Origin of the sequence: Borrelia persica No12, assembly GCF_000500045.1 — a bacterium.
Classification (GTDB): Bacteria; Spirochaetota; Spirochaetia; order Borreliales; family Borreliaceae; genus Borrelia; species Borrelia persica.
Genome location: NZ_AYOT01000223.1, coordinates 173,015 through 230,685 on the forward strand (window position 1 = coordinate 173,015; position 57,671 = coordinate 230,685).

The 57,671-nt window shown below is 28.3% G+C and carries 48 protein-coding genes and 1 tRNA gene (1 of these 49 cut by a window edge); 25 read left to right on the top strand and 24 right to left on the bottom strand.

The features are described from left to right. Positions 1-753 carry the 3' portion of a peptidoglycan DD-metalloendopeptidase family protein gene (locus U881_RS0108485; RefSeq protein ID WP_024654001.1) on the top strand. The gene continues 516 nt to the left of window position 1, outside the view, so the window shows 753 of its 1,269 coding nt (coding positions 517-1,269); its start codon lies off the left edge, out of view; its stop codon occupies positions 751-753. 2 nt (positions 754-755) lie between these two features. On the opposite strand, the gene U881_RS0108490 is transcribed toward U881_RS0108485, so the two are convergent. Beyond that, positions 756-2,138: a tetratricopeptide repeat protein gene (locus U881_RS0108490; protein ID WP_024654002.1), complete on the bottom strand. Its 1,383-nt coding sequence runs from the start codon at positions 2,136-2,138 to the stop codon at positions 756-758. 189 nt (positions 2,139-2,327) lie between these two features. Here U881_RS0108490 and U881_RS0108495 point away from each other — a divergent pair, with 189 nt between their 5' ends. The 4 genes from U881_RS0108495 to U881_RS0108510 are packed head-to-tail and all read left to right on the top strand — an operon-like array spanning position 2,328 to position 8,836. Further along, positions 2,328-3,536 (top strand): hypothetical protein, encoded by a 1,209-nt coding sequence (locus U881_RS0108495; RefSeq protein ID WP_235048166.1) that lies wholly within the window; start codon positions 2,328-2,330, stop codon positions 3,534-3,536. Continuing rightward, complete coding sequence (locus U881_RS0108500) at positions 3,529-5,667, top strand: flagellar assembly lytic transglycosylase (protein ID WP_051374066.1); 2,139 nt, start codon at positions 3,529-3,531, stop codon at positions 5,665-5,667. Before U881_RS0108495 ends, U881_RS0108500 begins: the two co-directional genes overlap by 8 nt. A 13-nt stretch (positions 5,668-5,680) precedes the next feature. Then, complete coding sequence (locus U881_RS0108505; protein WP_024654005.1) at positions 5,681-6,487, top strand: undecaprenyl-diphosphate phosphatase; 807 nt, start codon at positions 5,681-5,683, stop codon at positions 6,485-6,487. A gap of 6 nt (positions 6,488-6,493) precedes the next feature. Then, positions 6,494-8,836: a DNA translocase FtsK gene (locus U881_RS0108510; RefSeq protein WP_024654006.1), complete on the top strand. Its 2,343-nt coding sequence runs from the start codon at positions 6,494-6,496 to the stop codon at positions 8,834-8,836. A 42-nt stretch (positions 8,837-8,878) separates the two neighbouring features. Here the strand turns inward: U881_RS0108510 and rpsU are convergent, their stop codons facing one another. The 4 genes from rpsU to U881_RS0108530 are packed head-to-tail and all read right to left on the bottom strand — an operon-like array spanning position 8,879 to position 12,879. Further along, positions 8,879-9,088 carry a 30S ribosomal protein S21 gene (gene rpsU, locus U881_RS0108515; protein ID WP_012422030.1) on the bottom strand — a complete coding sequence of 70 codons (210 nt, stop codon included), beginning with the start codon at positions 9,086-9,088 and terminating at the stop codon, positions 8,879-8,881. Between the two features lie 14 nt (positions 9,089-9,102). After that, complete coding sequence (locus U881_RS0108520; RefSeq protein ID WP_024654007.1) at positions 9,103-10,056, bottom strand: M23 family metallopeptidase; 954 nt, start codon at positions 10,054-10,056, stop codon at positions 9,103-9,105. Further along, positions 10,056-12,170 (bottom strand): single-stranded-DNA-specific exonuclease RecJ, encoded by a 2,115-nt coding sequence (gene recJ / locus U881_RS0108525; RefSeq protein ID WP_024654008.1) that lies wholly within the window; start codon positions 12,168-12,170, stop codon positions 10,056-10,058. The genes U881_RS0108520 and recJ overlap by 1 nt, the downstream gene beginning before the upstream one ends. A 22-nt stretch (positions 12,171-12,192) precedes the next feature. Continuing rightward, positions 12,193-12,879: a hypothetical protein gene (locus tag U881_RS0108530; protein WP_024654009.1), complete on the bottom strand. Its 687-nt coding sequence runs from the start codon at positions 12,877-12,879 to the stop codon at positions 12,193-12,195. Between the two features lie 95 nt (positions 12,880-12,974). Between U881_RS0108530 and lon the strand changes: the two genes are divergently transcribed. After that, a complete protein-coding gene (lon, locus tag U881_RS0108535; protein WP_024654010.1) occupies positions 12,975-15,395 on the top strand; it encodes an endopeptidase La in 2,421 nt (806 codons plus the stop codon). Positions 15,396-15,460: 65 nt separating this feature from the next. Here the strand turns inward: lon and U881_RS0108540 are convergent, their stop codons facing one another. The 7 genes from U881_RS0108540 to rdgB all read right to left on the bottom strand — a co-directional run bounded on the left by U881_RS0108540 (position 15,461) and on the right by rdgB (position 24,301). Then, the gene (locus U881_RS0108540; protein ID WP_024654011.1) at positions 15,461-17,725 is read right to left on the bottom strand and encodes an efflux RND transporter permease subunit; all 2,265 of its coding nucleotides are present in this window, start codon (positions 17,723-17,725) and stop codon (positions 15,461-15,463) included. Between the two features lie 10 nt (positions 17,726-17,735). Further along, on the bottom strand, positions 17,736-20,264 hold the full coding sequence (gene leuS / locus U881_RS0108545) for a leucine--tRNA ligase (protein WP_024654012.1): 2,529 nt from the start codon (positions 20,262-20,264) through the stop codon (positions 17,736-17,738). A 99-nt stretch (positions 20,265-20,363) separates the two neighbouring features. Next, positions 20,364-20,447: transfer RNA gene (locus U881_RS0108550), tRNA-Leu, on the bottom strand. Between the two features lie 18 nt (positions 20,448-20,465). Beyond that, positions 20,466-21,074 (bottom strand): DedA family protein, encoded by a 609-nt coding sequence (locus U881_RS0108555; RefSeq protein ID WP_024654013.1) that lies wholly within the window; start codon positions 21,072-21,074, stop codon positions 20,466-20,468. Between the two features lie 10 nt (positions 21,075-21,084). After that, the gene (pcsA, locus tag U881_RS0108560; protein ID WP_024654014.1) at positions 21,085-21,789 is read right to left on the bottom strand and encodes a phosphatidylcholine synthase; all 705 of its coding nucleotides are present in this window, start codon (positions 21,787-21,789) and stop codon (positions 21,085-21,087) included. 14 nt (positions 21,790-21,803) lie between these two features. Then, entirely contained in the window at positions 21,804-23,573 is a 1,770-nt protein-coding gene (gene pepF / locus U881_RS0108565; RefSeq protein WP_024654015.1) for an oligoendopeptidase F, read from the bottom strand. Positions 23,574-23,701: 128 nt separating this feature from the next. Continuing rightward, positions 23,702-24,301 (bottom strand): RdgB/HAM1 family non-canonical purine NTP pyrophosphatase, encoded by a 600-nt coding sequence (gene rdgB, locus U881_RS0108570; protein WP_024654016.1) that lies wholly within the window; start codon positions 24,299-24,301, stop codon positions 23,702-23,704. Positions 24,302-24,505: 204 nt separating this feature from the next. Here rdgB and U881_RS0108575 point away from each other — a divergent pair, with 204 nt between their 5' ends. From U881_RS0108575 to U881_RS0108585, 3 genes are read left to right on the top strand one after another with little or no spacing between them, the layout of a single operon-like run. Beyond that, on the top strand, positions 24,506-25,531 hold the full coding sequence (locus U881_RS0108575; RefSeq protein WP_024654017.1) for a M23 family metallopeptidase: 1,026 nt from the start codon (positions 24,506-24,508) through the stop codon (positions 25,529-25,531). After that, complete coding sequence (locus U881_RS0108580; RefSeq protein ID WP_024654018.1) at positions 25,532-26,080, top strand: bactofilin family protein; 549 nt, start codon at positions 25,532-25,534, stop codon at positions 26,078-26,080. Beyond that, a complete protein-coding gene (locus U881_RS0108585) occupies positions 26,070-26,564 on the top strand; it encodes a YaaR family protein (protein WP_024654019.1) in 495 nt (164 codons plus the stop codon). The genes U881_RS0108580 and U881_RS0108585 overlap by 11 nt, the downstream gene beginning before the upstream one ends. A 108-nt stretch (positions 26,565-26,672) precedes the next feature. Here the strand turns inward: U881_RS0108585 and U881_RS0108590 are convergent, their stop codons facing one another. The 4 genes from U881_RS0108590 to U881_RS0108605 all read right to left on the bottom strand — a co-directional run bounded on the left by U881_RS0108590 (position 26,673) and on the right by U881_RS0108605 (position 31,329). Beyond that, a complete protein-coding gene (locus U881_RS0108590; RefSeq protein WP_024654020.1) occupies positions 26,673-28,235 on the bottom strand; it encodes a glycerol-3-phosphate dehydrogenase/oxidase in 1,563 nt (520 codons plus the stop codon). A 34-nt stretch (positions 28,236-28,269) separates the two neighbouring features. After that, positions 28,270-29,280, bottom strand: a complete 1,011-nt coding sequence (glpQ, locus tag U881_RS0108595; RefSeq protein WP_024654021.1) for a glycerophosphodiester phosphodiesterase — start codon at positions 29,278-29,280, stop codon at positions 28,270-28,272. Positions 29,281-29,362: 82 nt separating this feature from the next. Further along, entirely contained in the window at positions 29,363-30,724 is a 1,362-nt protein-coding gene (gene glpT / locus U881_RS0108600; RefSeq protein ID WP_038364150.1) for a glycerol-3-phosphate transporter, read from the bottom strand. 245 nt (positions 30,725-30,969) lie between these two features. Then, positions 30,970-31,329, bottom strand: coding sequence for a hypothetical protein (locus U881_RS0108605; RefSeq protein WP_024654023.1), 360 nt, complete (start codon positions 31,327-31,329; stop codon positions 30,970-30,972). Positions 31,330-31,841: 512 nt separating this feature from the next. On the opposite strand from U881_RS0108605, the gene U881_RS0108615 reads away from it, so the two are divergent. Both U881_RS0108615 and U881_RS0108620 read left to right on the top strand, forming a co-directional pair. Beyond that, the gene (locus U881_RS0108615; RefSeq protein ID WP_024654025.1) at positions 31,842-32,450 is read left to right on the top strand and encodes a deoxynucleoside kinase; all 609 of its coding nucleotides are present in this window, start codon (positions 31,842-31,844) and stop codon (positions 32,448-32,450) included. 72 nt (positions 32,451-32,522) lie between these two features. Further along, positions 32,523-33,287: a hypothetical protein gene (locus U881_RS0108620; protein ID WP_024654026.1), complete on the top strand. Its 765-nt coding sequence runs from the start codon at positions 32,523-32,525 to the stop codon at positions 33,285-33,287. Here the strand turns inward: U881_RS0108620 and lnt are convergent. Then, positions 33,251-34,804: an apolipoprotein N-acyltransferase gene (gene lnt / locus U881_RS0108625; protein WP_024654027.1), complete on the bottom strand. Its 1,554-nt coding sequence runs from the start codon at positions 34,802-34,804 to the stop codon at positions 33,251-33,253. The two genes, U881_RS0108620 and lnt, sit on opposite strands and share 37 nt — an antisense overlap. 177 nt (positions 34,805-34,981) lie before the next feature. Between lnt and U881_RS0108630 the strand changes: the two genes are divergently transcribed. From U881_RS0108630 to U881_RS0108665, 8 genes are all read left to right on the top strand, one after another. Continuing rightward, positions 34,982-36,997, top strand: coding sequence for a tetratricopeptide repeat protein (locus U881_RS0108630; RefSeq protein WP_407637312.1), 2,016 nt, complete (start codon positions 34,982-34,984; stop codon positions 36,995-36,997). A gap of 24 nt (positions 36,998-37,021) precedes the next feature. Beyond that, positions 37,022-38,128, top strand: coding sequence for a redox-regulated ATPase YchF (ychF, locus tag U881_RS0108635; protein WP_024654029.1), 1,107 nt, complete (start codon positions 37,022-37,024; stop codon positions 38,126-38,128). A gap of 109 nt (positions 38,129-38,237) precedes the next feature. After that, a complete protein-coding gene (locus tag U881_RS0108640; protein WP_235048167.1) occupies positions 38,238-38,963 on the top strand; it encodes a hypothetical protein in 726 nt (241 codons plus the stop codon). Between the two features lie 72 nt (positions 38,964-39,035). After that, positions 39,036-39,293, top strand: coding sequence for a 30S ribosomal protein S20 (rpsT, locus tag U881_RS0108645; RefSeq protein WP_024654031.1), 258 nt, complete (start codon positions 39,036-39,038; stop codon positions 39,291-39,293). Between the two features lie 11 nt (positions 39,294-39,304). Continuing rightward, complete coding sequence (locus tag U881_RS0108650; protein WP_024654032.1) at positions 39,305-39,631, top strand: HU family DNA-binding protein; 327 nt, start codon at positions 39,305-39,307, stop codon at positions 39,629-39,631. 3 nt (positions 39,632-39,634) lie between these two features. Beyond that, entirely contained in the window at positions 39,635-40,042 is a 408-nt protein-coding gene (locus U881_RS0108655; protein WP_024654033.1) for a bactofilin family protein, read from the top strand. Positions 40,043-40,167: 125 nt separating this feature from the next. Next, positions 40,168-41,673 carry a transcription termination factor Rho gene (gene rho / locus U881_RS0108660; RefSeq protein ID WP_407637313.1) on the top strand — a complete coding sequence of 502 codons (1,506 nt, stop codon included), beginning with the start codon at positions 40,168-40,170 and terminating at the stop codon, positions 41,671-41,673. 57 nt (positions 41,674-41,730) lie between these two features. After that, complete coding sequence (locus tag U881_RS0108665; protein WP_024654035.1) at positions 41,731-41,979, top strand: type B 50S ribosomal protein L31; 249 nt, start codon at positions 41,731-41,733, stop codon at positions 41,977-41,979. Positions 41,980-41,998: 19 nt separating this feature from the next. Here U881_RS0108665 and U881_RS0108670 read toward each other — a convergent pair whose 3' ends face one another. Continuing rightward, positions 41,999-44,917, bottom strand: coding sequence for an insulinase family protein (locus U881_RS0108670; RefSeq protein ID WP_024654036.1), 2,919 nt, complete (start codon positions 44,915-44,917; stop codon positions 41,999-42,001). Positions 44,918-44,929: 12 nt separating this feature from the next. Beyond that, complete coding sequence (locus tag U881_RS0108675; RefSeq protein WP_024654037.1) at positions 44,930-45,646, bottom strand: hypothetical protein; 717 nt, start codon at positions 45,644-45,646, stop codon at positions 44,930-44,932. 141 nt (positions 45,647-45,787) lie between these two features. Between U881_RS0108675 and serS the strand changes: the two genes are divergently transcribed. Next, positions 45,788-47,062 (top strand): serine--tRNA ligase, encoded by a 1,275-nt coding sequence (gene serS, locus U881_RS0108680; protein WP_024654038.1) that lies wholly within the window; start codon positions 45,788-45,790, stop codon positions 47,060-47,062. Positions 47,063-47,064: 2 nt separating this feature from the next. Here the strand turns inward: serS and dusA are convergent, their stop codons facing one another. After that, a complete protein-coding gene (gene dusA / locus U881_RS0108685) occupies positions 47,065-48,072 on the bottom strand; it encodes a tRNA dihydrouridine(20/20a) synthase DusA (protein WP_024654039.1) in 1,008 nt (335 codons plus the stop codon). A gap of 74 nt (positions 48,073-48,146) precedes the next feature. Between dusA and U881_RS0108690 the strand changes: the two genes are divergently transcribed. From U881_RS0108690 to U881_RS0108710, 5 genes are read left to right on the top strand one after another with little or no spacing between them, the layout of a single operon-like run. After that, positions 48,147-48,848: an SIMPL domain-containing protein gene (locus U881_RS0108690; protein WP_024654040.1), complete on the top strand. Its 702-nt coding sequence runs from the start codon at positions 48,147-48,149 to the stop codon at positions 48,846-48,848. 20 nt (positions 48,849-48,868) lie between these two features. Next, entirely contained in the window at positions 48,869-49,570 is a 702-nt protein-coding gene (locus U881_RS0108695; protein WP_024654041.1) for a 6-phosphogluconolactonase, read from the top strand. Next, a complete protein-coding gene (locus U881_RS0108700; RefSeq protein ID WP_024654042.1) occupies positions 49,557-50,786 on the top strand; it encodes a flagellar motor switch protein FliG in 1,230 nt (409 codons plus the stop codon). The genes U881_RS0108695 and U881_RS0108700 overlap by 14 nt, the downstream gene beginning before the upstream one ends. After that, positions 50,786-52,567 carry an alanine--tRNA ligase gene (locus U881_RS0108705; protein WP_024654043.1) on the top strand — a complete coding sequence of 594 codons (1,782 nt, stop codon included), beginning with the start codon at positions 50,786-50,788 and terminating at the stop codon, positions 52,565-52,567. Before U881_RS0108700 ends, U881_RS0108705 begins: the two co-directional genes overlap by 1 nt. Before the next feature lie 23 nt (positions 52,568-52,590). Then, positions 52,591-53,412, top strand: a complete 822-nt coding sequence (locus tag U881_RS0108710) for a ZIP family metal transporter (RefSeq protein ID WP_024654044.1) — start codon at positions 52,591-52,593, stop codon at positions 53,410-53,412. Between the two features lies 1 nt (position 53,413). Here U881_RS0108710 and pstB read toward each other — a convergent pair whose 3' ends face one another. The 4 genes from pstB to U881_RS0108730 all read right to left on the bottom strand — a co-directional run bounded on the left by pstB (position 53,414) and on the right by U881_RS0108730 (position 57,558). After that, complete coding sequence (gene pstB, locus U881_RS0108715) at positions 53,414-54,178, bottom strand: phosphate ABC transporter ATP-binding protein PstB (RefSeq protein WP_024654045.1); 765 nt, start codon at positions 54,176-54,178, stop codon at positions 53,414-53,416. 4 nt (positions 54,179-54,182) lie between these two features. Beyond that, on the bottom strand, positions 54,183-55,721 hold the full coding sequence (gene pstA / locus U881_RS0108720; protein WP_024654046.1) for a phosphate ABC transporter permease PstA: 1,539 nt from the start codon (positions 55,719-55,721) through the stop codon (positions 54,183-54,185). After that, entirely contained in the window at positions 55,718-56,626 is a 909-nt protein-coding gene (gene pstC / locus U881_RS0108725; RefSeq protein WP_024654047.1) for a phosphate ABC transporter permease subunit PstC, read from the bottom strand. The genes pstA and pstC overlap by 4 nt, the downstream gene beginning before the upstream one ends. Before the next feature lie 83 nt (positions 56,627-56,709). After that, positions 56,710-57,558, bottom strand: coding sequence for a substrate-binding domain-containing protein (locus tag U881_RS0108730; protein ID WP_200861720.1), 849 nt, complete (start codon positions 57,556-57,558; stop codon positions 56,710-56,712). Between the last annotated feature and the right edge of the window lie 113 nt (positions 57,559-57,671).

The window sequence follows — 57,671 nt, forward strand, 5'->3', positions numbered from 1 at the left end:
GATTCAACTACTCTCAAAAAACCTTTTGTTTTAAAGGTTGTGGAACATAAAATTAAGCCGGGAGAGACACTTTCTCATATTGCAGCTAGGTATAATATTACTAGTGAAACTTTGATTTCTTATAATAATATTAAGGATGTAAGAAATATTAAACCCAATATTACTATTAGTGTTCCTAATATGAAAGGGATTCTTCATACCGTTGAAAAAAATGATTCACTATCATCAATTGCAAAAAAATACAAAATACCTAAAGTAGATATTCTTGATGCTAATAATCTTGATAATGAGGTTTTATCTTTGAATCAAAAGTTATTTGTTCCGGGTGGTAGGATGGCTAAAGACTTGCTTAGAAATGCTTTGGGTGAAACTTTTTTGTTTCCAACACGAGGGATTATTACATCAAGTTATGGTTATCGTCCTGATCCTTTTACTAAGACTATTAGTTTTCACAATGGAATTGATATCGCAAATGTTGCTAATACGCCTATTGTTGCAACAAAGGAAGGTATTGTTGTTACAGTTGGATTTAGTAGTGGAGGATATGGGAAATATATTGTGATCTCTCATAATAATGGCTTTCAAACCCTTTATGCTCATTTAGGCTCTTTTGCAGTTAAGGTTGGGCAAAGGGTATCTAGAGGACAAATAATAGGGCGTATGGGAAGTACAGGATACAGTACAGGCAATCATTTGCATTTTACTCTTTTTAAAGATGGTAAAACTAGTAATCCTATGAAATATCTTAGATAGTGCTATATGTATTTTGATATATCCACTGTTCTCAGTATTTGCATGAGTTTTTTTCCTTCAACAAGATCAATTAGCCTTCCTTCAATAATTTGTTTAGCCTTTTCAGAAAATGTTGCTGGTGCAATACATAGTCCTTTGATTTTGCTTTCTTTAGTTTTTGAAATCAGATCTTTTAAAAATAGTTCTCCAAAATTTTTTTGATCTGTTCTTACAAATCTGACTATTAAATTTTCTTCCCATTGGTTATTTGATAGTTGAAAATTTATATCTATAAATTGTGATGTTATTTCATTTATTTTTTTATCTCTTACTTGGAATTTGTTTTGATATAGTTTAAGGATAATTTCATTGGCTAGGCTATCGAACTTTTCTTTTGTACTTTTTAGATATATTCTTAGTGCTAAATTTTCATTTAGTCTTTTACTAAATTCTAGTTTTTCTGCAATTTTTTGATAGTGTGGGTCAATCCTTTCAACTTGAGTAAATGCCTCAGTTGCTTTTTTGTAATTTTCACATTCTATATAAAGTTCTCCTAGTTTATAAAAAAGCTTAAGAAATATTTTTGTAGGTAAGTCGGGTTTAATTTTCATTATTTCTTTAATATTATTTTCTAATTTTATCAAGTTATGATTTTTTGAATTGATTTCAGATTCGATTAAAAGAGCTTCATATATCATTCCGTCTTTAGTTTTGATTTTGTTTGCAATCTCAAGTGCAAGTTGATCTTGATTTAATTGGGATAGAGAGTGAGCATATGCTAGTAGAGCATTTATGTCATTTTGTATGTACTTTTTTATATTGTTAAATATTCCAACAGCTTTGGTATGATTTCCCATATAAAAGAGAGTTATTCCGATGTATTTTAGAACTTCACTATTGTTTTTGTCAAATTGATATACCTTTGTAAGGTAGTGAAGTGCTTCTTTGTAATGTGCATTTTTTAAAAATGCTATTCCAAGATAATAATTTACGTCTACATTATCTTTTTTGAGGCTATATGCTTTTTTGAGAAATCCTAATGCTTCTGAATTAAAATTTCTCTCAAGGTTATAAAATCCATAACTTAAAAATGCTTTAAGATGGTCTATATTTCGATTTGTAGGGTTTTCTTCGATAAGTTGACATAACTTTCTTGCATATCTAATTCCATTTTCAAAGTCTTTATTGGTGTAATAATAATCATTTAAAGTTTGTAGGGCACCTATGTCATTTGGATTTGTTTTTAATATACTGATAGCCCTTGCATTTAATTTTTTTGCTTTGTGAAATATTTTGTTATGTTTACCTTTTTTTCTTGTTTGTGTATTTAATATTGCAATTTTAAACAGAACAAATACTAAACCAGATATTACTGTTGAAGAAAATATTATGAATAATGGCAACACTCTAACTTCTCCTAAAAATCATACTTAGTAATATTATATAAACGATAATTACAGTTTTAAATATAATATCGTTTCTTTGAAATAAAAGCCTATTCATAAGTTGAATATGATATTAATTATATTATATTATTGTTATAGTTAATCATATATTAGTTTGTTTTTTATGAAAGAACAAAGAGGTTGGAATTTTTGAAAGGTTTTTTAGGTATAAGGCTTTCTAATGATGAATATTTTTCGGTTTTAAGTTTGAGTGATACTTCTGTAAAGAAGATTGTATTGGGTAAACTTGCAGATGAGACTAATGTAAAATTGGATTTTTATGTTAGTGAATATGAAGATTTTTCTAATCTCATTATTATTGGATCTTTTTTCTTAGATGGTCTTGGAAAAGATAACTTGAATGTAAATGTTTATTTTAAAATAGAATCTATGATACTTTATGTTTATGGTGAGTGTGATGGGATTTCAAATAAAACCAAATTTGATTTGAGTTTAATGAATCTTTCTTTTAAATCAAATGAAGTTGATAGTGATTCTGTAGAAATTGATAAATCAAATGATTTGCCTTCTGCTTTTGATGATATGGACAACAAAGAAAATTTTATTAAGAATTTTGATAGTATTGTTGAAGAGAAGCAAGATTATCCTTTAAATTTAGATAATGTTAATGATCTATCTGATTCTCAAGAGTTACCTTTAAATAAAGATCTTTTAAGTAAAGAGGATGATTTAAATTTATTGCTAGATTCTTCAAATGTAACTAATGACACAGACGATAATACATTGTTAAGTGAGGTAAGTAAAAGTTTAGATTCTGATTCTAATTTAGGGAATTTAAATTTTGATATTGCAAAGGATAAGTTGGAGAATAATATTACTGAAGAAGTTGCACTTGAGCGTGTGCTTGATGAGAATGATAAATATCCTGCAAATCAAAATGTTTCTGATTTACAGAATATTTCTATTGATGATACTAATGATGTTTTTGATAATTCTGATCAGAATGATGTAAAATCAGTTAAAGATAAGGGTGATAATTTGGATAGTTTTAATGTGTATATGCTCCAAAATTCTTATTCTGATGATTCTAGTGTTGAGGATATCATTGAAGATGTTAGTAATAGTTTAGATTATGTTGAATTTGATGATGTTGTTTTAAATTCTAGTGAAGATAATTTTACTGCAGATTTTGAAGAGCCTCAATTGGACTCTGATTTAAAGGGAGATCGTATTCAAACTTCTATGCTTTATTTAAGTCTTGTTTCTCTATTTCTTTTAATATTTTTTTCATTGTTTTTGATTTTTTCTAAAGTATTAAGTCCTAAAAATTTTACTATTTCTTATTGTCCTTTTTATAGAGAAGAAAAAATTACTGAATGTGAAAAAAATAATGCTTAACAAAATTGTTTGTTTGTTTTTATTAGGTTTATTGTCTTGTTCATTTGTAAAAGAGTCTTTAAATAGCAATATAGTTAATAAAAATGTTGATGCTTTTGATTTAAATCATTTAAATTGGTTGTGGAATTTTGACTATGAAGGGCAAAATTTTGATAAATATTTTGGTATAGATTCAGATTCTTATGTTTATATTGCTTATCTTTTTAAAAAAATAGGATACGATGAAAAGTTTGGTGAATATATGCATAAAGCAATAAATAATAGTAATAATATTGCATCTCAATTTGCTGGTGTTAAACTGCTTGAATATTATAATTCTAGGAAAGAATATTATGATGCTGAACTTATTGGTCACAAGCTTTACAAAAAATATAATGATAATAAATTAATTATATTAGAATACTTTAAAAGTCTTTATTGGCAAAAGAAGAATGATGAAGCTCTGTTAGTTTTAAATAAGCTAGAAAAAATGGATTTTGCTCACTCGCAAGAAAATGAAAATCTTTTATTTAAAGCAGTTCTTAATTTTAATATTTCTAATATTAATACTTCATTAACTTATTTTAAAAAATTGTTTGAGAATTTGCCAGCAGAGCATTTGCACGTAAGGGCGCATGATTATCTTATTCTTGAAGGAAGATATAATCTTTTAAATGCAAGTTTTGTAAATCTCGTTAAATTTAAAGCTTTGGTTGCTAATTGTGATTTTCGAGGTGCAATCAATATATTAAATAATGATTTTAAGAGATATTATAATAATTTCATTTTTTTAAATGATGTTTATAAGGCTTTTTTAAGTTTAGGTTACATGAACGAAGCATTATCTTTTTTTAGTAGTTTAGATAGTGTTTATAAAGATTATTATTTGGGCATCATTAATTTGAGATTAAAAAAAGACTTGGGTTTTCTGACTATAGTTAAATATTTAGAGAATACTTCTCTTGAAAATGAACCTAATAGATTAGATATACTTAATGAAATTTTTAGAAGTCTAATATTTATGAAAAATACAAGAGATTATTTTTCTCAAAACATAGCTAGATTTTATACAAGTAAAGATAAAAGTAATCTTGGTTTTATTAAAGCATTGGATGAGTATATCTTAGAGGCTGTACAACTTGGAGATTATGATAATTTATATTTGCTTTATTATAATGGTCAAGATATTATTGATAATGCTGTCTTATCAAGACTTGCTTTTATTAATGCAAGGCTCATGCATCATAAATTTGTTAAATCTAAATCAAAAGATGAATATGGGGAGCTTTTGCGTTCTGCTATTAAATATAATCAAATATCTTATGCGTCGTTTATGAGTAAGTATTTGCTTGATCAAAGTATTAATGATCTTTTTAAAAATGATTTGGGTGTGAATTATAATCAGTCTGATTATGAGAGGTTTTTGGAAGGATTTTTTAAATTTAATTTGCATGCTTATGTTAGTATGTTTGTTGCCAATGATTTTAAGAATGGTTATAGATTTTCTCCTAATTTTTACCGTAATCTTTATGATGAATTTGTGAAGCATGAGTATTATTATGAATCTATACTTGCTATTAATTACCTTGTAAAGCAAGATTTGTCAGTTTTAAATCAAGATGATTATAAACGTCTCTATCCGTGTTTATATAATACTTTAATTAAATATTGGTCAAAAAAAAGAGACCTTGAATCTAGTCTTGTATTTTCTTTAATAAAGGCTGAGAGTAGTTTTAAGGAAGATGCTGTATCTAAACCTGGTGCTATTGGACTTATGCAAATTATGCCTTCAACATCTGCTGATATATCTAGGGAAATTAAATATTATAAATATTATCCTTATGATTTGAAACACCCAAAAGATAATATTATCATAGGGACTTATTATTTGCGTAAAAGAATAGACATGTTAGAAGACGTGTATAAAGCTCTTGCATCTTATAATGGTGGTATTGGAAATGTGCGAAAATGGGAAAAAGAGTATGGGCATTTACCTAAAGAAATTTTTATTGAAGCTATTCCTTTTGGACAAACCAGAAATTACATTAAGAAAATATTGGTTTATTCTATATTGTATGATGCTTTATATGACAAGAAAGGAATGGATTTTATTATAGAGTATATTATGGGTAAATTCCCTAAGCATTTTTAGGTTGTGAAGCTGGATGGAAAATATCTTAAGAGTTATTATTTTAGGTTTTGTTCAAGGAATTTCTGAATTTTTGCCTATATCTAGTTCGGGGCATTTGTTACTTTTAAAAAAATTTATGCATATTGATCTTCCCATTGTCTTTGATATCTATTTACATTTTGCAACAGTTTTAGTTGTAATAATTTATTATCGAAGACGAATATTAGAGCTTGCAATAGTTTTTATTAAATTTGTTTTAAGAAAACCAAAAATGACAGAATTAGATTTTGCAAAGTTGAGGTTAATATTACTTATATTAATAATCACTTTTTTTACAGCATTGATTGGAATTTTTATAGAAAAATTTAAAGAATTATTTACTTTTGAGTTAGTTTTAGTTAATTTTATTATAACGAGTGTTTTATTGTTTTTACTTGAATTTAAAGTTAGAAATTTTAATTTTAAAAAAAATATTGCCTTTGCAGGATTGTTTATTGGGATTATGCAGGGAATTGGAACAATGCCAGGTATTTCTCGTTCAGGAATTACAATTTTTGCTTCGATTTTACTTGGATTTAGTAGGTCAGAATCACTTGAAATTTCGTTTTTATCTTTAATTCCCATTGTTTTTGGAAGTTTACTTTTAAAGTATGATGAATTGTTTAAGTCGGATATGGTTTTTAATATTTTTGAAATAAATTTGGGAGCAATTTTTGCTTTTATATGTGGTATGGTTTCAATTAGTTTGTTTGTTAAGATGCTTAAGAATAGTAGATTGTATTATTTTTCGATTTATTTAATTATAATTGTAAATTTAACTTATTTCCTTGTTTATTTTTAGTATAGTATGAAAAATTTTTATCGTTATTTTCAGTTTTTATTTTTTTTTATGTTGGCTGTTATATCATTTTCTCTTTTTGTTGCATTAACTCCTATAGGAAATATATTCATATTTTTTGTGTTTAATCTTATAGGTCAGATGCTTCTTAATACTTTTTCATTTTTGTCGTTTTATTTAATACTTTATCCGCTTGTAAATTGGTATGTTTATCGCAATAACATGCTTAATAAAAGATTTATATTCAATTGGAATTATACGGTTGTTTTATTTTTTACTCTAACGTTTTGGTTAAGAATTAATTCTGATTCTGAGGGTTCTAATTTTGTTAATTGGTTTTTAAGCAATTTTGGGATTATAGTTGGCAATTTATTTGTTTGCCTTATTTTCATTTTAGAACTTATTGTTTGGGTTTATTTAAATTATGTCCTTTTTAAGGATGCTAGTTTTATTTTGAGCACTTTTCATTTTGTCATATTTAAATTAAAAATCTTTTTTGAAAGCATATTTTTTTATTTGCCGTTTTTAAGTACTCTAAAGATTAAGAAGGATATTAAGGTTTATAAGGATCGTGATGACAATTTGAGTTCGGGTAAAATTTTGCGCAAGGAAGATAATATTATTAATGATGAAGAGTACCAGGCTTTATGGTCTTTTAAAGCATTTTTAAGAAATCCTAATAAGTCTTTAGATGTTGATTTGGATAAAACTGTTTTTTCTAAATCAGAGGTTAGAGATGATAAATTTTCAGAAGAACAGCCTTTAGAGGAAGTTAAGTGTGATTCAAATATTGAGAATAATGCTAAATATAAAATACTTAAAGAATTTGAGGATGGTAAATTAGTAGTTGGTGGAAAAGTTAAGGCTAGTGATATAAGACATAATGGAATAATAAATAATATTGTCAAAGGTAAGGATGAAAATTTATTTGTAAATAAAGCTAATGAAAATTATTTAATCGATATTTCTGTTTTTGCTCAAAGAGAGCCTGAGAGTGAAACTGAGGATATTGAATATGAGAGAGAAATCAAAAAACAAGCTATGGTTTTGCAAGAAACTTTTAAAGAATTTAATATTAGTGCAGAGCTTATTGATATTATTAAAGGGCCTGTTGTTACGATGTATGCTGTTCGTCCTGATAAAGGCATTAAGCTTTCAAAAATAACTTCTATATCTGATAATATTGCATTGCGTCTTGCAGCAGCCAGAGTTAGAATTATTGCACCAATACCTGGCAAGGAAGCTGTTGGAATTGAAATACCTAATAAGAGACGAAAATTTATTTTGATATCAGAGATAATAAATAGTCAAGAATTTCAAAATGATTTTAAGGTGCCTTTTGCACTTGGTAAAGAAATTAGTGGGAATAATGTTGTTTTTGACCTTGTTACTGCTCCTCATCTTTTAATAGCTGGTGCTACTGGTGCTGGGAAATCAGTTTGTGTAAATTCACTTATTGCTTCAATTATTTTTTCAAAATCTCCAGATGATGTTAGGCTTGTGCTGATAGATCCTAAGGTGGTTGAGCTTAAGCTTTTTAATAATATTCCTCATTTGTTAACTCCAGTTATTACCAATGTAAATAGAGCTTTAGAAGCTTTGCGTTGGTGTCTTGATGAGATGGAGAGGAGGTATGTTATTCTTGATAATTTTCTTGTTAGGGATATTAATTCTTATAACAAAAAAATAGCAGAAGAGGGATTAAATGAGGCACCATTACCTTATTTGGTAATAATTATTGATGAATTTGCAGATTTAATTCTGTCTGCAAGAAAGGATTTGGAAAATTTGATTTCTAGGCTTGCAGCTATGGCTAGGGCTGTTGGAATGCATTTGGTTCTTGCTACTCAAAGACCATCTGTTGATGTCATTACTGGAGTAATAAAGGCCAATTTTCCTTCAAGAATTTCTTTTATGGTTGCTAGTTCTATGGATTCAAGAATAATTCTTGGAACATCAGGTGCTGAAAAACTTTTAGGAAAAGGTGATATGCTTTATGTGAGTCCTACTACGCCTTTTCCACAACGAATTCAAGGTGGATTTTTGACAGAAAAGGAAGTCTATAAGTTAGTTGAAGAGGTTAAAAAATTTGGTGCACCAAATTATATTGATGATGAGATATTTATTGATAGTGTTGTTGAACCTGAAGCTGTGATTATGAATCCTTCAGATGAGCCTATGTTTGAGGAAGCTCTTGAAATTGTTCGTTCTACTAAAAAGGCATCTGCATCTTATCTGCAAAGGCGTTTAAAAATAGGATATAATAGAGCTGCACGCATTATAGAATTGATGGAAGAGATGGGATATATAGGTCCTGTTAATGGTTCAAAACCACGGGATGTTTTTATTTGAAAGTTAAAAAAAAGGACATTCGCCATGAATATCCCGATTTTATTATTTTCCGATTTTTTGTTTTAGTTTTCTTACTTTTTTTGCTTGTTTTCTTTTGAATGCCTTTTCTTTTTTTACACGAATGGTGGATGGTTTTTCATAATATTCTCTTCTTTTCCATTCTCTAATTATTGCTTCTTTTTCAATCATTCTTTTAAAACGTTTCAATGCTTTTTCTAATCCTTCATTTTTGTCAACATTGACAGTTACCAAAAAATCACCTCCTTTTATTTTTGCTTTATCTTTTTAGTGTTATTGATTATTTGATTTTTGTCAATAAGCATCTCTTCTAAGAAAAAATCTGGATTTACTGCAATTCCATTAATTCTAACTTCAAAGTGTAGATGAGGACCTGTTGATATTCCTGTATTTCCTACATTGCCTATATATTCACCTGTATTTACTATTGTATTTTCTTTAACTCCAAATTTTGATAAATGTAGATAAATTGTAAATATTCCTGGTAAGTGTTGAATGATAATGGTTTTACCAGTAATTTCTCTTTCTCTTGCAAATACTACTTTTCCTCTACCAGCTGCAAAAATAGGTGTTTTTTCTTTTTTCAATGGAGCATAATCTTTTCCATTATGCATCTTTCGATCTGATATTTTTTTGTTATCTTGCATATAAATTCTCTGATCTCCATAAGGACTGGTTATCTGATATTGGTCTTTGATTGGATGGACCAGTGTGTCGTAATGGTAAATTGTTGTGTCACCTACATTTCCAATAATGTTCCATAATGTTAAAGCCTGTTCTTTTGCTTTGGGTGATTGTTGACTCTTAATGAGCTTAGATTTATTTTTGTTAAGTTTGACAGTTGTTTTGTTGAATTTAAATTTTTTGATTTCAATTTCTTTTGTGTATTGTTCATTTTCAAATTCTACTTGAATTTTTCTTTTTCCTTCTTTAATCATTGGTGGAATTCCGATTAAGGCTATGTAGTATGTTCTATGATTTATATTAAATTTAAAAGGTGAAGCATTTAGAATGGGGCTTTGATTTGTTGCCAAGAGTGATAATTTTTTGAAATTTTTATTGCTTACAAAATAAATATTTTCTCCTTGGAAAGCTTCTTTTTTATAGTAGATTCTAATGTCATCATTCTTTGCATTAATTTTAAAGAAGCCTATTATAAATGTGAATACAAGGATAAATATAAGTTTTTTAATATTAGGCACTAATTGTTTCTCTTTTTGATATCAATAATTTTTAAAATTTTATCACTTTGATTGTAAAAATCTTCATTAATTGTAAATATTATGTCTATATTTTGGCCATCTTTGATATTAAGTTCTTGAATAGTTTGAGTGCCATTAAAATAAATAGCTTTATAATAGTCTTTATTATTGATAATTTTCATGTTTATGTGTTTTGAAGCTCCATTTTTATCAATCGTTCTAATATCTTGAATGCATACATTTTCCATCATTAAAATAAATTCTCTAAAATTGTGTCCGTAAGGTTCAAATAGATCTATTGTTTTTATAAGTTCTGTTTTACTTAAATCTTGAGGTATGATAGCATCAATTAGTATTGAATCTTCTTGAAATTCTGTATATTCTATTTTTTCAATAGCATTTTCAAGTTCTTTTATAAATTCTTTTAATACATCTTCATACAGCGTAAATCCAGCAGCAGCTTTATGCCCTCCAGAATTTATTAATAGATGGTTTGGTATCATTGAAATTAATTCTTTTGAATTTACTTTATTATTTGATCTGATAGATCCTTTAATGATATTTGCTTGTTTTGTAAGAAATATGGCAACTTTTTTGTAATAATAAGATAGTCTTGTTGCCATTCTAGAACTAATTCCTTTTGGAGTATTTTTATCATAACATACTATGAATTTATCATTTTCTAAAATGGTGTTTTCATGATGTGTATTCCAAGATATATCTTCTTTGTATTTTCTTAAAGTATTTATTTCTTTAATTTCTTTAAATTTGCTTTCTATTTTATTGGTATCTTCACTTAATAAAAATTTAATTGTAATATCTGCTTTTTCAAGTCTTCCTGTTGAATTTAATATTGGGGCAATTTTAAATGCAATATCTGTTGAAGTGATTATTGGTTTTGTTAATATATTGACTTCTTTTAATAGATAATTGATCGATATGTTTTCTCTTAGTGCTATTTCTTTAAGTCCCTCTTTTACAACTATTCGATTTTCATCAATAATTGGCATATTATCGGCTATGGTTCCTATTGCAACAAATTTGAGTCTTTTAAGACAGTTTTGAAGTAAATTTTTATTTACTTCAAATATTATGTTGTAAAATATGTAATATAGTTTTTCGTAAATAGTGGTTTTTCTGTATTTAAAATATTTAGTAATTTTCATAAGTTCTTTTAGTGTTTTTTGTGCATGTTGAGGATATTTTTTTATAAAATTTTCATTAATATCAGTGATTTCAATATCTATTTTTTGATTAAAAAATTCATTTAAAAGTTGAGTTTGATCAGTTTTGTTAAATACAAATATATATTTATTTTGTGAAAATTCTTCTAGTTTGTTGATATTGATTTGTAAATCATTATGATTTTCTAGAGTGATACATTTTTTTAAAATGTAGTTGTTAATTTCTATTGCATGTAGTTTTATGTTATTATCTGATATTTCTAAAAACATAAATATCAAGTTTTTATTATAAAGGCTGGTAGTAGATAGATATAGTGCAAGACATGCTTTGAAACTTACATAACATCCAGCTATTTCTTTAAATATTGAAGAATCATCTTTTAAGTGAGGATTTATGGTAATATTTTCTGTTGCAATTTCTTGGTTTGGAAGGTGATGATCTGTAACTATTATTTCTATATTTTTTGATCTTGCATAATGTATTTCTTCAATATGAGAAATACCGCAGTCAACAGTGATTATTAGTGATATTTTATCTTCAAATGCCTTATCAATTACTTCTTTAGTAAGTCCATAAAATTCTCCATTGGAGGGTATTTTATAACTTACATTGATGCCAAACTCTTTAAGAGTTTCGTACATTATTATTGTGGCTGTAATGCCATCAGCGTCTTTGTCTCCAAATATTAGTACATTTTCTTTTTCTAAAATGGCTTCATTGATTCTATGAATGAATTTGTCTATATTTTTTAAAAAAAATGGATTGTGCATTAAATTTACACTACTCTCAAGAAAAAATAAAAAATCCTCTTCTTTAAATTCTCTTCTAATTAGTAGTGTTGCTTCAAAAAGATTAATATTATATTTCTTTGTGATGTTGACTATGTTTTCTTTTGCAATATCAAGTTCTGTCCTTGTCCAAATTTTCATTTCTGTTCCCGGTTTGCTTTCTTTATAGTAATATTTGTTCAAATTCTATATTTAGCTTATTTTTGATCATAAGTGTTATAAGTTCTTTTGCTTTATTAGTTAACTCTACATTTAAAATTGTGTTTATATTTGTTTTAGTTGTGATTTCTAAATACTTAAAACTTTCTGTATCAATATATTGATTTTTATTATTGGCACACTTAATGCAATGAAATCCATGAATGTGTGTATCGTAATAATAATTTTCTTCAATTTGTCTATTACATTCAAAACATAATTTTGATAAATATAAAAATCCTTTTATGATTAGGAATCGTATTTTATACTGTAAGTCAATTGATTGTATTTTATCTAAGCTTGAATCATTTAACATTTTTATGGCTTCGTTAAATAGAGTGAAGCATTCTCCTTCATCAAGACTTAAATTAATAAGCTTGATCCATGGTTTAATGATTATTAATTTTTCATATGTTAAGTCTTTTATAATAAATTCTTCATCATGAACTTCTATTATTCTGTACAAATTATTTTCTTTTACTATTTCAAAATTGGCTTTTACTAAATTATTGATATTTAATTTAAACTTTTCTATTGTGTTATCGTGAATTAGTGTGTGAATAATGCCTTTTGAATGAAATAGGTTTAGTAATGAATAATTTTTTTTGGGATATAGATTTGTTATGATAGCATTGATTTTGTTAAACAGCATTATACATTATTGTATAATAAAAGAATTCATTATTAAATGAATTCTCATAAAAATTTTCTTTTGTTATAATGGAACTTAGGGAGATTTAATACTTTATGGAAGAAGTAAAAGATACTGTTTCTAAGGAAAAGAAGCGTTCAAAAAGTTCTGGAGGCATTTTGCCGCATTTTGATAAACCTATAAGAGTGCCTTTAATTGCAGTTCCATCACACCCTGTATTTCCAAGTATGTTTATTCCAATTGTTATAGTTTCTGATTGTGATATGAGGGCTGTTGATTACATGATTAAAGGTAATGGAATCATTTCTTTGTTTGTTTTGCGTGATAAATTTTTGGAAAAACCGGGTAGTAAAGATGGTAAATTAGCTATTAATTATGAAAAAGATATTTATTCTGTTGGTGTTACTGCTAAGATTGTAAAAAAAATTAATCTTCCTGATGGTGGATATAATATTTTTGTTTCAACTATTGATAGAGTGAAATTTGTCAAACTTGTTCTTAATGTAGAGTTTCCAATCATTGAAATTGAGTACTTAAAACAAATTCCAATTAAAAAGTGTGATCTTCATTCAAAAGCAATTTATAGCAGTATTTTGCTTAAAACTAAAGAAATATTTTCACATAGAAAAATGCCCGAGTTTCAGTTAAATATGGTTAATATTGAAGATAAGGGTAGGTTGTGTGATGTTGTTGTAGGAATGATTGCATCTTCAAAGGAGTCTCATCAAGAGGTGCTTGAAACCTTAAGTGTTAAAGATAGACTTAAAAAGGTTTTAGAGTTGCTTTATGAAGAATTAAATTTAATTGAGATTCAAAATAAAATTGCTAAAGGTATTCAGGAAAAATTAGAAAAACAACAAAAAGAATTTTTTTTAAAGGAACAGCTTAAAGCTATTAAGGCTGAACTTGGTGTTGGAGATGAGAAGGGTAGTGAATTTGTTAAAATTAAGTCCAAAATTTCTGCTTTAGATTTAAAGGGAGAAGCTTTAGAGGCAGTTGGTAGGGAGCTTGATAAGTTTTCATTTCTTGAGAGACATTCGTCTGAATATGTTGTAGTTAGAAACTATCTTGAACTTATTATTGATCTTCCTTGGGGAGATGTTAAGATTAATTTTGACAAATTTAATTTACAAAGAGCAGAAAAGATTTTAGATAAAACTCATTATGGCATGAAAGAAGTTAAGGATAGGATTCTTGAGTATATTTCTGTTCTTAAATTAAGAAAATCTCAAAAGGGGGCTATTATGCTTTTAGTTGGGCCTCCTGGAGTGGGTAAGACTTCAATAGGAACAGCTATTGCTGAAGTTCTTAAGACAAAATTTTTTAGATTTTCTGTAGGTGGCATTAGAGATGAATCAGAAATCAAGGGACATAGAAGAACTTATGTGGGAGCATTGCCTGGAAAAATTATTCAAGGACTAAGAATTACAAAAACAAATTCGCCCGTTTTTTTAATAGATGAAATTGATAAGGTTTCAGCGTCTAATTATGGAGAACCATTCTCGGCTCTTCTTGAGGTTTTAGATCCTGAACAAAATGTTAATTTTAGAGATCATTATCTTGATTTGCCTTTTGATATTTCTAATGTGTTTTTTATTTTAACAGCCAATTCTCTTGAAACAATACCTACTCCTTTATTAAATAGAATGGAAGTAATTCAACTTTCAGGATATGTTGATGATGAAAAAATAGAGATCGCAAGGAAATATTTGATACCAAAGGTCTTAAGAGAAAATGGTGTTGATAAAGATTCTTTGAAATTTCAAAGTTCTGCTCTTGTTCAAATAGCTAGGGAGTATGCTAGGGATAATGGACTTAGAAATTTTGAAAAATATTTGAAACAAATTGTTAGAAAAATTGCAAGAAAGCTTGTTGAGGATAAATCTGTTAAAGCGTATCAGATTTCTAAGGAAAATTTGGAAGAGTATATTGGTATTCCCGTATTTAGAAAAGAAGAATTTTTGCATAAAGCGATGTCTCCAGGTATGGTAATGGGTCTTGCATGGACTAATTATGGTGGGTCAGTTTTAATAATTGAGACTGTAAAAACTGAATCCAAGTCTCCTGGTATTAAATTGACAGGTAGACTTGGAGATGTTATGAAAGAGTCTGCTAATATTGCATTTACTTATGTCAATAGTATTGGTCATGAACTTAAATTGAGTAAGTCTTTTTTTGAGAAATATATGATACATTTGCATATTCCAGAAGGTGCTATTTCTAAGGATGGACCTTCTGCTGGAATTACTATTGCTAGTGCTTTTGTATCTTTGGCTCTTAATAAAGCGGTACGACCTAATTTGGCTATGACTGGAGAGTTGTCATTAACGGGTAATGTGATGGCTATTGGTGGATTAAAAGCTAAAATAATTGCTGCAAAGAGAAGTGGAGTTGAACATATTATTATTCCTCAGTCAAATAAAGTTGATCTTGATGATATTCCTATTAATATTAAAAATGGTATAAATTTTCATCTTGTAGATAATATGAAAGAAGTGATTAAATTGTTATTTTAAAATTTTAAAGTCATAAAGCTTGATCTTAAACGTGGTTACTGACTTTAATATATTATTTGTAATCTTTATATTTTTGCTGTATTGATTATTTTAACTGTTGGTTTAAATGTGTAAATTAGTAATGGAAGTAGTGTTAAAGATGCGATAGATGTTGTTAACATTGTAAAAGCTATTATTGCTCCAAGTGTTGCAATTATTTTGTAAGTTGAAAATATTAGTGTTAAAAATCCTATTCCTACTGATATTGAATTTGCAAATATTCCATTAAATACATTGGGAATTGATTCGATTAAAGCACTTTTATAATCTTTAGTTATTTGATAATTTAATGTAAATGCATTAAAGAAATGGATAGAATAATCTACACCTATACCCATGCTTACAGATGCAATTGTTGCTGTTGCTGGATTTAATGTTATTCCAAAAATTTTCATTACTGAAAAATTTAAAAATACTGACCATGCTACTGGAATTGTGATTATAATACCCGTTTTTATGGACCTAAAGAATATTATCAACAATATTGCTATTGAACCAAGCGTTGTAATAATGTTTGTAATTTGTTCTCTTACCATAGTTTGTGATATTGGTATCTTGTCGTAAGCACCTGAGAAATGATGTTCATGTCCTGGCATATATTTTTCAATCAAATTGCTTGCATAGTTTGCAAATTTTTGAATTTCTTCAGTTGAATTTTGATCAGTTCTTATGATGATTGATATTTGCGACCAGTCATCATTGATATACATATTAGTCATATTTTTTATTGAATTGCTTCTACTAATTAATAATATTAACTTATTTAGTACAGCTTGATTTTCAGGTAATTTATATTCTTTTGGATTTTCTTTTTTAAATTTAAAATTCATCAGCCTTATAATTCCATTTATTGAATTGGATTGTGTCTTATAACTAAATTTGTCAAGATTATCTGTAATTAAATCCAGATTTTTCATGTTTTTTTCGTTTTTAAATTCACCTGGAGTTCCATTAATTGTAATTTTAATTATAGATGTTCCTCCTATTTCTTTTTGCATTAAATTGAGTATTTTTTTTACACTTGTACTTTCTTTGAAATAATCTTTTTCATCAAAATTAATTTCTATTTTAAAAAGTCCTACAATTGAACTTAATAAAATAATTAAAGTTGTAATTAATGAAATATATTTGTTGTTTAATATCCATTTTGTAATGAGTTGGGTTGTTAGTGAAAGTTTTTCAAGCAAAGCATACTTATTTTTTTTGTTGTTGTGTTTGAATGGTGTTTTAACTAGTATTCCAGGGAGTACTAATAGGGACATAAACATTGCGATAATGACTCCTAGTGACATAAAAATTCCCATTGTTCTATATGCTTGAATTGATGAAGTTATTAGTGATAAAAACCCAAAAGCTGTTGTGAGGGAAGTTAAAATTATTGGTGTCCTTAATGTTTTAATTGTAGTGATGATTGTTGTCGCAGTCAAAGGTTTGTTTTTAATTTGTTTTAGTACTCCATTGATTATGTGTACAGCATTAGCACATCCAATTGAAATAAGTAGAACTATCATTGTTGTTTCTGGGACAGTAATTGGAGACTTTAAAATGCTTTTAATTCCAAAAGTCCAAATTAGGGCACATGCTGCAATTAGTACGGGAATGATTGCTCCTAATATATTTTTTACAATAAAATAGAGTGATAAAATGACCACAAGCGTGGCAAATGGTCCTAGAAATTTAAAATCGTCAGCCATATAATTTAGTATTTTTTCTCTGATTACAAGATCGCCTGTTAAGTAAAGTTTTAGATTGTCAGTTTCATATTTTTTAATTGTGGCTTCCATTGCTTCAAGTTCATTTTTTAAATTGCGACTGAAGTTTGTATTAGTATCTGTTGTTGATATTATTATAAAATATATTAAAGTTTCGTCATCATTTAAAAATAGTTTTTTAATAAAAGGTGTTGAATTGATTTTATTTTTTATATTTATGATATCTTCATCTGTATATACATCTTTTTTTAGTTGTGGGAAGTAGGTAAATATACTTGTAACAGAGTTGGGTGTTACTTTTAAGATATTTACTATATCATTTGCCACTTTATTAATTTTTCCAAAAGTTTCTTTATTGAAAATATTTTTTTTGTCTTTAAATATTACTATTGTTGATAGTAAAGAATTGCTCTTATCTATGTCTAGAGTTTTTTCAATTTGTGCGTTTTTAGGGATAAGTTTTAATATATTGGAGTCAAATTGTATGTCTTTTAAGAAAAATCCCAAAACAATTGTTATCAATGTGAATGTTATTATTATGAAAATTTTATGTTTAATAATTAGAGTCTCTAGATCCATTATTGCCTCGTTATTTTGCTACTACATTGATAATTTTATCTTTAACTGTAATAATTTTTATTATTTTTTTATCTTGTATGCTTTGCATCATTTTGTGATTGTTAAGAGCAATCTTTTTTAGAGTTTCCTCATCAGTACCTTTCTTTAGTATAATTTTGTCTTTTATCTTGCCATTAACTTGTAGTACGATTTCTCTTGTATCATCGATAATTAGATTTAAATCATATTTTGGCCATTTTGCATTTTTAAATATACTGGATTTTTCTCCCATGTGTTCCCACAATTCTTCTCCTAAATGAGGCGCGAATGGTGATAAAAGAATGGTTAGTGGTTTAAATATTTCTAAGTAGTTTTTGTCATGTTTTAAAAGTTCATTTGTTAATATCATTAATGCTGAAATTGCGGTATTAAAATTTAAATTTTCTATATCTTCTGTAACTTTTTTGATTGTTTTATGAAGTTCAGATATCACTTCTTTTTGAGGTACTTCTTTTGTAAGTTCTTTGTTTTTGATGAGCCATATTTTATTTAAGAATCTAAAAATTCCAATGAGTCCTTGTGTATTCCATGGTTTTGAATCGGTCAAAGGGCCCATAAACATTTCATATATTCTCATTGAATCTGCACCATATTCTTTAATGATATCATCTGGATTTATTATATTTTTAAGTGATTTTGACATTTTTGCTATTATTTGTTTTAATTCTTTATTATTTTTTTTAAAAAAGAATTTGTTGTCTCTCTTTTCAACTTTATCATTGGGAATTAAAATGCCGTTTTCGTCTTGATATGCAAATGATGTTATCATTCCTTGATTTACAAGTTTTCTAAAGGGTTCTTTTGTATTAACATATCCTAAGTCATAGAGAACTTTATGCCAAAATCTTGCGTATAATAGGTGTAGTACTGAATGTTCAGCTCCTCCAATGTAAAGGTCAACTGGCATCCAATAGTTGATTTTTTCTTTGCTTGCAAATTCTTTTTCGTTATGGGGATCAAGATAGCGTATATAATACCAGCATGAACCTGCCCATTGAGGCATCGTGTTTGTTTCTCTTTTATATGTTTTACCGTTACGTTTAACATTGACCCAGTCTTGAATTCTAGATAGAGGAGATTCTCCTGTGCCTGATGGTTGATAATTTTCTATGTCTGGGAGCTTTAGGGGTAATTCATCATCATTGAGTGGTATTTCATTTAAGTTATCATCAAGCAAAATAGGAATAGGTTCTCCCCAGTATCTTTGTCTTGAAAAAATCCAATCTCTAAGTTTGTAATTAATTTTTTCTTGGCCCATTTTATTTGCTGTTAGCCATTCTATTACTTTTGTTTTTACTTCTTCTGTTTTGAGATTGTTAAATTCTGTAGGTGTGTTAATTGAAATACCATCCTCGGTAAATGGTTGTCTGAGCACTTCATCAGTGCTTGTTTTAGAGACCACTTGTTTAATAGGCAAATTATATTTTTTTGCAAATTCAAAATCTCGTTCATCATGTGCAGGAACACTCATTACAGCTCCAGTGCCATAAGTTCCAAGTACATAACTTCCTATCCATATTGGTATTTCTTCTTTAGTTATTGGGTTAATAGCGTATGCTCCTGTAAATATTCCTGTTTTATCTTTTTCAAGAGAAGTTCTCTCAAGATCGCTTTTAAGGATTTCTTTATCTTTGTATTTTGATATCATAAGTTTAAGTTCATCTTTTGTGATTTTGTCTACTATAGGATGTTCTGGTGCAAGTACTAAGTATGTTACTCCAAAAATTGTATCTGGTCTTGTTGTAAATACTTTTATTTTCTCTTCACTTGCCTTTATTGGAAATTCAATCTCAGCTCCTGTTGATTTTCCAATCCAGTTTTTTTGCATTTCTTTAACAGATTCAGGCCAGTCTATTTCTTCGAGATCTTCAATTAGTCTTTCTGCGTATTGTGTGATCTTTAGCACCCATTGTCTTAAAGGCTTCCTTTGCACTTTATGGAATCCTCTCTCTGATCTAGGTCCATCGGGTGTTTGAATTACCTCTTCATTTGCAAGTACTGTTCCAAGATCGGGACAGTACCATACGGGCATTTCTTTTGTATAAGCTAAGCCTTTTTTATATAATTGAAGAAAAATCCATTGTGTCCATTTGTAATAATTTATATCGTGAGTTTTGATTTCTCTATCCCAATCATATGCAAATCCTAGTGCTTTAATTTGTTTTCTAAACTTTTCAATATTTTTTTCTGTTATTTTTTTTGGATGTTCTCCTGTTTGTATTGCATAATTTTCTGCGGGTAATCCAAAACTGTCAAAACCCATTGGATGAAGTACATTAAATCCATTTAATAGTTTATATCTTGTTAATATGTCAGTGGCTGTATAACCTTCAGGATGTCCGACATGGAGTCCATTGGCTGAAGGATAAGGGAACATATCAAGAATATAAATTCTTTTTTCTTTTGGGATATTTGGATCTTCGTTTACTTTATATGTTTTGTTTTGATTCCAATAATCTTGCCATTTTTTTTCTATTTTTTTAAAGTCGTATTCAGACATTTATTCCTCAGTGCGTATTAAATACTTTTAGTATTTACATGGTTATTTTGTTAATCTTATTTATTTTAGCTTAATAACCTTCCATTTGCTCCTAATATATGCTGTGGACTGGACTTGAACCAGCATGGGCTTACGCCCACTAGCCCCTCAAGCTAGCGTGTATACCACTTCCACCACCACAGCGCATACATATTATATTTGCTATTGAAAAAGTTTGTCAACTTTTTTAACTTTTTTCTTTTTGATAATACATCCTAATAAAATAAGTATTATGGTTATGATAAATATAATTAGTAAAGTAAATCTTATTTTAGGAAATATTGTGTTAAATGATTCTCCTATTTTGAAACTTAATGTAAAGTAAGTAGTAATTGATATCATTGCTGCAAAGAAATCAATTATAAAGAAATTACTACTATGCATGTTACCCATTCCTGCAGACATAAATATTGCATTTCTAAATCCAAATGGAATAAACCTACCAAATAGTAAAGTTAAACTTCCATAACGTTTATAGTAGCGATTCATTTTATCTAATAGTTTGTTTGTTTTTATTTTTTGTTTAAGTAGTTTATTAGCTAGGAATCTGCCTATATAAAATGAAATTATGTCTCCAATATAAGCACCCCAAAAAATTCCTAAGAATATTAATATTGTGTATTCGTTTTTGCGGCTAGCAAGTATTCCACCCATTATTACTATTGCATCTTCAGAAATTGGGATATTAAGTCCTGCAAGGATAAGTAATCCGAAGAATACAATTGGTGCATAAGCAATATTTAGATCTATAAATTCTAATATTATATACATAAGTGTCTCATTATTTTTGTCTTGTCTTCCAAGTTAAATATATGCTTGTTAAGATTAGATACAAACAGTAGCTAATTACTAATATTTTACCTATTGATAAGTATATTTCTGGTAATTTTGTGAATGTTATAAGCATTACTGATAATGCGGTTATTATTGTTATGGGAAGCGTTATGTATTTCAGTTCTTTTGTTTTTGAGGGATAGATAAATTTAATTGGTGCAAAACTAAGTGCAATACATGATGATGTCATGATAAGATTTGTGTTTTGACTCATTGTAAATATTAAGTTAAAGATTATGAAGAAATTCCATAGGGATGGAAAACCTTTAAAATAATCATCGCTAGTTTTTGCATCTGATTGTGAAAATTGGTATGCTGATGCAAGTAAAATCCCAATACATATTATTATTTTATAGTTCTCTTGTATAAAGTTTCCATAATAAAAGAATATTGTGGGGATAAATGTATAGTTTATATAGTCTACAATATTGTCAAGAAGTTCTCCATTAATTGTTGGTATTATTTCTTTGATTTTTAGTTTTCTTGCCAGTGTGCCATCTATTCCATCAATTAGTAGTCCAAAAATTGTGAGTTTTAGTAAGAGATCATAATCTGTGTTTATTATGGAGATTATTGAGTAAAAACCGATTGCAAGTCCAGAAGCTGTTAAAATATGTACTAACCAGGCCAAAAGAAGATTTAATTTCCTCAAAGCTTACTCCTTTATTAAAATAATTTTTTTACATTATCAAGATGTTCTTTAAAGGTATTAATTGTATTTTTTATTGTTGATTTTGAGCTTAAGTCAATACCAGTAATTTTTAGTGAATCTAGGGGGTATTTTGAGCCTCCTGTTTTTAAAAATTCGATGTAATTCTTAGTGGCGTCTTTTTTATTATTTTTGATATTTTGATATATTAAAAGAGCAGCCGTTACTCCTGTTGCGTATTGATATACGTAAAATGGAGAATAAAAGTGGGGAATTCTGAAACATTCTAGCGAGCTCTTTTCATCGAACTTAAGACTTGTGCCAAAGTATTTTGTTAATAAATTGAAGTAGGTTGACTTTATAGTTTCTTTTACTACTGGTTCATTTTTATTGATCATTTCATGAATGATATATTCAAATTCTGCAAACATTGTTTGCCTGAAAAATGTTGCAAGTAAATCATCAATTTGGTTTAATTTAATATATTTTATTTTTTCAATGTCATTTTCATTTTTAAGTAAGTAGTCTGCAAGGATTTGTTCATTTACTGTAGATGCTATTTCTGCTTCAAAAATGGAGTATTGATAATGCGGGAATGGATTGTTTTTGATGCTAAAGTATGAGTGCATTGAATGTCCTGCCTCATGAGCCAGGGTAAACATGTCTCTTATAGATTCGTCTTTGTAGTTCATTAGTATATAAGGTTTACCATTATATGAACCTGCACTAAATGCTCCTGCTCTTTTGCCTTTGTTTTCATATTTATCAACCCAACGTTCTTCTAAGAGTCCTTTTCTTAGTACATCAGTATATTCACTTCCTAATATTTCAAGTGAATTTAAAATTTTATCACAGGCTTCGCTAAAAGAATGTTTGAATTTAATGTTTTTTGTTAGAGGGACATAAACGTCATAATGATTTAGATATTCTTGATTAAGTATATTTTTTCTAAATTCATAATATTGATGAAGTACAGGTAAATTTTCATTAACTGTTTCAATTAAATTTGTATAAACTGTTTTATCAATGTTATTTGGAAAAAGCTTCATTGAAATAGTATCTTCAAAATTTCTTGTTTTTGCCAAAAATTTATTTTTATTAATATCAAAAATTAAAAGATTGGCCAGAGTATTTTCATGTTTTTCATATTCTTGATAAAATTTGAAAAAAGCTTTTTTTCGTATTTCTTGATTTTCATTTTGAAGAAATAGGTTATAAGTGGCATTAGTTAATGCCATACCATCAATTTCTCCAAATTGCATATCGACATTTGTTAAGGCCGAGAATATATTATTGTATGATGAATAGAGAGATGTATAATTTGCAAGTATTTTTTCTTCGCTTTCACTTAAAACATGTTTTTTTTCTCTTAAAATTTTTTCAATAGCTATTTTTTTATCTTGAAGTTCTTTGTCTTGAAGCCATTCTTTTACTTTTGTTGTGTCTATTTTTAAAATTTTTGGAATAAAAAATGATGTAATATTTGATGCTTCTGTTTCGAGATTGAGATTCATTATACGAAGTTCATTTGAAACTTGATTACTTATGTCTGTTTCTAGTTGAATGTGTGTGTAATATACTGTTCTCTCTATTTCTTCTTCAATTTCATAATAATCATTTATTGCTTCTTTAAAGGTATTTAGGTCAAATTCTATATCTTTGTATTTTATGAAGTTTTGGAGTTTTAATTTTATTTGTTTAACTGTATTTTTATATTCTTCATTGTCTTTAAATAGAGAAGATAAATCCCATTTATCGTTTTCATTAACTTTACTTCTTTCTATCATTCAATTATCTCCTTGATATGGTGTGAAGCTTTATAGCTTGTGAACAATAATTATTTTAAATCTTTATGTGTAATTTTACAATTAAATTGAAAGTTGTACTGATTTTTAAAATTTTTTAGCCTTTGTTATTAATCTAAAGATTGCATTAAAAACTTTTTGAATTTGGCAAATGCAATTCCCCTGTGAGATATTTCGTTTTTTTCTTCAATGCTTAATTCGCTTAGTCTTATATTATTTTTAGTTAAAAATATTGGATCATATCCAAATCCATTTTTTTGGCTATGATCAATATTTAAAGCAATCGTTCCATTAAATATGCCCTTAAAATTAGTTATTGTTCCATCTATAGCAATATGACTGACTATGCATATAAAACATGCTTTTCTATTGTTTTGATTTTTCATTAAATCTATGATGAGATTGTTTTTCTCATCATTGTCCAGTTTTTTTCCAAATTTATATTGATCGTATCTTTTTGAATAAATTCCTGGTTCCATGTTTAAGGCTTCTATACATAATCCGGAATCTTCACTAAAAACAAATTGTTGCCTACCTAAAGATTCAAATAAGGTTTTTGCTTTTAATATTGAATTTTCTTTGAATGTTTTTCCTGTTTCTTGTACTTCAAAGTTTTGGGGAATTTCTATTTTTATTGTATCTATGTTTAAAATTTGTTTTACTTCGTTTATTTTATTTATATTACTAGTTGCAAAGAATAATGTTTTCATTGTATATAATAATAAATCATTTATGTGTATTTTTAGTATTGCCACTGCGTTTATGTAAATAATTATAACTTGATTAAGAGAGTGTCATATTAGGAGTAAATTTTCTAATTTGGTGGTATCATTTGGTGTTTAGCATTAAGTTACAATTAGCATGTTAAATTTGTTAATTGTCATTGTTTGACGAATGTGTGGTGAGGGTTTGTGATGAGAGATAAGAGAGGATTTGGCATTTTATCATTTTTAAAAAAATTAGATAAGCTGTTCTTTACGATTTTTAGTTCCTTTTTTAAATTTTTAAGTAATGTTTATTCTTTTTTCAGACAAAATATTAGTTTTATGATTATTCCTCATGTTAGAGGAAATGTTAAGAATATAAAAATTTCTTTTTTGACTCTATTTTTATTTTTTGTGTTTTTTCTTGTGATTTTTATAGGATTTATTTTTCTTGCTATTAATTATGTTACTCTTAAATCTATTGTTAATTCTTCAGAGAAAAGTTATGCACTTGCAGAGTCAGAGATTGAGGATTTCAGAAATACAGTTGTAGATATTAATTCTGTTTCTAATAATTTTTCTAAAGTATTAGACGAGCTTAGTTCTTCTTTAAGAATAAAGGAGAGTAATGTTGGTTTAAGTCGGAATAAATTAGATGGAGACCTTGCAGATTTTATTGATTTGCAAATGTTAGAAGCCAATTCATTTAAGGAATTAAATGATCTTAAAAATGTGAAGAACATGATCGAAGGTTCAATTTCTCCACTGAAGAGTATAGTTAAATTGATTCATTCTCAAAATAAATTATTGAATGATATTCCTTCGCTTTGGCCTATTGTTAAAGGAGATGGTATTGTTTCTCTACATTTTGGTCCAGCTATTGAGCCTTTTACTAGACAATGGTATATTCATAAGGGTATAGATATTGCAGGGGTTAGAGTTGGAACAGCTATCGTTGCAACTGCTGATGGTGAAGTTGTAAGAGCTAGTTATCAGGTAACGGGTTATGGTAATTTTGTTCAAATTAAGCATAAATATGGACTTTCGACTCTTTATGCACATATGTCGCGATTAAATATTTCTAAGGGTTCTTATGTTAGAAAAGGTCAAGTTATTGGTTTTTTGGGTCAAACAGGGTATTCAACAGGGCCTCATCTTCATTATGAGGTTCGTATAGGATCCCAAGTTGTAAATCCTGATATGTATTTAAATTTGGCTACTGGAGTTTCAAAATAGATGTTGAATTTATTGGGTATTAAAAGAGATAGAAGAATTGAATTGTCTTTGCTTGGTGATGAGGTGAAGACAATTGTTGGGCAGGGTGATTTTCTTAAAGGGGAGTTAGTGTCAAATAATTTTATTAGAGTTGATGGTGATTTTTTGGGTACTATTAATTCTACTAAAAGAGTTGTAGTTGGAGATACGGGACGAGTTAAATCTAATATTAATGCAAATGAGGTTGTTGTGTCTGGGATAGTTCTTGGAAATGTGCATGCTAATAATAAAATTAAAGTCTTTCAGTCAGGATGTATTATTGGTAATATTTCGTGTAGATCAATTGAAGTTGAAGAGGGTGCAATTATTGATGGATATATGAATATTGGAGTAGGCAGTCTTAATTTTCCTGAGAAAGATGTGTTAATTTATACAGGATCTTATAAAGTTGATGAGGATGTTTTAATTGAAATTAATAAGGAAATGAAATGCGAAGATTTAATTAAGACTTGTATGAGTGAAGATGATAAGTCTTTATTTAATGATGTGAGAAAGATAGATGAAGATTGATAATTTGGTTGCAGGTGCTTTGCATCTTGATTTGAAAGAGTACAAGGCTTCTAAGAAAAAGATTAATTCTAATAAGACAAATATTTTTTCTTCGATATTTAAATCTGAGCTTGCAAGAGAAGATAAGCATTTTATTGTATTTGAAAATGGTGAATTTAATCTTGAATTGATTAAAAATATGTTAGATAAAATTAATGATATTGGTGAGAGATTATTAAGCGAACCTTCGCGTCATAATGTTGTTTTTTATAAAAAAACCATAGGAGAATTTTTATCTGTTGTTTTATCCTATTCTGTTTCACTTAAAGAACAAAAGGGAGGTAGTAATGGTGGGTTTAAAAGACCTAAATACCGAATTATTAAAATTATTAATGAAAAACTTGATAAATTTGTTTATTCTGTTTTACAAAATCAGGTTTCTCAATTTAAACTTTTAAGCAGTCTTGAAGAGATTCAGGGATTGCTTGTAAATTTGTTTAGGTAATGTAATTTTTGATTTTTATTGATTCATTTTTTGAATGATGAGTTAAAAAAATAATGATATGTAGAAATTAAAAATAAGAAGGATCTTATTGTATCTATCCTTCATTTATTAGATTAAATATTTTTTTGCTACTTCTTTGAAGCTTTTGATTTGTTCATTTTTCCAAGCTTTCGATTCTCCAAGTTGATGCATCATAATTTCAGCAACTTTTGGTGTAGCTTCTATTGTGGCTTTTGCATTAAGAAGTAGTGATCTAGTTCTTCTGGATAAAATATCTTCAACAGTTTTTGCTTGTTCAAATTTAATTGCAAAAGTTATTTGAGCTTCATTTAATGGTAAGTCTTTGTGGATCTTATTTTTAAAATCTTTCATTTGACTTAAATATTGAAAGTCACTTCCGTAAGCTCTAAAGTGTTCTGGAATTTTGACAATTTCTGCTCTTTCCATATATCCGTGTAGTTTTAAATTTTCTGTTATGGGTCTTGCCTTAGGTATTAATTTTGCCTTTATTGCTTTTGTTAAGGCTTTTTCAGCCATTTTTCTATAAGTAGTGTATTTTCCTCCAGCAATTGTAATGAGATTTGAATCTGATATTACTATTTTTTCATTTCTTGATATTTTGGATGTATTTTGTTGTCCTTTGGGGTCTACTACTAGTGGTCTAATACCTGTATACGTACTTAGAATATCATTTCTGTCTATTTTAATACTTAAGTAATTATTCATATTGTTTAATAGAAATTCAATTTCACTCTCTGATCTTTGAGGTTCTTCCTCAATTTTATCTATTGCTATGTCTGTACTTCCACAAATGATGACATCATACCAAGGTACAGTAAATAAAATTCTATTGTCATTTGTTTTATTCATTAACATTGCGTATTGTGTATCTAGTTTATCTTTTTTAATTATTAAATGGGTTCCTCTAGAAGGTTTTATGATATTAGGAGCATTAATATCATCTAATTTTCTAATTTTATCTGAAAAAATTCCTGTTGCATTTATTATACATTTGCTATTGACAGTTACTTGTTCTCCGGTTGTTTTATCTTGAATAATAGCACCAGATATTTTACCGTTTTTTTTGTTAAATTTTATAAGTTCTGCATAATTAAAAGCATTTCCTCCTTTATTCATGAAAGTTCTAAGCATGCTGATTGCCATTCGACTATCATCAAATGAGTCATCATAGTATAAAACGGAACATTTAAGACCTTTAGTTTTTATATTTGGCATTTTTTTTATTGTTTCTGATTTTGATAATAATTTTGTCTTATATTTGTATTTTTTGTGTTTACCAAGAAGGTTATGATACCAACTTAGTCCAAAATAGTAGTAAGGAATGCTTAAGATATTATATATAGGCGTAACAAATGCACGTTTGTTGATTAAATGGGGTGCATTTGTTTCAAGTAAAGCTTGTTCACGTAAGGCCTCTTTGACTAAAGGCAAATTGAGTTGTGCCAAATATCTTACGCCTCCATGTATTAATTTGGTTGATCGAGAAGATGTGCCTTTTGCATAGTCGCATTTTTCAATAAGTAAGGTTTTATATTTCCTTGTAATTGAATCTACAGCAATGCCAAGGCCTGTTGCTCCTCCACCAATTACTATTAAATCAAAATCTTGATTATCAATATCCCTTAATGCTTTTTTTTTGTTTTTTACCATAAATAAGATATTCTCCTTTTTAAAATTATGGTTCTTATTGCATAAACTTTACTTTTATATCAACAAAGTCTGTAAATAGGCCATCTACTTGAGCTTTGTTAAATAATAAATCTAATAGTTCATTTTCATTTTTTACATATGAAGGCAATGCATCAGTTCTAAATGTATAAGCATGGACTTTCATGTTATATTTATGTGCTAAACTTGTAAGACCTGTGATTTCTCCATTGATTATGATTTGAGGTATCCAAGGTCCAATTCCGTCAGCATATTTTGCAATTTCAGCCATGCCTTCTTCTGATTTAATGTATTCATAATCTGTTGGTGCTTCTTCCCAATCATTTTCTCCAATGAGCATTATTAATTTTCCTTGATATCCAAGTTCTTCTCTTATTCTCTTAATTTCGTCAAAATCGAATGTTTGAAGATAAATCTTGTCTTCTTTTGATTTATATCCATATTTGTTTAAAATTTCTATTACTATTTTGGATATATCTTTACCCTGTTGTTTGTGCCAAAGAGGTTTTTTGATTTCAGGGTAAATTCCAATATTCTTTCCTGTGCTTTTGTTTAATCCTTGTATGAATTGTATTTCTTCCTCTAAGGTTGAAATTTTAAAATCATATCCAGTTACAGGGAAACGATTAGGATATATTGGTTTTTTTGTTTCTGGGTCGAATCTTTCACTAAGACTTAATGATTTGATTTCTGCTAATGTGAAATCAACGGAATAATATCTTCCATTTTCTCTAGCTCTGTCTGGGAATAGTGTGGCAACATTTGTTGTTGTTTCTATTTCTGGATCATGCATTATGATAGGAATATTATCTTTTGTTAAAACAATATCTTGTTCTATGTAATCAGCTCCTAATGCATGAGCGTATGCCTTAGATTCTAGGGTATGTTCTGGCAAATATCCGCTTGCACCTCTGTGAGCTATAATTAATGCTGATTTTTTGTTCATGCTTTGATTTTCCTTTGCACAAGAAATTATGAGAAAAGTATTTATTGCAAACATCAATAATTTAAATTTACTTGATTTCATTCATTTGACCTCTTATATCTTATATTTTATGAGTATATTATAATATACATTTATTTATTAAGCCTTCATTTTTATACAATTATTATTGTCGGTTATTTTGATAGTTTTTTTCTTTGTTGAGTGTTAGGCTTATAAATATTATTGCGAGTATGCATGAAATTATTAATAGATAAAAATAAACATTCCAACTAGAGTTATCCACTACAATACCTATTATGGCATTAGCAGAAACAGCCCCTCCTATATATCCAAATACTCCTGTAAATCCTGCAGCAGTTCCAGCAGCTTTTTTAGGTACAAGATCAAGAGCATGAAGACCTATAAGCATCACAGGTCCATAGATGAAAAATCCTATTATTGCTAGTAAAAAGGTTGTGAGTATTGGAGTATTTTCTGGTAAGTACCAATATATAATCACTGTAATAAGAGTGGCAATCATATATATTATTCCAGTTTCAGATCTTCTTCCGTGAAAAACCTTGTCAGACATCCAGCCAGCAAGTAGTGTTCCAGGAATAGCTGAGAATTCATAGAAGGCATATGCCCATCCTGTATTTTTAATAGAAAAATTTCTAACTTCTTTAAGATATAGTGGTGCCCAATCTAATGCTCCGTATCTTACAAAGTATACAAATGCATTAGCAACGGCTATGTACCATAGTAACTTATTATTAAGTACATGTTTCATAAATATTTCTTTTGCAGTAAGTTCTTCTTCAACATTTTCTGTATGATTGTTAGGATAATCGTTGTTATGTTCTTCAATTGGTGGTAATCCTACAGATTGAGGAGTATCTCTTAGTGTAATCAATACAAATATTGCAATTATTATTACTATAAATGCTGGTACATAAAATATTGCTTGCCATTCATTAAAGTATTTCAAAGCCCAACTAGATATTATTCCAGCTAGTCCTGCTCCTATATTATGAGATATGTTCCAAGTGGCAACAATTGTGCCTCTTTCCTTTTGTGACCACCAATGAACCATAGTCCTTCCACATGCTGGCCATCCCATACCTTGAATCCATCCATTTGTAAACATTAAAATGAACATTAATATTGCAGCAATTGTTATAGTAATTGGCTTCCATGGAAAGAATCCAAATATCAAGCTGATTGCTGCTGTTAAAAATAATCCTAGTGGTAAAAAATATCTAGGATTGCTTCGATCTGATACGTTTCCCATAATAAATTTAGAAAATCCATATGCAAGTGAAACTCCAGATAAAATTATTCCTAATTGGCTTTTACTAAAGCCTTCTTTTTGAAGTTCGTCCATTGCAAATGAAAAAACTTTTCTTGTTAAATAAAATCCAGCATATCCGACAAGTATTGAAATAAAGATTTGTAGTCTTAATTCTTTATACAATGGGCCTTGTAATTCTTTTTCTAGCCTTTGTATGTGAGGTGCTGGTTTTAAAAAATTAAATATCTTTTTCATAATTTAACATCTCCATTTTCTTTGTAAATTATTAATTCTATATATTTAACTGTATAATAAATACTACTTAAATTTTAAAAGATTAGTATTAAAAATAGTGATTGATGATTCAATCTAAGATTTTGTTCTTTTAATAGCTTTATGCCAGTTGTCAATTAAATCTTTCCTTTTATTTTTTCCATCAAAGTTTTAAATATTTTGTTAATTTTTAAGACTTTTAATTTTTTTTATAATCTTCCAATATCCTATGGCAAGTCCTGCCAGATATTTAGATTTAATAATTGTTTTGTGGAATAGGGGTTCCAATGATGTATTCCAAATCTTATCAATATTGGTACAATATGGGTATCTTCATTATCGTTTACAAAGGTTGCTATTGTCTTTATATTGCTGTGTATTTTTAATAGTTCTAAATTATCTCTTAGCCATTGAATTTGCTTACCTGAGGTTTCTGAAATGATTATTTCTGTTCTTCTTATTGAATAATTATTTTTTCCATATATTTTTGAGCTTTGTTGCAGTTTAGGTAAGAGTGATTTTGGAATGTTTAAGCTGTCTAGTATCCATTTTGTTTTTGTATTATCAAGGTTATATTTTAAAATCATTTTTTACCTTTTAATTTGAATTCATAAATCATTGTATCTATGGTAAAACCAATAACCAATATGATATTTTTTATTGTTGATTTATTTGTTCTCATAATACCTTTAATTATATGGTATCTATATTTAATGATTAAAATTTTTATCAATATTTTAATTTTACTTATAAATTTTATTTTTATATTACAAAATTTGTCATGTATTTTTTCTATGTTCTTGTTAATTATTTTTTTAGGCAATATCATTTTGGCTTTAAAATCGATTAGTTTGGATTGATGATCCATTTGCGTCCTCTAAATTGATTAACATATATAGGATTACTTCATAACTATAGAAATTTTATTTTTTATTGTTGTCAATGTCAATGATTTAAAATCTTAAATTTACTTATATTGAATTTGTTTATCAAAATCTTTGATTGTCTTTTTTATTAATATATAGTTATGTTTTTATATGTTTAAATTATGCATTCTTACTATTAATTGGTTGGTTAATTGTGAATTTTGGAGGTAGGCTTGGTAATTATAATTGAAGGATTAATAGGGGTAGGTAAAACTACACTGGGACATGTTTTATCTCTAGAGCTTGGAATTCCTTTTTATACTGAATTAAATAATAAGTTTACATTATCTATGTTAAATGAGTTTTATAAGGATAAAGCCAGATGGGCTTTTCCAGTGCAGATTAATTTTTTAAATGAAAGATTTAAACTTATAAAAAATATATTTAAGGCTAAGGGGGAAGGGATACTTGATAGATCTATTTATGGTGATTGTGTTTTTGCTTCTTTTTTGAATGATGGAGGATATATGTCTGATAATGAATATAAGATATATCTTAATTTGCTTGATAATATGTTAGAGTATTCTCAAAAACCGGCGTTGATGATCTATCTTGATTGTAGTGTTGCAGAGGCTGAGAATCGCATTAAAAGAAGAAATAGGAGTTGTGAGGCATGTATTTCTAAAGATTATCTTGAAAAACTTAATAATAGATACTTGGATTGGTATGATAGTTATGATTTGTCACCCAAATTAATGTTTAATTATGATAGAATAAATATTTTTGATGATAAACATAAAAACAATCTTATGACTTTTATTAAAGAAAAACTTGTAATATAATTGTTTATAATCTTTGAAATTATTATTTTGATTTTGTTTTTTTGGAATGACTAGGTTTTATTGGAGGTTAACATGAAAAAGCTGGTATTATTGTTTTTTTCTTGTATTTTTATTAATTTATTTGCAAGTAATGGTTCTTTAATTGATGATAGACAAAAAGAACTTGCAATTTTTTATTATGAGGTTGGACAACGATATATTGATGTTGGAAAGGTTGCAAAGGGAAGAATTTTTCAAAAGAAAGCTTTGGAAATGTATCCAAACTTAAAAGAAGAAGTTGATATTAAAAGTGCTGTAGAAGATATTGATTCTAAAATGAAGTTAGAAGGTGATACAGGTTTTCTTTCATTTGATGATGTAAAACTTGATGATATTCCAGGAATAACTCATGATAATATTGAAATTAGCGAAGTTACAAATGCTCCTAAAATAGAATATGTTGCTGATAGAGAGAGAAAAAATCATAAAGAGCAGGCAGTGAGATTTCAGTTTAACAAATTTGTGAGAGCTTTTCTTTTACAAGATTTGAACTTGCTTGATTCTGTTGTGGCTGATGATGTTAAAGTTTTGGGAAATGTTACACCTAAAGCTGATTTTATTGCCGATTTGGAATTTGCTTTAGATGGTTTAAGTAAAGACGATTTAAGTTATCTTTCAGTTGACGATTTTTATGATTTAAAATCTTTGCATATTACAAAAACTACAGATACGTCTTATAGTGTCAAAGTTAAAGCTAAGAGAAATGATATTACTAAAAATATATCATTTTGGAGAGATGTTCAAACTTTATGTTTTGTAAATCAAGATAACAAATGGGTACTCTTAGCAGTAAAATAAGATCTTAGTGTCATAATTACGATTGCTATTGCCAAGGCATATATAAATAAGTCTCCAGTGTATTCATAGATTGTTGTGAATCTTGGAGGCAATTTTATTTTTGATATTAGATATCCTTCTGTGAATGTTTCTAAGTTCTTCATATTTTCACCATATTCATTTATGACAGCAGTTATTCCCGAATTGGTGGCTCTAATGGTTTTAATTCCGTTTTCTATGCTTCTAAACTTTGCTACTACGAAATGTTGCCATTCTGATGAATTTGTATGTGACCAAGAATCATTGGAGAAGTTTAATAGTAAATTGGCTTTTTGTCGTTTATAGCTTCTTGCAAGATCTGGGAACGCATCATCATAGCATATTAAAAAACCTATATTAAATTTTTTTAGTTTTAATATTTCAAGCTTATTTCCATTGCTTTGTCCAAAGATGCCAAAATTGTTATTGAAAAATTGTCTTATAAATTGATATTCATAAAATGGTATTTTTTCTGAAAATGGGACTAAGAATATTTTGGAATATATATTGGTTATCTCAAGATTGGGTTTTATTGCGTAAACAGAATTTTGATATGTTAGTGATTCTTTGTTTGTTTTTGATGGTGAACCAATTGCAAAATAGGCTTTATTGTTTCTTATAAGCTCATTTACTGAGTTATATAATTCAAACAATTCGTGATCGTAATAAGTATAATCTTTGTAATTGTTGAAGGGATAAGTTAATGCTCCTTCGCTCCAGAGTACAAGTTCCGTATTTGGATGTTCTTTTAATGCTTGTTGCGTAATTGTAATGGATTTTTTAATACCTTCTTTACGATTTCCAGGAAACCAAGAATCAATATTAACCTGAATTGCTGCAATATTTAATGTATCTGTTTCCTTACTTAAGATGGGATTTAATGTTATTTTTTTTATGTTTCCATAAGCAAAGGATGTGCTTATTAATAGAAGCGAAAATAACATGCTTAATGTGTTTGTTTTGTTTTGATTGATTAAAAAATTTGCAATTCCTGCATTAAAAAAGTAGACTACAAAACATACAAAAAAGACCCCAAAGATATCAGCTACTTGTATCAGATCGTTGAAATTATGTACCATAAATGCTGAAAATCCCCAAGGATATGCTGGAAATCCAATTGATTTTGAGTAATCATAAAATGTAAAAAGTATGGCTAGTGTTAATGTTTTGTTATTAAAGGTTTTAAGTGAATAGTATAATAAATATCCTAAAACTAAAGCATAAGGAATATATCCAATTATTGCTCCTAGGAACGTAATGATTCCGAATGAATAGAAGAATGCAAGCCAAAAATTTTGTAAGCTATTGGCTATTAAAAAATAAAAGATTGTTAAAGTAATTATAATTTTTTTATCTTTTATTTTAATTAGTGCAATGAAAAGTGGTATGTATGCTATCAAACCAATGCTTGAATATCCCATATTGTTTATTTCGTTTGGAATCGCTAGACTTGTAAGTAGTCCAGAAAATGTAGCTAGAGAAAAATATCTTGTTTTCATTGTTTTCCTTTTTGTATTAATTTTTGTTTATAAAAATATATTGTATATTAAAGAATATATTTAATATACAATATTGCATAGTATAATATATACAGTATGTGTAGTGTGTCTTATATTTTTTATATCTTTCGTGTGAAAATGTTAAATTTATGTAGTATTTGTTTAATTATAAAGAAAATGATTTTACTATTTACTATGATTGTTTTCTTTTTTATAAATGTATTTGTTTTATATGCTCAAGGTATTGTTACTAATAAGGATGCTCAAGAAGAATTTAAATGGGCACTCAATTCTTATAATAATGGACTTTATGATGATGCTTTATTGTCTTTTAAGAGAGTTTTAAGCTTTGATCCAAGTAATCTTGATTATCATTTTTGGATAGGAAATGTTTATTATAGATTGGGACATGTTGAAGAAGCTTTGATGGAATGGCGAAATTTGCAATCTCAAGGATATAAGGCAGCTTATCTTAGACAATTGATATCTATAATCGAACAAAGAAGGGGTATATCATTAAATAATGAACTTGGCAATGTTGAAAAGTTTATTCAAGTTGCATCTCTTGATAATTCCATTTATAAGCGACCAAATGGATATCAGATTACGTCTTTAAAAGCCGATCAATATGGTGGTTACTATGCTGTTAATTTTGTAGGAAACGAAATTTTACATTTTGATGCTAATAATAACGTTCGTGTTTTAGTGAAGGATGGCATTGCTTCTCTAAAATCGCCTTATGATGTGATTGAGCTTGGTGATCTGTTGTATGTGACGCTTTATTCAAACGATGAGATCGGTATATATGATAAGACTTTTGGTATTAAAAAAGGTTCAATTGGGAAGAAGGGCACTGCTGCTGGAGAGCTACTTGCTCCTCAATATATAACAGTTGACGAGAGAGATTACATTTATGTTAGTGAATGGGGAAATAAACGGATCAGTAAATTTGATGCTAAGGGTAATTTTATTTTAAATTTTGGCATGAAAACAGTTGGATATGCAGGACTTTTGGGGCCAACGGGTGTTACATATTTGAATGGTAATATTTATGTTGCTGATGCACCTAAAAATTCTGTTGAGGTGTTTGATACTAGTGGTAATCATTTGTATTTTATTACAACTTCTTTTGAAGGAATAGAAGGTCTTAGTAGTGATGTTGAAGGTAATAGTATTATTATATCTTCAAAGTATGGTGTTTATAAGTACAGTATTTTAAGTAAAACTTTTGTTAAGCTTTTAAAAGCAGATAAGATTGATTCTAAAATTTCGTCTTCAATTATTGATGTTAATAATCAAATGATTGTATCAGATTTTGATAATGCTCAAATTTCAATTTATAAAAGTGATGTTAGTGTCTATGATAGTTTAAATGTTGATGTTCGTAGAGTAATTAGGGTGGGGGGAAGTTCTAAAATTTATGTGGAGCTTAATGTTAGCAATAGGAATGGCTTGCCAATTATAGGTTTAAAGAGTGAAAATTTTGCGATTGCTAATGATAGATATTATATTGTAAATCCTAAAATTGCTTATGATATTAATACTTCTAATGATATGAATGTAGCAATTGTTTTTGATAAATCCTTTTCTATGAGAAATTACGAGTCAGAACAGATTATTAGTGTCAATACTCTTATAAAATCTAGAAAGAACAAAAAGTTTAGTTTTATAAATTCAACAAATCTACCTTTGGTAGATAATATTGAGAGTTTGTTAAGTACAATTCATAAAACAAATTCTCTTGGCGTTTATGATTCAAATGATGTAAAGACGGATGTTAGTCTTAAACTTGCAGGTTCTGAACTTATGTCAAAGAGTGCAAGAAGAGCTGTTATTTATTTTAGTGATGGATCATTGAATCATTCTGCTTTTAGTAGATATTCTGTAGATACTATTTTAAATTATTATAAGAATAATGATATTAGATTTTATTTGATATTATTTGGAAATAATCCTATTGAGTCTAAATTGCAGTATTTAGTAAATGAAACTGGTGGCGCAATTATTCCTTTTTCATCTTATGAGGGAGTATCTAAAGTTTATGATTTGATGATGAAACAGAAAACAGGAACTTATTTGCTTGAATATGATTATCCAAGCTCTCAAGAACTTAATGGATATTACAATTTGTCTGTTGAAGTAAATTTTAATCAACAAATAGGTAGAGGTGAATTTGCATATTTAATTAACTAGATTTTACTTTATGGAGTTTTATTTATGGCACTTAATGTGGGAATAGTGGGGTTGCCTAATGTTGGCAAATCTACTTTATTTTCGTCCTTAACGGCGTCACAATCAGAGATTGCTAATTATCCTTTTTGTACCATTGATCCTAATATAGGAATAGTAGAAATTCCTGATGAGAGACTTTTAAAAATTGCTAATTTGGTTGCATCAAAAAAAACAATTCCTGCTGTAATAGAATTTGTTGATATTGCAGGTCTTGTAAGGGGAGCTTCTAAGGGAGAAGGACTTGGTAATAAGTTTTTGGCAAATATTCGCGAAGTTTCTATTATTGTTCATGTCGTTAGGTGCTTTGAAGAGAAAGAAATTATTCATGTTGATGGAGATATAAATCCACAACGAGATATAGGTACAATTAATACAGAGTTATGTCTTGCAGATCTTGAAACCGTACAAAAAAGCATTTTAAAAAATGAAAAAAATACACAAGGTGCCGATAAAAATATTAGAGAAAATGCAAAGAGGATCGTTTCGCTTCTTAAGGAGCTTGAAAAACATTTAATGGATGTTAGACCGGCAAGCAAATTTGAGTTTGATGATTTTGGTTATAATTTTATTAAATCTTTAAATCTTTTGACTATGAAAAATGTTATATATGTTTGCAATGTTGATGAGAATTCACTTGGTGGTAATAAATATACTGATATCGTTAAAAATATAGCTTTAAGTGAGGGTAATAATTATTTAATTTTATGTGCTAAGATTGAAGCGGAACTTGTTGAAATTAAAGATTTAAGTGAAAGAAAAGAAATGTTACAGTCTATGGGAATAAAAGAGAGTGGTCTTAGTCATTTAATACGGACTGCTTATTATAGTTTGGGTTTGAGGACCTATTTTACTGCAGGAGAACGAGAAGTTAGAGCGTGGACTTTTATGGATGGAATGAAAGCTCCAGAAGCTGCAGGCATTATTCATAGTGATTTTCAGCGAGGTTTTATTAAAGCAGAAGTGTATTCATTTGATGATTTAGTTGAATTTCAGGGCATTAATGGTGTAAAGGAGAAGGGGCGCCTTAGACTTGAGGGAAAAGATTACTTGGTAAGAGATGGTGATATAATTTTATTTAAATTTAATGTTTAGATAAAACATTAAGATGCGCAAATTGTTTTTTTATACAATCAGATTAATTTTTATTTTTTGTCTTAATATAAGCTTTTCTATATTTTATATGTTGTTGTATAGAGGCAACTTGAGTATTTTTATTGTTTTTTTAACGTTTATAAATCTTTTTGTAATGGTCTCTTATTTAAGATATTTTTATGAAATTGATTTTAGAGAAAATAGAGTTTTCTATAAAAGATTTTATTTTAAAATTGATTTTGATTTTAATGATATCATGTGGATTGAAAAAAGATTGTTAGATAATATGTTGATTTTAAGTTTAAATAATGGTCTACGAATCAAAATGTGTTTTTTAAGAAAAGAGTATTTGGGTAAGTTTTTTAAGAAACTTAGACTTATAAGAAGTGATTTATTTATTACAAAAGTACAAGAATTTCCCATAAGATATTATGTATCAGGTATTTATTTGTTAATGTACTTATTTCGTATTTTGATTAATATTTTTGTTTATTATATTTCATTTGATAGTATAATAATGTTTTCTTTTGTTGTATTTTTAGGAACTAAGGTTTTAATAAAAGATATTTTGCTCTTTAGAGATTTAGTGATTTTTTATGAATTTAGGGAAAATCTTGTTTATGAGAGAAAGATCTTTTCTGGCAAAGAGTATTCTTATAAGTTTTTCACTAAGGTGTTTGTTGATGATTCTGATTTAAATAGAAATGGGTATTTATCTTTTACTTATCCTTATAAGAATGCCTTTAGAAAAGTTTATATCAGTAATGAAGGAATGTCTTATTCTATGAAAAAAGTATTTGCTTATATTGATAAGTATTTTAATAAGCGTTCTTAGTGTGTGATTGACTATATTCTAATTAGTTGGTATATTATTTATTATTATGCTTGCTGCATTAAGGAGTTTAATTTGGGCAATAATCCATCAGCATTAAAACGAGCTCGGCAAAATTTGAAGCGAAATTTGAGAAACGTAAGTGTTAAGAGTGAATTAAAGACGCTAGAAAAACGTTGTATAAATCTTGTAAAAGAAGGCAAGAGAGATGAAGCTTTGCAATTTTTTAAGTTTGTTTCAAAAAAGTTAGATACTGCTGCTAGAAAGCGCATAATACATAAAAACAAAGCTGCACGTAAAAAATCAAATTTGAGTATTTTGTTATTACAGTAAGGAACTAGCTTATGTCTTTTTTAAGAAGACCCAAGGTTACTAAATCAGATATTGTTGACCAAATATTTTTGAACATTAAAAGTAATAATGAGAAATTAGAAAAAAAATATATAAGGCTTGTAGTTGATGCTTTTTTTGAAGAACTTAAAAACAGTCTTTGTCTTAATAATGTTATAGAATTTAGATCGTTTGGTACATTTGAGCTTAGAAAGAGAAAAGGTCGCCAAAATGCTCGTAATCCTCAGACAGGTGAATATGTGAATGTTGATGATCATCATGTTGCTTATTTTCGTCCAGGAAAAGATTTAAAAGAACGGGTTTGGAGCATTAAGGGATAGTTAATGCCTGCAAATGTTAAGGATTCTTACAAATGGGATTGTAAGCTTGATTCAAGTTTAATTTTTAGAGGAAAGTTGAATTTTGAAGGTGCTTTATATCTTGATTCGTCTTTTGAAGGTGAAATATTTTCAGAAAAAGGAATACTTTTTATAGGTAAAAATAGTAAAGTGATTACTGATGTAGTAATTTGTGATACATTGATAATTGAGGGAATTTTAAAGGGAAATGTTAATGCTAGTAGTAAGGTTTATTTAAATAGTGGTTGTAAAATATATGGTGATGTTAAGACAAAAAAGATATTTATTAATGATAATATAGTTTTTGATGGTAAATGTGAAATGATTAAATCTAATGAGAGCATAGATTTATTTTCTTTTACAGTGTCACAATTAAAAGATACTTTGCAGTGAATTAATGTTATGTTTTATTATTTAATGATTAATTATTATTTTAAATAAAAATACCCTTCTTAAAAATTTATCTCATAGAGGAGATTATGGATAAAAAATGTGAGGAATTTGATTTAGAGGATGAAATGAAGCGTTTAAATTCTTCTAAGGAATTAAAAATTGAAGATAATAATAAGAAAAAAATAGTTAAAGTTGTCACCAAAAAAGAACCTATTTCTGGTGGTTCTAAAAGTTCTAATATTGATAAATTAAGAGAATCTAATGAAATATTGCCTGATTTTGATTATGATATACCCGATTCAGATTTGGAGAGCAGTATTAAGACTCTTGAACAAAGTAATATTATTAATTTTTTAGGTGGTAAGGATTCTATAGTTGTTGATGTTCTTTATGATAAGCCAATTACTGAAATTAGAAAAGTTGTTGAAGGACTTGGTACTAATCATACTATTGCAGTAACAATGAAAAAGACAGAATTGATATTTTTGCTTGTTAAAATATTAACAGAACATAATATTAATGTTCTATTTACTGGTGTTCTTGATGTTTTAAGTGATGGCTATGGTTTTTTGCGTACAGCATCTAATTCTTATCTATCTGGTGGCAATGATGTTTATGTTTCGCCGTCTCAAATTAGGCTTTTTAATTTGAGGACGGGTGATATTTTGTATGGACAAATTAGATCCCCAAGAGAAGGTGAGCGATTTTTTGCAATGATTAAGATTAAAAGTATTAATGATCAGGATCCTACATTTGCACAAAATAGAATACCTTTTGATAATTTAACACCTTTATATCCTAGTTCAAAATTAGATCTTGAGTATGAAAATTGTAATATTTCTACAAGGCTTATTAATTTGTTTGCACCTATTGGAAAAGGACAAAGGGCGCTAATAGTGTCACCTCCAAAAGCTGGGAAAACTACCTTACTTCAAAAAATAGCCAATGCAATTACTACTAATTATCCAGACATTATCTTAATGATTTTACTTATTGATGAGAGACCTGAAGAGGTTACTGATATGATTCGTGGTGTTAAGGGTGAGGTAATTGCATCTAATTTTGATGAACAGGCTAGTAGACATGTGCAGGTTGCAGAGATGGTTATAGAGAAGGCAAAAAGATTAGTTGAGAACAAGAAAGATGTTGTTATTCTTTTAGATTCAATTACAAGGCTTGCTAGAGCTTATAATCAGACTATGCCAACTTCTGGCAAGATACTCTCAGGGGGTGTTGATTCTAATGCTTTACACAAACCAAAAAGGTTTTTTGGTTCTGCTAGAAATATTGAAGAAGGAGGTAGTCTTACTATTATAGCTACAGCTTTAGTTGATACTGGAAGTAAGATGGATGAAGTTATATTTGAGGAATTTAAGAGTACTGGTAATATGGAACTGATTCTTGATAGAAGTTTGGCAGATAGAAGACTCTTTCCTGCTATTAATATTAAAAAATCAGGTACAAGGAAGGAAGAATTGCTTTTAAGTGAAGAAGAGCGTTCTAAAATTTTACTTATTAGAAAAATTTTAGGTGGTGTTGATGATTATGAAGGAGTTGAGGCTTTAGTTGAGAAGATGAAAAAGAGTAAAAACAATGAAATTTTCTTAAAGACCATGAGCAATGGGGATTAAGAAAATTGACTTTATTTAAAATTTAAACTAAATTTTGATTAAATTAGGAGAGGCGTTATGCAAAAAGACATACATCCTGTTAGTAATTTGGTAGTGTTTAAAGATGGTGCTAATGGTACTATGTTTTTAACTAGATCAACTTTAACTTCGAAAGAAACAATTAAGTATAGCGATAATAAAGAGTATCCATTAATTACTGTTGAGATTACAAGCAAATCACATCCTTTTTATACAGGCCAGCAAAAGTTTGTGGATGCAGCAGGTAGAATTGACAAGTTTAACAAAAAATATAAAAAGATTAACTAGTCTTTTTTATTTTTTGTTTTTAATATATTTTTTTTACCCTATATTTTTTTCCAATAAATGTTTCTAGTTTTATTTTATCATCTTCATAGATTGTATTGCTAACAAGAGATGTGATACTGTTTTTTTGCTTTAATTGATGTAGTACTTGTTCAGATATTTCTTTTATGTCTTTACTTGTTATTTTAAAATAATTATCTCTTATATTTTGTCTTAAATCATCGCTAATATTTAGTATTTTTCTTTTATAGCTTTGTAATATTTCTGTAGATTTTGTTTTTGCATTTGTATTAAGTCCAATTACTCCTATTAAATATGTGTATATTTCGTCATATTTAATTTCATTATTGGCCAATTCTTCTAATGATGCTTCAAAAGCCTGATACGTTTTTATAAAATTTGGATCTCGATATGATGCAAAAGAAAATATTCCATTTGAAATAGACGCAAATGCACCATACGCACCACCAGCAACTCTGATCTTTTCCCACAATATTCCGCTTTTTAATATATGTGTTAAGAAACTTATTTTTGGATAAGCTTCGTCTGTTATTTTATAGCTTGTAAAACTCATAGAATTAAAAGATATTTTTGATGGAATGATCATTATCTCTCTTAAGACATTATTTGATGGTTGTATTGTGGTTGAGTTATTGGTATAAACTTTTTCGCTTAAGCTTTCTTTTAATCTAAGTAATTCATCTTCTAATTTTTGAATAACATCTTTGGTATTACCTATAAGTAGTGATGAGAGATTATTTTTGAAAATTATTTTATTTTTTAAGTTTTCTAAATTACATGCAATTTCTTTTAAAGAGTCTATGTCGGTTTTTATTTTTTGCCAATGTTCTCTTCCTGTAATACCAAATTGAAGTTCTTGTAGATATTTGCTTTGACTTAATTTTGATTCTGATCTTGTTGTTGCTAATATGTGTCCTTTGGGAATGAGTATTGATTTGAAATCATTTTTTAGCTCTAAGATTATCTCTTTTAATCTATTGTAATCATGAAAATCTGTATTGATTAAAATTTCTTTGATTAATGTAAACGATTCTTGTATTTTATTGTTAAATGATTTGAAATTTATATTAAATATATTGATCATGTTTCCTTGAATATCTTCTTCATAGCTTTCATATATATTGAGTTGTCCTAGAGTATTTTGAATTTTATTATTTAAATCTATATATGAGTAATTCTTAGTAGATAAATCCTGAATGGCTCTTTTAAATAAAGATAGGTACATAAAGTCTTCTTTTTGTAGAAAATCTAATTTAAAAAATAGGTATACATTAAATATGTTGTTATTTTTTTTCAACTCAAATGTATGTGCCTGAAGTTCGGGATTTTGATTTAAAATTAAACTTTTTTCAACTTCTCTTGGTAGATCTTCTATCTTTAGTATCGGAATTTTGACGATATCAGATTTGAGATCGTCCTTTTTTTGATAGTTTTTAAATTGGTTGTAATCTTTAGTAAATTCTGAAAATTTTTCTGGATTTTTTTTAATATCAATTTCTCTATCCATTAATTTTTTTTCTATTTCTTCTTCCATTTCTTTAAGTACTTTATCTGATGGATTAAAGTGGATTAGAGTATGGTGATTATTGTTTAGTAAGTATTTTTCTATTAAATTTTCGAAATAAGGTTCCCCTTGCTTTAATTTGTTTTTAATCTCATCTAGATGACAATTAATTTTTAAAGTTTCAGTTGGATGCATTCCATGTATCCATCCTTTAAAACTTTTCATCATTAAATCAATAGGCCAACCTTGTCCTTTTTCTTCTTTTAGTGCAAATTCATAACCAAATAGAATACCCTGTATTAATTCTTGTGGAATTTTTACTTTTACAAGGTTTTTAAGTTCTTTGAAAACCTTGTCTTTAAATTCTTCTATTTTGCCTGGAAGTACATTTTGTAATCCAAATGAAAATACACATTCTTTTATATCTGTGTTAATTCCACTAACATTGGCTATTACATCACCAATTTCGCTCTTTAGCATATTGATAGTAAATTGGCAGGAACTGTCTAGAAGTATTTCTGATAAAATTTCAAGACCAATATTTTCTTTAATATTTTCAATATCAGTACATAACCAATTTATTGCATATACTCCTAGTGTAGTTTCAGTTTCTTTTGGAATGTCAAAACTTAATGTTTTACTTTGTTTCCATCTTGTGATTTTATCTATGTTGTGATTAAGGTTTGATTTTTTATTTGTGTTGGGTCTAATGATATATTTTTCAATGAAATTAAGATTTTTATTGGTGTCAATATTGCCAAATAAAAATATTTTGCAATTTTTTAGTGTATAGTGTTTTTTATAAAATTCAATAAATTCTTCGTATGTAAGGTCAATAATATTGATAGGGTTTCCTCCAGAGTCGTATTGGTAGGGCCCTTGTGAGAAAAGAGAATTAGTTGCAATTTCGTTAATTAAAGAATTTTTACTTGAATAATTGCCTTTCATTTCATTTAAAACAATACCAGATGGTTTAAAGGTGTTTGGATTTATATTGTAACCCTCTTGCATAAAAGCTTCTTTTTTAAGCAAGGGATTAAAAACGGCATCAGCATATATTTTGAATAAATTAAAATAATCTTTTTGTATTGTAGATGCTGCTGGATAGAGAGTTTTATCTGGAAATGTCATTGCATTTAAAAATGTATTTAGGCTGCCTTTCATTAAATAGAGGAATGGATCTTTTATTCTATACTTGTTTGACCCACAAAAAATTGCGTGTTCTAAAATGTGTGCAACTCCTGTATTGTTGCAAGGAATAGTTTTAAATGCTATTCCAAAGGCATTTTCTTTAAATGTGCTATTTTTTAGTTCAAATATTTCTAACCCACTTTCGTGTTTAAAATAAGATCCTTCAGCATCATATTCTTCTAAGTAAGTTTTTGAGATTAAATTAAAAAATTTTTTTTTCTTCATTAATAATTTATTTTATCCTTGTTTGATATATTTTTGTGATTCTTCTTCGCTAAATTCAAATATGTTTTCTGTATGATCTGTTGTTTCTAAATTAAATACGTAGAGTGGGAATTTTACTATTATTTTTTTATTTTCAAAATAAATTACTGCTTGTTGTAAATCAAATAGTAATTCATTTTGATATGTTTTTGTAACTTTTTCTTTGATTTTGTGAGTAAAATAAGGAAATGCTTCCTTTACATTAATGATTTCGTCTATATTATAAATATAATTCCCATTGTTGTTAATATAGTAACTTCTATAGTTTGTTATGTGTGTATCATTTATTTCTTGAGTTGTATTTATTATTATTGTGTGAATATCATATCCATGGTAAATTTCATAATCTATGTTTAAACTTGGTTTTTGGGCATCTTGATTGGTGTTTTGAGTTGCGCTTTCTAAGTTAGAAACTATTTCGTTTGCATAATTTGTAATCTCATCATTGAGTGATTTTATATTATTGTTTTCTGTTTGTTGAGTTATTACCTTGGGTATTCTGATTTTATATTTAAATAATTCGTTTTCTTTTTCTGCTGAGATAGGTTGAATTATCATTTCATTTTTTGTGTTATAAAATGTATTAATGTCATTAAAACTTACTTTCTTTGATTTTTTTGCACATCCTAGCAAAGTTATCAGTAAGGACGTTAAAATAAATATTTTTTGAGCCGTTGATGATTTTACCATAAAGATATTTTTCTCCGTATATATAAGTTTGTTCTATTATTGTCATCAAATATTATATAATACTTATTATACATAATTAATATGATTTGTTTTTTATTTGTTTTAGTTATTTGTAATTAAATTTATGTTGGGAGTTCTGTGATGCTTGACTTAAAGTTTATAAGGGATAATTTAGAACTTGTTATGGAAAATATTAAAAATAGGGGATTGAAATTAAAACTTGATTTGTTGATTTCTTTTGATGATGAGCGCAGGAAACTTACTACAAAGATAAGTGAATTGAATGCTGCTAAGAATGAAAATGCTAATGCTATGAGAGACAATATGGATGATTCTGGTAAGCATCATTTAATAGAGAAGGGTAAAGTTTTAAAATCTGAAATTTCAGATTTAGAAGAAAAATTGGTTCATGTGACATCAAGACTTTTAATGGAACATAAACGAATTCCAAATATTTCTGCCCCTGATGTTCCTATTGGTGTTAGTGAGGAGGATAATGTTGTATTAAAAGTTTCGGGGAATATTCCAAAATTTGATTTTAAGCCAAAAGATCATTTAGAGATTGGTATGCATTTGGATCTTTTTGATTTTGAAAAAGCACGTGAAGTTAGTGGTAATAAGTTTTATTATCTTAAAAATGAGGCTGTTCTTTTGGAACTTGCATTGATTAATTTTGCTTTTAGTAAACTTAAATCAAAGGGGTTTGATTTGTTCATTACACCTGATGTTGCACGAGAATTTATAGTCGATGGGATTGGGTTTAATCCACGTGGTGTTGAGAGTAATATTTATAAAATTGAAGATACGGATAAATATCTTATTGGCACGTCTGAGATTACTCTTGGTGGGTATTATTATGATACTATATTAGACCTCAAATCTCCGCTCAAAATGGCAGGGCTTTCACATTGTTTTCGTAGAGAGGCTGGTGCAGCTGGGCAATTTTCTAAGGGACTCTATAGGGTTCATCAGTTTAGTAAGGTCGAAATGTTTTGTCTTTGTAAGAGTGAAGATTCCGATCGTATTCACGATGAATTTTTGGCATTAGAAGAAGAAATTTTTACAGAACTTGAAATTCCATATAGAGTTTTAAACGTTTGTTCTTGTGAGCTTGGTGCTTCAGCTTATAAGAAGTATGATATTGAAGCTTGGATGCCAGGTAGGGGCGAGAATGGCGATTATGGAGAGGTGACTTCAACTTCAAATTGTACAGATTATCAGTCAAGGCGACTTAAAATTAGATATAAAGATGATGGTAAGAGTAAATTTGTACATATGATAAATGGAACTGCAATAGCCTCAACTAGAACCATTATTGCTATACTTGAAAATTTTCAAGATGAAAGAGGAGGTGTGCGTATACCTAAAAATCTGGTTAAGTATACGGGTTTTGATTATATATCTCCTAAGGATTAGTCCTAAAAATTAGAGTTTAGGGTGTCTTCTCTTAGGTGTTCAATTGCACTTAATAATATTTCATGTTTTTTAAGATTTGGGGGAAAAGGTGCAGTTAAAGCTTGTCTAAATTTGCAGGCATTCTTTTGAGAATATGCTATTCTCATCATGTGTTTTAGTATAATGTTACTTGCGGAGTGTTCGTTGTATTCTTTGACATATTCTACCATATTAAGCAATATTTCTTTTCTTGTTGGTATTTCTTTTTTTTCTCCTAAAAATTCTCTTGCGATTTTTGCAGCAAAATAAGGATTTTGTGCTGCGGCTCTTCCAATCATTACAGAATCTACATGAGATAAGTGTGTTTTTATATGTTCACTATTGGTAATTCCGCCGTTTATTTCTATAAATATGTTTTTGTATTCTTTTTTGAGTTGATACACAAAATCGTGTTTTAGTTTTGGAATATTATGATTGTCTTCAGGAGAGTATCCATTTAATATGGCTATTCGTGCATGAACAATAAAATTTTTGATTTCGTATTCTATGATTTTGTCTACAAAGTGTTTCAGTTCTGTGTAGGTTTCTTCGTGATATTCTTTTTTATTTTGTCTTATGCCTATTCTATGTTTGATTGAAATGGGCTTTTTTGTGTTTTTTTTCATTGCTTTTAAGATTTTGCCTACTTGAGTTGGGTTTTGCATTAGACAAGCCCCATAATTTACTTTTTGAATACGGGATGATGGGCATCCAACATTGAGATTATATTCGTCAAAATTAAATTTGTTTTCAAGAATTTCTATTGCTTTTGCAGCGTCATTTTCACAGTTTGTTGCTATTTGAATTGCTATTGGAGAGTCATTGGTATTTTGTTTTACAATTGTATTTAGATTTCCCATGATAATTGATTTTGCAGAAATCATTGGAGTGTATAGAGTGATTTTTTTTGATAATAGTCTTATTATGTACCTAAAGTGTTCATCTGTAATTGCTACCATTGGTGCTATTGCTATTTTTCTATTTATTAACATTTCATAATATGTTAAAATAAATCATTCAGTTTGACAATGTTGTTTTTATGAAATTAAGGGAGGGGGTAAGATTTGTGTTTGTAGAAAGATTTTTGATTGTATTATCGTCTATACTATTTTTGGTAGCGGCATTTGTTATATCTAGTGGCATTAAGAGTATTGGAATAAAAAATGCAAATTATATTACTGTTAAGGGAGCAAGTGAGAGAGAAGTTTCTGCAACTTCTTTAAGTTGGCGTTTAAGTTATGAATTATTTGGTAATACTTTAGAAGAGCTCAATAAGTTACATAATGAGTATTTTGGACAAATAAAGGATTTTTTTATGGGTTATGGATTTTCTGAAGATGAGATAAAGGTGAGTAGTGTGAGTTTGAATGCTAGCAATTATCGTGATGTTCATTACAAGTATTCTAAATACATATCCTTACTCGTTTTTACGAAAGATGTTGATAAAATAGCTAAGATGGAGCAAATAAGTAAGGATATTGTTCAATTTGAAAATAAAGGAATACCTTTGAATCATCATAGTGGTCCAGTATATAATTTTGATGATATAGATAATGTTAGTCCTGATATGTTGGCAGATTCTGTTCAAAATGCTTTTGAGTTAGCATTAGGATCTGCACGTCGTTTTGGTGTTGCTTTAGGAAAACTGAAAACAGTAAATCAAGAAAAAGTTGAATTGTTGCCAATTGATAGAAGTGAAAATGTGCATTCTTCTTATCAAAAGAAGATATTAAGGGTAGTTACTACAGTTGCTTATTATTTAGATTGAGTTTGTTCAAAGGCATATTGATGGAATTTTTGTATTCTAATAGGGAGAATGATTTAAGGAGTAAGTTCTTTGATTTTTTTTTGAATAATATTAATCAAGATAGTTTTACTAGTATTGGAATTTGTGGTGGTCGTAGTATTATTTCTTTTCTTAATGTTTTTGATGAACAAAATTATTCTCTTAAGGAGTCTCATTTTTTTTTAGTAGATGAGCGTTGTGTTGATTTAAATAACGACTATAGTAATTTTAAACTTATAAATGAAAATTTTTTTTCTAAAATGGTTGAAAAAAATTTAATCTGTGGTTTAAATTTACATCCTTTTATTTACAATGAACTTGATGAGAGATCTTCTATTGATAATTATAATGTTGAATTTAATTCTAGATTCACAAGATTGGATTTAAGTATTTTGTCTGTTGGTGAAGATGGGCATATTGCCTCTATTTTTCCTTTAAGGAAACTTTTATTTTCTGAAATGGAGGGATATCAATATGAGTATGATTCGCCAAAGTTGCCAAATATGAGAATTAGCTTAACCCCTAAATCTTTATTTGCTTCTAAGGCAGTTGTATTGCTCTTTATTGGTCATGAAAAGGGAGATGCTTTAAAAAATTTTTTGAGTTCTGATGTTTCTTTTAGAGAGTGTCCGGCTAAAATTTTTAGGGACCATTCACATTTATTAGTTCTTACAAATATTGAGGGGGTCTATGCAGGATCCTAGGCTCTCCAGATATCAAAGTGTAAAGGATTTGGGAACAAAAACCTTTCAAAATATCAAAAAGAATGAACGCGTTGCAAATGAAAAATTATATGATGATTTAGATGATGTTGCGATACAAGGTTCAATGCTTCAATCTTGGATTAATCTGATTAAAAAAAGAAAAAAAGATAGTAATTTAAATTTATCTAAGAAAGGACTTGAAAAACCAGGGTTCATTCGTAGGGAGAGTAAAATATCTAAAATAGCAAAGTATTTTTTAGCTATTGGTCTTGAAAAGTCGGCAGAAATTATGGCTGAACTTGATGATGCTGATGTAATTGCTATTACTAGGGAAATTACAAAGATTAAATATATTACTCCTGATGATAAGAAACGGGTTATTGAAGAGTTTGAAGAGTTGGTTAGAGGTGAGAAAAAATATTTAAAAGTTGATGATAAGTTTGCTTATGAATTATTAAATAAATCTTTAAGTAAAACACAGGCAAAAGAGATTTATAAAAAAGTTACAGGTGTTGATCCTTTTTTGCCTTTTGATTATTTATCTGGCATTGAAAATGAACAACTTTGGGCTTTGATTAGAAATGAAAATGTGCAAACACTTTTGATAATATATGTTTATTTGACTAGAGAGCAAAAAAAATATGTTTTTTCTATGTTGGAAATGGATATGAAGAAACAGTTTATCAAAGCCCTTGCTAAGCCAAGGCAGTTGAATGTGGATATAATTGAGATTATTTCTAATAGATTGAAGGATAGATTAAAAATTCAAGGTAAGCTTATGACTGAAAAACTTGATGGCTCTAAGATACTTGTTGATATTTTAAGTTATATGGATTTTGAGGATGAAAAAAATCTTTTGAGTAATATTGATATGAAGGTTTTAGATCCTGTTAAAGATATTGAGATTAAAGAAAAAATATTTGATATTAATGTAATACTTAGAATTACAGATAATGATATGCATAATATTTTAAGAGAGTTTAAAGATAATGATATTGCAATGATTATTCAAGATAAAAGTGATGAGATTAGAAATAAAATTCTTTGTAATATCTCAAGAAGACGTAAAGAACTTGTCTTGGAAGAAGAATCTTTTTTAAAGTCGGTAAGAAAAAAAGATGTAAAGGCAATGACTATGTCTTTTGTTAGTTATATTAAGGAGTTGACTGTAAAAGGTGAGTTGACAATATATAGAAAAAATGAGGAGTTTGTTTAGTGAAACTTGATGAGCTACGTGCAAAGTATATAGACTTTTTTAAAAGTAAGGGACATTGTGAGATTGCAGGTAAATCTTTGATTCCTGATAATGATTCTACAGTTCTTTTTAATACTGCTGGCATGCAACCTCTTGTACCTTATTTACTTGGAGAGATTCATCCATCTGGGGACATGTTAGTTGATGTGCAAAAATGTTTAAGAACGGGAGATATTGATGAGGTTGGAGATTTGAGTCATTTAACTTTTTTTGAGATGCTTGGAAATTGGTCTCTTGGTGCTTATTTTAAAGAGCTTTCTGTAGAATATAGCTTTGAATTTTTGACTTCACCTCATTATTTGAATATTTCAAAAGATAGACTTTATGTTAGTGTATTTGAAGGTGATGAGGATATTCCTAGAGATACAAAAACAGCTGATATTTGGGAAGGACTTGGAATTCCTAGAGATAGAATATTTTATCTCTCAAGAGAGCATAATTTTTGGGGTCCTGTTGGGAATGTAGGACCTTGTGGTCCAGATACCGAAATATTTGTAGATACGGGAATAGATAAATGTTCTAATACGTGTGATATTACGTGTTCTTGTGGCAAATATTTTGAGATTTGGAATAATGTTTTTATGCAATATAAAAAGGATAATAATGGCCATTATGAAGAACTCCAGCGGAAATGTGTGGATACGGGTATGGGTATTGAAAGAACAATTACTTTTTTACAAGGAAAATCTTCAGTTTATGATACTGATGCATTTAGACCTATAATTAGTAAAATAGAAGAAATTTCTGGTAAAGTTTATGGAAATAATTTAGAAGATGATAGGGCCATTAGAATCATTGCTGATCATATTAAAGCCAGTTGTTTTATTTTAGCTGATAATTTTTCAGTTCTGCCATCTAATATGGGGCAAGGTTATGTTTTAAGAAGGCTTATTAGAAGAGCTATTAGATATGCAAAAAAACTTGGTATGGAATCTCATTGTTTGGCAGATCTTGTTGATTCTGTTGAAGAGATTTATAAATCTTTTTATAAAGAAATAACAGAAAAAAAAGATTTTATTAAGAGGGAATTGAATATAGAAGAAGAAAAATTTTTTAAAACTTTACGTCATGGAGAACAAGAATTTGTCAAGCTGATTCAGCAATTGTCATCAAAATTAATACCGGGTGATATTTCTTTTAAACTTTATGATACTTATGGTTTTCCTTATGAAATAACAGAAGAACTTGCAATTGAGCATGGGTTTAGTATGGATAAGGCAGGTTTTGACGAACATTTTAAAAAACATCAAGAGGTTTCTAGACAGGGAAGTGATAAGATCTTTAAAGGAGGGCTTGCAGATTGTACATATGAGACTACTAAATTACATACGGCTACTCATTTGCTTCATAAGGCTCTTCAATTGGTTTTAGGCAATCATGTAAGACAAAAGGGTAGTAATATTACTTCTGAGAGATTAAGATTTGATTTTAGTCATCCTTGTAAAATGACAGATGATGAGATAAGAAAGGTTGAAGATATGGTTAATTTACAGATACAAAATAAATTATCTGTAAAGAAATCTATCATTAGTTTGGACGATGCCTTGGCTAAAGGGGCTATGGCTTTATTTGGTGAAAAATATGAAGATATTGTGAGTGTGTATGAAATAGATGGTTTTTCAATTGAAGTTTGTGGTGGTCCTCATGTTAATAATACTAGTGAGCTTGGTACTTTTAAGATACAAAAAGAACAAGCTTCATCTTCAGGCATAAGAAGAATAAGGGCAATTTTGATGAGATAATACAAATTTATGGAGGTTACTTTATGTTTAAACATTTGTGCGATTATTTATTAACTCTACATCCTATTTTTTTAGGATTTTTAGGGTCTTCTTTTACTTGGTTTACTACGGCTTTTGGTGCAGCTGCCGTTTTTTGTTTTAGACGAGTGAATAATAAAATAATGGATGCCATGCTTGGATTTTCGGCAGGAATTATGATTGCTGCTAGTTTTTTTTCACTTATTAAACCAGCAATTGAGATGGCAGAAGAACTTGGTTATGTTACTTGGATACCCGCAGTTTGTGGTTTCCTTTTAGGAGCATTTTTTATATATATTGTAGATGTATTTGTACCAGATCTTGATAAATTGACATTTATTGATGAAGATTTAACAAGGCATGGTAAGAAGGATTTTTTGCTTTTTACGGCTGTGACTTTGCACAATTTTCCTGAAGGACTTGCTGTTGGTGTTGCTTTTGGTGCTATAGCATCTTCTCCTGATCTTCATACTTTGGTTGGAGCTATGATTCTCACATTGGGAATTGGTATTCAAAATATACCAGAAGGTGCAGCTATTTCTTTGCCTTTAAGAAGAGGTAATGTTCCTTTATGGAAGTGTTTTAATTATGGTCAAATGTCAGGATTGGTAGAAATTGTTGGCGGACTTTTGGGATCTTATGCTGTTTATACTTTTACTAGGATTTTACCCTTTGCTTTATCTTTTTCTGCTGGTGCAATGATTTATGTTTCAATTGAGCAATTGATACCTGAAGCTAAGAGGAAAGATATTGATAATAAGATTCCAACTATATTTGGAGTTATTGGTTTTTCTTTGATGATGTTTCTTGATGTTTCTTTGGGTTGATTTATCCAAATTTACCAGTGATATATTCTTCTGTTTTGATATTCTTAGGATTGAAGAATAACTCGTCTGTATTGCTTTCTTCCTCAATGTATCCGTTTAAGAAGAAAGCAGTTCTGTCGGATATTCGACCAGCTTGTTGCATATTATGAGTTACTATTATGATAGTATAACTTTCTTTTAAATTTATTATTAGCTCTTCAATTTTACCTGTTGATATTGGATCAAGGGCAGAAGTGGGTTCATCCATTAATATTACATTTGGTTCTATTGCAAGAGTTCTTGCAATGCAAAGTCTTTGTTGTTGGCCTCCTGAAAGGCTTAATGCATTTCTATTAAGTTTGTCTTTTACTTCATTCCATAGTGCAGATTTAATTAATGATTTTTCAACTATCTCGTCGAGTTTTTTTTTATCTTTAATTCCATGGATTTTAGGTCCATAACTTATGTTATCATAAACTGACATTAAGAATGGATTGGGAGTTTGAAAGACCATTCCTATTTTTCTTCTAAGTTCTAAAACATCAAAGTTATTTGAGTAAATACTTTTACCCTCATACATAACTTTTCCTTCTATTTTAACCCCTTCAACAAGATCATTCATTCTGTTAAGTGTTCTGAGAAAAGTTGATTTGCCACAACCTGATGGACCTATTAATGCAGTGATGCTATTCCTTAATATTGATATATTGATATTATTTAATGCTTTAAAATCTGTATAAAATAAATTTAAGTTTTCTGTTTGAATAATTGCTTTATCTTGGCTCATTTGCTTAAATCCTATATAGTTTGTTAATTAGAAATTTTGATATTAAATTTATTAATAGTATCATTATTATCAGTATTGATGCTGTTGCAAATCCTTTATCTAAATATCCTTCTTGAAATAGTAATAATAAGTGTACGGTTAAACTTCTTGACGGTTCATTTAATGCGCTTGCAAGTCCCAAGTTTGTCCCCATTGTGAATAGGAGTACGGCAGTCTCGCCAAGAGCACGTCCTATTGCAAGCACTATTCCTGTTAATATTCCTGGATTTGCAGCAGGTAGTAAGATTTTAATTATAGTTTCTGTTTTATTGGCCCCAAGTGCAACTGATGCATATTTATATGATTTTGGAATTGATTTTAATGATTCTTCGGTTGTTTTGACAATCATTGGCAATATCATTAAAGAGCTTGTGATTGCTCCTGAGAGTATTCCCATGCCAAAGATTGGAACAAAAAAGATAAGTCCAAAGAGTCCAAAGATGATTGCAGGAATGGATGACAAGATATCAACACTCATAGATACTGTTTTATATACTACTTTGTTTGAAGTATATTCTGCAAGCATTATTCCTGTACTAATTCCTATTGAAATTGAGATTATTGCTGTTAATAGTATGACATAAAATGTATTTAAGATTAAATAAGAAATACCGCCATATTTTCCAGAATTTCTTGGTGTAGATAATATAAAATTGAAGTTTAAGGGCATGCTTCTTTTTGTATCATATAATTTTAAAAAAGGTGCATCGTGTTTATAAAAGTAATGCCAAGGTACAATTGCAATTGTTCCTTCGTGTTTTTCTATTTCTTTTATTGCATTTTGATCATAATCCGAGTATTTTATGATGTTTAATTTGATATCTTTAGATATTAAGTCATTCCAATTTGCTTTTCCTACAATTAATTTTTTAATTTGCTTAAGGCTTATTATGTCAATAATTTCATTTTCACTCTTTTGTAATGTTTTTTTGCCCACTAATATTGACATGGATCTTATCTTTAATGATTGAATTTTTGGGTATTTTTTAAAATCTAATTTTTCAAGCTCATCTTGTGTTAGGTATCCAATAGCACCTTCTGTTTGGTTTATGGTGCTTATCATATCTTCACTTGATTCTACAGGTTTTATATATCTATTATTGAACTTATTGTCTTTGGTAAAAGTTTGCAGTATTGCTTTATTTGAAAGAGTTGGTTGTAAGCTTACAATTGGTACTATATCAAGATTTTGATCTGATATGCTACCCCAATGTGAGATCTTGTTATTATATATGTTATAAATATCTTGAGTAGTAATTTCTTTAGTTTTTATACTTTTATTAATAATAAATACAATTTTGACTATATTGTTATTTAATTTAAATGATAAGAAATGTTTTGTTTCGTCTAAGAATAATGATTCTTTTTTACTTGTAAAGAATAACGAATTGTATACTATATAAGCTATTATAAATACCAGTAATGTTATTAAAAAATAAGCAATAAATTTAATTATGCAAAATGCAATTTGATTAAACAATTTATTTATTTGAATTTTGTTCACTTGATTTTTAGCCTTTTAGATGAAGATAGGATCAGATGTTTGATTGAATTTGTTATTATGACTAATAATAACAATACCAATGCTGTTGAAAATAAAGCTTCTTTGTGAGTTCCAGATGCATATCCCATGTCTATTGCTATGTTTACTGTTAATGTTCTAATTGGTGAAAATATGTTTCTTATAAATAGAGGTGAGCCACCACCAACCATTAAAACAGCTATTGTTTCGCCAATAGCTCTTCCAATTGCTAGTATCACTCCTGCTAGAATACCTGTACTAGCTGAAGGAATCATTACTTTATATATTGTTTGCCAATCTGTTGCAGCTAGTGCAAGAGATGCTAGTTTGTATGATTTTGGAACAGCTTTAAGCGATGTATATGAAACGCTGATTATTGTTGGAAGTATCATTATGCTTAAAACTATTACTGAATTTATTAAGTTATATCCTAAGTTATCTTCTCTTATAAAAGTCTTTTTTATAAGAGAAGATATAAATGTGCTTCCAAAAAATCCATATACTACACTTGGAATTCCTGCTAAGAGTTCTATTATTGTTTGTAGTGTTTTCTGATACATGCCTTTGGTTTTTTCAGACAAGTAAATTGCAAATCCAAGACCAATTGGTAGTGCAATTGTAACAGAAAATAATGTTGTTAAGGCTGAATTGATAATGAATGATAAAATGCCATACGATTTTTGTATTTTACTCGTAGGATCCCAGTTTGTGCTGAATAAGAAATTTAAAATATTAATTTTATTATTCAGGAAAGGTGTTATTCCATTTTTAATAATAAATAAGATTAATAATAATATGACCAGAGTACTAATTGTTGCAGATGCAAAAATAAAGCAGTTAAAAGCCAATCTAACAATATTTCTTTTAGTTTTTAGATTTAATTGCATTCCTTAAAAGAGTTCCCCTATAGAAATTGAACCTTGATTAAGTTTATATTTAATTTCAATACTTAGTCAAACTTTTCATAATGTTAATTATTTTCAGTTGCATGAACCTTTATAAATCCTTGTTCTTCAATAATATCTTGTCCATTTGGGTTTAACATAAAATTGATGAAATCAAGTGTATTTTGATCTTCAGAAATATTGTTTGTTATTGCTATTATCTTTCTTTTGATATCGTATTTATCCTTTGTTATTGTTTCTTTTGTAGGATATATGCTGTTTATTGATAGCGTATGAACACCTTTTTCTGTTGCACCCCTTGAGTATCCAAAACTGATGTAACCAATTGAGTGAGGTGTAAGACTTATTTTTTCAATCATTTCTCCGTTTGATTTTACTATAATGCTATCCTGTCTAAATTGAGCTTCTTCAAAATTTTTTAGTACTTTCTCAAGAACTAGCTCTTTAATGGATGAATAAGAGCCTGATGATGAGTCTCTGTTTATAAAGTTAATTTTAGCGTCAGGACCACCAACTTGTTTCCAATTGCGAATATTGCCATTTAAAATTTTTACTAAATTTTCTTCTGTAATATTCGTGATTTTAACATCAGGGCTTGTGATAAATACTAAAGCATCATAAGCAATAATTGTGATTTTTGCTCCCTGAGCTATTTCTTCTTCAGTTGCATTTCTTGAAGAAATTGCCATTTTATAAATACCATCAAATAATCCCTTAATGCCTATGCTACTGCCTTGAGCATCGTAAGTGACTTTAATTTGATCGTTGATTTTTTGGTATTTTAAGATCATTTCGTCCATAATAGAGGTTGTTGAGGTAGATCCACCAATTGCAATTACATTTTCTTTGCTTTTGGTACAATTGCTCAATAACAAAGTTAGTGAAATAACAAAGAGTATTTTGATAATCCGCATTAAATTAACTCCTTTTATAACTATATATAATATCATTAATCGTAGATAAGTCAATGAATAGTAAATATTTTGATTTTTTGATATAAGTTATTATACACATTAGAAATTTGAGG

Bases quoted from the DNA above. Each gene is read 5' to 3' on its own strand.
- U881_RS0108500 (WP_051374066.1), top strand. From the start codon at position 3,529: ATGCTTAACAAAATTGTTTGTTTGTTTTTATTAGGTTTATTGTCTTGT.
- U881_RS0108505 (WP_024654005.1), top strand. From the start codon at position 5,681: ATGGAAAATATCTTAAGAGTTATTATTTTAGGTTTTGTTCAAGGAATT.
- U881_RS0108510 (WP_024654006.1), top strand. From the start codon at position 6,494: ATGAAAAATTTTTATCGTTATTTTCAGTTTTTATTTTTTTTTATGTTG.
- recJ (WP_024654008.1), bottom strand. From the start codon at position 12,170: ATGAAAATTTGGACAAGGACAGAACTTGATATTGCAAAAGAAAACATA.
- U881_RS0108530 (WP_024654009.1), bottom strand. From the start codon at position 12,879: ATGCTGTTTAACAAAATCAATGCTATCATAACAAATCTATATCCCAAA.
- lon (WP_024654010.1), top strand. From the start codon at position 12,975: ATGGAAGAAGTAAAAGATACTGTTTCTAAGGAAAAGAAGCGTTCAAAA.
- U881_RS0108540 (WP_024654011.1), bottom strand. From the start codon at position 17,725: ATGGATCTAGAGACTCTAATTATTAAACATAAAATTTTCATAATAATA.
- leuS (WP_024654012.1), bottom strand. From the start codon at position 20,264: ATGTCTGAATACGACTTTAAAAAAATAGAAAAAAAATGGCAAGATTAT.
- U881_RS0108555 (WP_024654013.1), bottom strand. From the start codon at position 21,074: ATGTATATAATATTAGAATTTATAGATCTAAATATTGCTTATGCACCA.
- pepF (WP_024654015.1), bottom strand. From the start codon at position 23,573: ATGATAGAAAGAAGTAAAGTTAATGAAAACGATAAATGGGATTTATCT.
- rdgB (WP_024654016.1), bottom strand. From the start codon at position 24,301: ATGAAAACATTATTCTTTGCAACTAGTAATATAAATAAAATAAACGAA.
- U881_RS0108575 (WP_024654017.1), top strand. From the start codon at position 24,506: ATGAGAGATAAGAGAGGATTTGGCATTTTATCATTTTTAAAAAAATTA.
- U881_RS0108580 (WP_024654018.1), top strand. From the start codon at position 25,532: ATGTTGAATTTATTGGGTATTAAAAGAGATAGAAGAATTGAATTGTCT.
- U881_RS0108585 (WP_024654019.1), top strand. From the start codon at position 26,070: ATGAAGATTGATAATTTGGTTGCAGGTGCTTTGCATCTTGATTTGAAA.
- U881_RS0108590 (WP_024654020.1), bottom strand. From the start codon at position 28,235: ATGGTAAAAAACAAAAAAAAAGCATTAAGGGATATTGATAATCAAGAT.
- glpQ (WP_024654021.1), bottom strand. From the start codon at position 29,280: ATGAAATCAAGTAAATTTAAATTATTGATGTTTGCAATAAATACTTTT.
- glpT (WP_038364150.1), bottom strand. From the start codon at position 30,724: ATGAAAAAGATATTTAATTTTTTAAAACCAGCACCTCACATACAAAGG.
- U881_RS0108605 (WP_024654023.1), bottom strand. From the start codon at position 31,329: ATGATTTTAAAATATAACCTTGATAATACAAAAACAAAATGGATACTA.
- U881_RS0108620 (WP_024654026.1), top strand. From the start codon at position 32,523: ATGAAAAAGCTGGTATTATTGTTTTTTTCTTGTATTTTTATTAATTTA.
- lnt (WP_024654027.1), bottom strand. From the start codon at position 34,804: ATGAAAACAAGATATTTTTCTCTAGCTACATTTTCTGGACTACTTACA.
- U881_RS0108630 (WP_407637312.1), top strand. From the start codon at position 34,982: ATGATTTTACTATTTACTATGATTGTTTTCTTTTTTATAAATGTATTT.
- ychF (WP_024654029.1), top strand. From the start codon at position 37,022: ATGGCACTTAATGTGGGAATAGTGGGGTTGCCTAATGTTGGCAAATCT.
- U881_RS0108650 (WP_024654032.1), top strand. From the start codon at position 39,305: ATGTCTTTTTTAAGAAGACCCAAGGTTACTAAATCAGATATTGTTGAC.
- U881_RS0108655 (WP_024654033.1), top strand. From the start codon at position 39,635: ATGCCTGCAAATGTTAAGGATTCTTACAAATGGGATTGTAAGCTTGAT.
- rho (WP_407637313.1), top strand. From the start codon at position 40,168: ATGAAGCGTTTAAATTCTTCTAAGGAATTAAAAATTGAAGATAATAAT.
- U881_RS0108665 (WP_024654035.1), top strand. From the start codon at position 41,731: ATGCAAAAAGACATACATCCTGTTAGTAATTTGGTAGTGTTTAAAGAT.
- U881_RS0108670 (WP_024654036.1), bottom strand. From the start codon at position 44,917: ATGAAGAAAAAAAAATTTTTTAATTTAATCTCAAAAACTTACTTAGAA.
- U881_RS0108675 (WP_024654037.1), bottom strand. From the start codon at position 45,646: ATGGTAAAATCATCAACGGCTCAAAAAATATTTATTTTAACGTCCTTA.
- serS (WP_024654038.1), top strand. From the start codon at position 45,788: ATGCTTGACTTAAAGTTTATAAGGGATAATTTAGAACTTGTTATGGAA.
- dusA (WP_024654039.1), bottom strand. From the start codon at position 48,072: ATGTTAATAAATAGAAAAATAGCAATAGCACCAATGGTAGCAATTACA.
- U881_RS0108695 (WP_024654041.1), top strand. From the start codon at position 48,869: ATGGAATTTTTGTATTCTAATAGGGAGAATGATTTAAGGAGTAAGTTC.
- U881_RS0108700 (WP_024654042.1), top strand. From the start codon at position 49,557: ATGCAGGATCCTAGGCTCTCCAGATATCAAAGTGTAAAGGATTTGGGA.
- U881_RS0108710 (WP_024654044.1), top strand. From the start codon at position 52,591: ATGTTTAAACATTTGTGCGATTATTTATTAACTCTACATCCTATTTTT.
- pstB (WP_024654045.1), bottom strand. From the start codon at position 54,178: ATGAGCCAAGATAAAGCAATTATTCAAACAGAAAACTTAAATTTATTT.
- pstC (WP_024654047.1), bottom strand. From the start codon at position 56,626: ATGCAATTAAATCTAAAAACTAAAAGAAATATTGTTAGATTGGCTTTT.
- U881_RS0108730 (WP_200861720.1), bottom strand. From the start codon at position 57,558: ATGCGGATTATCAAAATACTCTTTGTTATTTCACTAACTTTGTTATTG.